Below are 41,826 nucleotides of genomic sequence, written 5' to 3' on the forward strand. Positions count from 1 at the left end.
CGTGCAACCGGACGCGCCAGCAAGAGCGTATGCATGCTTGTGCGCAAATCGGCCAGGGCCAGAAAGGGCGTAAAGAAAAGGGCAAGCAAGAAGACCCAGGAAGTGAGCGAAAAAAAAGAAATGGTAACCAGAAGATTCTTCACGGTTGCCGCAACGGCATCGTCGGAAGGACTGCGGCTATCCATTTCCGCCAACATCGCGGCGCGTTGCTCGGCCGGTATTCCCGCTTGCATCAGGCTCTGCTCGTACTCAACCCGCTGCTGCTTGCGTCCAGAATCGGTAACGGCCCGGCAAGTGGCCCCGCAGCCGAAACCCAGACCCATAAAAAGAAAGCATCCGGCCAGCAATATGACCAGAAGTCGCCGCCGTACTGCTTCCCGGTAAGTCAGGCCAGCAATGACGCCAATGCGCTGCAAACTCAGTTCCAATCTCTGCATCATATGCTTCATCCTCTCCGGAAGCAATCTTGAGCTAGGCCCCGGCGCCCTTCACCAATCGATAGAATACTTCTTCCAGACTCTCGCGACTTTGCGAGTAGTTCAAGATCCGTCCGCCTGCTTCGACGATAGATGCAGGAAATTTGCGCTCTCTTTCTTCATCCGTGATCTGCAAAGTCGCGGTACAGCCTTCGACTGAGGCAGCTGCGTCGGCGGCAAGAATGGCGCCGCGAATCGCGTCGGTCATCGCATCGACCGTAAGCGAAAGTCCCCTTCGCGCTGCGATTTCGTCGCGACTGCCCTGCGCTACCACAAGGCCACGATTCAAGATTGCAACGCGATCGCAGGTCTTCTCTACTTCCAGCAACTGATGGGAATTTACAAGCACCGTCGCGCCGCGCTCACGCTCCTGAAGAATGATCTCGCGCATCTGTTGAATGCCAATGGGATCCAACCCTGAGATTGGCTCATCCAGGAGCAAGATCTCAGGGTCGCCAAGCAAGGCCTGGGCGATGCCGATCCGTTGCGTCATACCCTTGGAGTAGGTTCCCACGCGCCGATCGGCATCCATGCTCATGTGCACGCGCTCGAGCACTCGCGCCACGCGACTGGCCCGTTCGGAGCGTGGAATTGCCAGCAGTCTGGCATGGTAGTGGAGAAACTCGCGTCCGCTCAAGAATGGATGAATAGCAATACGTTCCGGCAGGTAGCCAATTCGGCGGCGGTCCAGATCGGCCGGAGCGCTCCCCAGGATCTGCACTTCGCCTGCCGTGATTCGAATGAAGTCGAGCAAGATCTTGATAAAGGTAGTTTTGCCTGCGCCATTGGGGCCCAGGAAGCCAAAAATCTCGCCGCGTCCAACGCGTAGATCCAGGCTACGCAAGGCGGGCGCCGCGCCATAGTTCTTGGTCAGAGAGTGAGCTTCGATGACGGCTGCATTGGCCATGGGGCCGCTGTCGCTGCCGGCGACCCGGCAGTCCATCAATTCACGTATTTCGACTTGGCCTGTCACCGCCGCGTCCCTGCTCTGGACCCGTGAAGCTAGTTCTGATGCGACACGCCGAGGCTGCCCCCGGCGACGATGATGATTCGCGAGCGCTGACCGCCCAGGGCAGGTCCGATGCCAGTCGCATGGCTCGCTTGCTCAGCGGCTGCCACTGGGGGATGCTTCATATTCGCCACAGTCCGCTGCTCCGGGCCACACAGACCGCGGAAATAGTCGCACAAACCCTGAGCAAGCTCAATGGCAAGGCCCCGCAACCGGAAACGGATTCACGGTTGAAGCCCGGCGCCGACATCGAAGATTACGAAACTATCTTCTATGAGGACCGCGCCGGCGGCTGCAACCTGTGGGTCTTTCATTCTCCGGAAGTGATGCAAGTCGCGGCCTGGCTCACTGGCCTGCGCGATTCCGGCTTCTACTTCACGCCTGGTTCGATGCTGGCTTTGAATGTACCACAACCCAATCCCGCAGGTCGCGCCATGGTGGTGTGGCAGGCCCAGCCGGAATATCTGCGCGACGTCGTCAGCCCTTAAGCGGCCGCGTCCACTGACGTACGCTCCCCACTAACAGGTCAGCCGCACGTTGATCGTCAAATTGATCAGCAACATACTTTCGCCCGCGCGCGCCAAGCTGATTGCACCAGTCCGGCGCCGCCAGCAAGCGATGAACCGCGTCGCCAAGTTCGGACCAGTCATCCAGAAGCAATCCGCCGCCGCTGCGCTCGACGTGTTCACGCAGCACAGCGCTTGCCCGCAGGGCTATGAGCGGAGTTCCCTGGGCCATTGCTTCGAGGCTGGCAATGCTAAAACTTTCCATGACGCTGGGCATAATAAAGGCAAGCGCTTGGGCCATCAATTGCCGCCGCAGTTCATCGCTGACGAAGCCACAGTTCCTTAGCCAGTCAGCTGCCTGAATGTGCATTGGTCCTTCTCCGGTCAGTACAAGTTGCACTGTACCCTTGAGCGGATTGCAGGCATCAATCAACCCGGGAAGTCCCTTGCCAGCATCCAGGCGACCGCTGTAGAGCAGATAAGGGGCGCGAATGCCTGATGGCAGCGGTCCAGAGAGCGCCGGCGTTTGATCAATGCCCACCGGCAGCGTCAGATGGTCGCAAGCCCCCCACAAGCGTTGCGCCAGCGCGCCTTCCGCATCGCTGTGGAAAATCAGGGCGCGCGCGCGACGGACCATAGCGCCAAAAATCGGCAAATAAGCGACGGGTTCATTGTGCAGGGTCGGCGCCAGCAGGTTGCGAGACGGCGGCGTCGTCTCCATACCAAAATATGTGGGAGCATAAAGATAAGTCACATATATGAATGCCCGATACTCATTTCGGTTACGATAGAGAAAGTCCGCAAGTTCCGGCGAGTACGGACCCTGGGCGCGCAGCCATTCCAGTTGCGCAGCAACGCTCCATTCGCTGTAAATGGCGGCAGCCGCGTCGGCCAACGAGTCTCCCGCTTCGAACTCTCGGAATGCGCCGGTCATTTGCGCGTGCAACTTTCGCCAGTAGCTTCCGCGCTCGCCAATCACCGGAAATCGACGAACCAGCATTCCCTCGTAGATTTCCACGCCAGATGGCAGCTCATTGCGCCAGCTTTCGGCGTCGCTTGCCGTTGTTGTCAGCAATTCGCATTTGAAAGCGGGCTCAAGGTAGCGAGCAATTCGCATTGCATTGCGTTCCGAACCGCCAACAACTTCGGGCGTCCAGCGTTGCACAATGACGGCGATGCGTTCTTTCAATTGCGAAGCTCCCGGACAGTGGGTTGCGCTCGCTCCGCATCCACTGCGGCCAGAAAGAGTTCTTCAATCCGTTGCGGATGAAAGCATTCGAGATAACGGGCGCGCCCGCGCTGCGCCATCGCCAGACAGAGTTCGGTATCTTGGGCCGTTTCCCAGAGCAAGGCGGCAATTTCCAGTGGTTCCGAACGTGTCACTGCGAGCCCGGCATCGCCAAGGGTCTCGGCCATGGCCCCGGCAGCTGCCGCGATGACCGGCGTGCCCAGAGCCATTGCTTCCACCAGAGGAACGCAAAACCCTTCGTGTTCGCTCAAACTTACGAAGGCCGTTGCCGCCAGATAGGCGGCCTTTAGAGCGGCGCTATTCAGTCGACCGGCCCAGCACACGTTTTCGGAAATTCCAAGTTTCGCGATTAGCAAATCGAGCTGCTGATTAAAGTCAGGGATCTGTGCCGAACGCCGACCCGGCAAGATCAGCTGCGCAGCTCTGCCCGTTTGGGCAATCAACTCGGCAAAGGATTGGAGCAGCCTGACGTATCCTTTATTTGGCGCGATGCGGCCCACCATTACAAATCGCGGTTGTTCAACGCTGCTGGCGCGCCAGGCCGCAAAACGGCGCAGGTCCGTCGGTTCGGCCAGCATCTGCTCAATGCGGTGAAAGGGCGGCACGATCGCCGCTCGCCCGGCCTCCAGGCCATGGGCCGCCAGCTCGGCGGCGTTGTAAGCTGAATCGGCCAGCCAGCGCACGCCGTCAAGTTGCGCAAACTCCGCAAGCATAGCAACGCCCTGCTCACAGATTGCTGCGATGGCAGGATTGTATGGTTCATAGAATTGCGGCGGCGTAATGCTGTGGTACTTGATGACGACCTGCGCTGGCGTATCACGAAGACGCTGCAGCGCCTCTGGCCAGCCGATGCAGTAGTGATAGATCAATAGATCACGGCGGTTGCGCAGAAATCCTGGCAGGCGACGCGGATGTCGAAACGTAAGGCCGCGCTCGCCATTGGGTGCAAAGACGCAGGTTTCCCAACCCTGTCGTCGAAGTGCATCCGCCATCCCCTGAACGTCATTGCCCACCGCATCATCACGTTCCCATGCCGGCGCGAGAATGGCTGCGCGGCGCGTTTCATTTGTTGCCGTCAAGTTTCAGCCTTTGGCGGCAAAGCCCAATCAGCGCTGCCGGCAATAGAATAAGCAATGGCTGCAGCGGGCTCCCTTGCAATCGCCCTTCGTAGCGCAATCGTAAATCCCACAGCACCGCCGCCTTGCTGCGCGTTTCCGCCAGCCTGTTGCGCAGGTGACGCAGCTGCTTTGGTCCGGGTTTTCGTCCCCAGATGAGTCGCGTTGCTTGAACTAGAAACTCATCGCCATTATGGGCAATGAGTTCAGCCGGCGACGGCGCCAGTGGCGCAGGAGCGACAGCTGGACCCGGCGCCCGTTGCTGTCGCCAGGCCGCGACCTGCAATTCTGCATTTTGATACACGCTGCCTGGGAAATCCATCATCCATTCCCGAGATTCGAGGACAGGTCCAGTATTCGTCGTACTCTTGCCGGCAACTGAAGAGTCAAAACATAACTGCCATCAGGGCAACTGCGATCCGCCTCCAGAAGGTTCATCCGCGACTCGAAAATACACCGATAGTTGCCCTGGCGGTAGACCACCCGTACGGATTTGGGACCCAGCATCTCACGCAACTGGTCGAGCGCGCCGACGGATGGCGCCTCTTGCGCCATCTCTGAGGCGGCGACGCGAAAGGCCAATTCACGCGAATTTTCATAAAGCAAGTCGGCCTTTACTTCGCGCCGCTGAATTCGCAACTCCGCCGGCTGGTGATTCAGAAAGATAGGCACGATTCGAGGCAAGTCTTAGGTCAGGGCCCCGTCAATGACACTTTTGGGACCGGCAATTCATTCTGATTTACAGACTGAGCCGCTGCCGCCACGCGACCGCATGGCCAGAATCTATTCCAAATTGCCGCCCGCTGGCGCGCGGATCGGCATCGCTTTTTCCGGGGGGCTGGATACCAGAACCGCCGTCGCCTGGATGAAAGAGCAAGGTCTCCTGGTCCACGCTTACACCGCAGATCTAGCGCAGCCCGATGAGGAGAACGTCGGCAGTATTCCTGGCATTGCTACTCATTACGGGGCCGACGGCGCTCGAATCATCGACTGTCGCGAATCGCTGGCGCGCGAAGGACTTCGGGCAATTCAGTGCGGCGCCTTCCACATTACTACGGGCGGAAAACGATACTTTAATACGACGCCGTTGGGGCGCGCAGTTACCTCCACGGCAATCATCCGCGCCATGCAGGAAGACAATGTTCATATTTTCAGCGATGGCAGCACCCACAAGGGCAACGATATTCAGCGATTCTATCGCTATGGCCTGCTGGTAAATCCGGAACTGATGATTTACAAGCCGTGGCTGGATGAAGCCTTTGTGGAGCGCTTTGGCGGGCGGCGCGAGATGTCCGAATACCTTGTCCAAATAGGGAAGCCTTACCGGACATCCGTGGAAAAGGCCTACAGCACCGATTCCAATATGCTTGGAGCGACGCATGAAGCAAAGGATCTCGAACATCTCGATCGTAGCATGCACATTGTTGAACCGATCATGGGCGTCGCCTTCTGGAGAGACGAAGTTCACATAGATCGCGAGCGTGTTGCCATCGATTTTAAAGCAGGAAGGCCGGTGGGCATCAATGGTCGCGCCTTCTCTTCATTGGCTGAGTTGTTCCTGGAAGCAAATGCCATTGGCGGGCGGCATGGCCTGGGAATGAGCGACCAGATCGAAAACCGCGTAATCGAAGCGAAGAGCCGGGGAATTTACGAGGCGCCAGGAATGGCGCTATTGAGTCTTTGCTATGAGCGGCTGCTGAGCGCCATTCACAATGAAAATACGCTCGATACCTATGCTCAACTGGGCCGCAGACTGGCGCGCTGGCTCTACGAAGGTCGTTGGTATGACCCGGAGGCGATGGCGCTCAAGGAAGCCTTGATCCGCTGGGTAGCCGGCGCAGTCGACGGCCGCGTTACCGTGGAGTTGCGGCGAGGCGACGACTATACGCTGGTCTCAACTGAAGCGCCCGGCGCCGCATACAATCCTGAAAAGCTCAGTATGGAAAAGACCGATTCGGCTTTTTCGCCGCGCGATCGAATTGGAGCGCTCGAACTCCAGAATATCAGCGTTGCCGACAATCGCGCGCGATTACTCCACCACATGGGATTGCAGCAAATTCCAGGCGACAACCTGCTACGATTGCTGGAAGATTGATGGCATAGGCGTCGGCGCTTGCGTGCTTGCGCCTGGGAGTAGATAATGACCACTGCGGCGCAGCGTTTCTTTGGCAGTTTCCGCGCCGTATTTGGCGCGCCTGCTTACCTCACGCGGCACGGGCTGTGGAGCTATGCATTTACTCCGCTGGCGCTGAGCTTCGTAGTAGCGGCCGGGCTGGTAGCTGCGATTTACTATTTTGTATCCCACGCCCTTGGATTGGGCGCCGGGATGGCGACAGCCGAAATTCTGCAATACCTTGGCCGGACAGCGGAAAATACGCCCGCGTGGCTATCCGCGGTGGTGAGTGTAGTTTCACTGATTGCAGCACTGGTGCTAGCTTTCGTCTCCTATCGCGCCCTGATCAGCATTTTGGTTGCGCCCTTTCTTGGACCGCTGGTGGAAGCCATAGAACGAATCGAGCGCGGAGAATCGCGCCGGACGCGGATACGCGAGGACGCCTGGAATGTTGCGCTGGGCGCCTGGCTAGGCGCCAAATTGGCTATTGGCGGATTGATTGCTTTGTTGGTAAGCCTCCCGACTGGCCCCTTCCAACCTGCGATCAATATCATTGCCCAGAGCTACGTGAACGGTCGCAGCAATTTTGATTTGCCTTTTGAGCGAGAAGCGCCGCGCGCGCGGCAGCGCCGCGAGCTGGCTCGCAATAACTATCCGGAAATGTTTGGCAATGGATTGGCAGCTTTGCTGCTATTGCTGGTGCCCGCCATCGGCGCCCTGGTCTCGCCCTGCTTTGGCGCTACTGGCGCCGCGATCGTATTTTTTCGCAAGCCGTCGGCAAAATCCGCAGTTTAACACGCCGCGACTGCATTTTTCCTTTCTCTCACTCAGAAACTCTTGACCACTCACACTTTGCTAACCCGGCTGTAATGGCAACGCTCCTGGCGATTGCGCCGGGTTGGCGCCTCCGGTTCCACCTGGAACCAGGCTCTCGACATTACCTGGCAAACTTTGGAGGACACGATGAAGTCAAAACTGATGGGGGCTGCGCTTCTGGCGGCAATCTCGCTATTTGCGCTGGCTGGCTGCAAGACCGGGCATCTTTCAAGCTCAAACAGCTACGGTGGAATGGTTTCCGCGCCGTACGTAAGCTACGTTCAATATCTGGGATATATCAAACCCGGAACGCGCCCGGATGGTCAATACAATGGCAAAAACGCCTACTACCTGTATTTCTGGGTTCCGGCGGCAATTGATGAGGTCGGCATCAGCATGTACTCGCCGTCTGACGCAACGAACGCGGACTTTGTCAGCCAGTCTTTCAAAGACAACTTTGCGGGCGATCCGCAGTCCTTCTTCGACACTTATCTCGTGCTGGAGCGCATGGACATCATCGATCCTGCAAGGATTCGCAATGGCGGACGCGCTCTGCAAACGTTGGCAACCAATGATGACAGTAGCGAAGTTCCGGCAAATCCCAGCGGCTCGGCCTACAATTCGCTGCTCCGTGCGCAGACCGACTTGAATGATCCGCTGAAGGCTCTGGTTCGCGGAGTTTACCGCATCACCCTGACTTCATTCAGAGGCGATGTAAAGGGCTCCTTCGTCGCCACCATTGGAACGAATATCCCAGGCGTCAAAGTCGCAGCATCGCTTGAAGAGCTTCATAAGCTGGTCAACGAAGCTCAATAATTACTGACAGAGTTGTCACTTGTTCGGGCCGGCGCCTCGAGGGGGGCCGGCTTTTCTATTTCCGATGCCCGCGTCGCAATTGCAGCAGCGGAGACTCCAGAACGATAAACGATACCAGGCCGGCCAAAATCGCCATCCCAACAAATACAAAAAAGCCGACAACCAGCTGCCATTGAGTAATTGTTGCTCCCTTTGAATTTAGCCAGGCGCTTGCGCCATAACCGCCGGCAAGCATATGCCATAGATAGGCGCCGTAACTTACTCTGGCAATCGGCAACCAGACGCGTGCGCTGAGCAGAAAACGTAAGGCGCCCGGGGCCAGCGCTAGCCAGAGCAGCGTTGCAAATGCAACATGCTGCAGGCTGTACCGCCACGCTGAGTAGCCGCCAACCGTTTCCGGGCAAAGTAAGCAAAACGCCAGAGCCAGGGCCGCCAGCAAAGCGCCTAAGCTTCGCAGTGACGATAGCAATTGTGATTCTACGGGCGAGGGCAGGAAGGCGACAAGGGATCCCGCAGCAAGCGAATCCATTCGCAGGTGGGTAAATTGATAAGCGGCGCCCTGCACCCCGTAAGCCAGCCGTAATGCGAAAGGCGTAATCAATGCCAGCGCCAAGAACAGTGGCCATGCCCACTTAACTTTTCGAAGCGCCCAAAAAATCCACGGCGCAACCAGGTAGAACTGCACCTCGACTCCCAGCGACCAGAGGTGGATCGCGGTGCTATGGCCGGCGTAATTGTTCAGATAGAGCAGATCATAGCACAACCCGACGATCAGTTCGCGGCGAATCGCATTCCCTTGCGTCCCGGCCAGAGATGCGAAATACAGGACAACCAGGGCGTTGCAGGCCACGAAGATCAGAAACGCCGGCGCGATACGTATCAAGCGGTTCCAGTAGAACTGGCCCGCCGCCAAGGTCGGAGAATCTTTGAGCATTCGTGCAATAAGGAACCCGCTCAACACGAAAAATAGATCCATTCCGCAATCGAGTCGATTCAATGAACGTTCTGCAAGCAGCGATGGCTCTGGCGCTATGCCCAGTTGGCCCAGCGCCAACCAGTAGTGCAGACCAAGAATCATCAGCAGAGATAGCGCCCGTAGTCCATGCAGCGGGGGATCCTCCGACGGACGGCTGGTCCACAATGAGCGGATTGCGCTGGAAAGCATGGAAAAGGCGCCAAGCGCTTGACCCGAGGCCAGCGTTCGGTTGCTTGAGGCCAGGGCAGGTACAATGGGACTCAAGCTGGCTCGCGTTCGCACTGGCAAGCAAATCGGATGGGCTTTCGTCGATGGACGTCGGCTGCTGCGACTTTCGAATCGGCCGCTCAGTACGGCGGAGGCCCTTGAAGCCGCTGCGCCCTACGCGCAGGGAAAGAACGTCGCCCGCCTCCCGGGGAGTCCAATTGAGAAATCCGAATTGCTCAGTCCGATTACTCAGCCCTGCCGCATCATCTGCCAGGGAAAAAACTATCTCGAGCACATCCGGGAGACTGGCTTTCGACCACAAGACAAGACCTTTAACCTGCTATTCCAGAAAGCGGATTCCTCGCTCAACGGACCGCGCAGCGCCGTTGTCCGCCCCCATGGCGTGCGGCTGCTGGATTACGAAATTGAACTCGGTCTGGTGATTGGTACGCCGCTGAACAGACCGCGTAGCATCAGCGCGGATGATTTGTTTGACTACGTTGCCGGCATGATCATTGCCAACGACCTGAGTGCGCGCGATGTTCAAGTACCTCAGGGCCAATGGTTCAAGGGCAAGAGCTATCGTGGCTTCTGTCCAACCGGCCCCTGGATATTCCTGCCGACACGAAGGGAACGAAGCCGCTGGAGCGAACTGGAGCTTAAGCTCAGGGTCAATGGCGAGCTCCGTCAATCTTCACTTGCCGCCAATATGATCTATCCGCCGCATGAGACGCTCAGCGAGCTCAGTCGAATCGTTGATCTCGCTCCGGGCGACCTTGTCCTGACGGGGACGCCCTCCGGCGTGGCAATGCAGGTTGGCAAGGCCTGGCAGCGACGCATTTTGGGACTCTTCTATTCCGAGGCGCAGCTGATGCGACTTTTCGTCCGCAAACAAGCAGAAAGTCCCCGCTATTTGAAGGATGGCGATGTAATCCACGCCTCCATCGCCAGTAGCGACGGCGCTCTGGATCTCGGCATGCAGGAGACTACGATTGTTTCTGAACTTCGTTGAGCCAGAGCAGCAGTTCGCCAGGTTCCTCGCTTAAGAGTACATCATCGTAGGGCGCACAGAGCGATCGAAACTCGGCCTGTTCTACGCTGTTTTTGGACCACAGCGCTGCCACAAAGGAACAGCCCGCGTAACGCGCCGCATGTAGATCCACACTGGAATCGCCTACATAGCAGCAATCATTCGGCGACAAACCTAAAGCGTTGCAGGCGCGAAGAATCCCCTCAGGATCAGGCTTGGGACGATTCACATCCTCGTCAAAAACTGCGACATCAAAGTCTGCTTCCGCGAAACGGTTTTCGGTAACGACGAAACTGGGTCGGCTCTTGCCGCTGATTAAGCCGATTCGCAATTGCCGGCTTCTAAGTCCAAGCAACAGTTCTCTTACCCCGGGATAGAAACCGTCAAAGAATTCATCATGCGCTTTCTCGTAGTAGCTAAGAAACCTGGCATACAGTTGGTCAAAATTGTCCCGATAGAGCGGATCGAGAAAGAACCGGATTTCCGCCTTTGGCCGCATGGCGATGATCTCCTCCGAATTCAGCGGCTCTCCTCGAAACCATTCCAGTGTGCGGCGATAAGCCTCGATGTACAGACGCCATGTATCTGCAAGTGTTCCGTCGAAATCGAAAAGGACCGCCTGCATTGCGCCCGAAATGGACCCTACCACGGAATTTCCTGCCGGTCTCGGAGGAACTTTCCACCGGGCGCCCGTGCACCCTGCTGCAATAACCAAACAATTGTATCAGCGCCTTGCTCAACGCTTCGCGGGGCGCTCGCGCCGCCCATATCCGTGCGTACCCAACCCGGACAAACGCTGTTTACCTTGATCCCTCGGGCGCCGTATTCTTCAGCAAGAATTTTAGTGATAGCATTCAGGGCGGTCTTGGAAACGCGATAGGCGCTATAGCCGCTGTTCATATCGGCGAGTTGGCCCATGCCGCTGGAAACATTGACCACGCAGCCGCCGGCGCTCATCATCGGCGCCAACAGACGCGTCAGCCGCAGCGCGCCAAATGTGTTTGTCTCCAACGCCTCGCGCATCGCCTCAATTTCGTCCTCGACGCCTTGTCCCGGCGACTGCTCCGGCAATATGCCGGCGTTGTTGACAAGCCCCAGTAGCTTAGTGTTTCGATGCTGCAAAATACTGGCGAAGCGGCGAGCAGAATCGCCGTCGGAGACGTCAAGAGGCAGGTACTCAATACGTTCTGAAAATTCGTCAAGATCGGCAGCAGCTGCTGCTGCCGGATCGCGGACGCCGCCAAATACCCGTGCGCCGCTGCGCGTCAGCTGCCGAACAATTTCTCGGCCAATTCCGCGGCTGGCGCCGCTCACAACATAGCCGCCCTCAGAGTTCATTGCCGGTCTCCTTTTGCCGCCCGATTAAACACTTTATCCGGATTCAATATACCGCCCGGATCAAGATCCCGCTTCCATGCTGCCAGAAGCGCCGCGGCATGTTTTCCATACGTACGCGAATACCAGGCACGATGATCGGCGCCCACGCCGTGATGATGGGATAGCGAACCGCCGGCGGCAATGATCGATTCTGTTGTAGCGCGTTTCAGGCGTCGCCATTGGTCAACAGGGTTGCGCTCATCGATGTCGAACATCGTTGTAAAATACAGGCAAGCGCCGTCGGCATAGCTGTGGCTGACATGCGCCATGGATACGTTGTGCCGGGTTGCAGCAGAAAGCGTTTGCAGAACACTTTGGTGCAGCTGCGACAACTTCGAGTACTGCACGGATGTTTCCATTGTATCGACGCCGATGCCCTGGTCCATCAGATGGTTTCGCAGAAAGGGCATATTGAACCGGCCGCGCAGCCAGCTTCGACCCGGTCCGTACCCAACAAAAAAACCGCCATGGCGGCGAAGCGCCTTTCTCGCCCGCGCCTCCAAAGCATCGCATTCTGTCCGTTCGCCTTCTACGCCAATGACTGCGAGGGATCGCTGGCTGTGCATGCCAATCAATCGCAGGAAACGGTCCTGTAATGACTGTTTAACCCGGGCTAGCATGCCCGACCTCCCGCCGGCATAGGCTAACTGCTCCAGCATCCGCGTCTCGGCGGCATCCGACAGCCGCGCCATTGCCAGACCTAGCCCGGACGCTTCGCGCACAAAAGCAAGGCCGTGCGAAAAATCTGGAAAGTAAGCGGCAAAATAGGAACGCCTTTCGGGCAAGGGGCGGATATGCACAGTTACCTGACTGATCACCCCGAAGATTCCCTCGCTTCCAACCAGGGCATTCTTCAAATCAGGCCCGGCAGCCTGCGCCGGCGCTCGAAGTGTTTCAATCACCCCCTGGGGAGTCACAATGCGTAAGGCAACAATCAAGTCCTCGATTTTTCCATAGCGCATCGATTGCTGGCCGGCGCTGCGTGCAGCGGCCCATCCGCCAATCGTTGAATATTCAAATGATTGCGGGAAATGGCCCAGGGTATATCCTCGCTGATTCAGCGCCGCCTCTACCAGCGGACCGTAGGCGCCAGCTCCGAATGTGGCAATCCGCGATTCTTCATCAAAGGACAGCAGACCGCGGAATTCCTGAAGGTTGAGAGCCAGAACACTGCGGCATTTGCCCGGCAGGGCCTCTATACCGCCGACCACGCTTGAAGCTCCGCCAACCGGCACGAGGGCGCAGCGGTTGCTTTCCGCCCAGCGAAACAATTTAAGTAAAGTCGCTTCATTTCGCGGAAAGGCGACGCCGTCCACCCAGTGGCCAAGAAGACCATTTCGAATTCGTATGAGATCGTAGTAACTTTGACCTCGGGAATGCAATATCCGATCGAGTCGGCTGGTTGAGAGTTGGCCGCGGCCAAGTATTCTCTCCAGCGCCGCCAGCTGGCTGCGTTTTAGACGGCAGGAAGGCATCCGCAACCGTTCCTGAGCGATGGATGGCGTACTGCGTGAATCCACGATTCCAATCGCTGCATGCAGCCGCTTCAGAATTGCCGGCATTTGCTTTTCGAGCAAGAAGGGATGATCGTAGGCGCCCCATCCATTCCAGCGAAGATTTTCGCGGGCATAGTTTATATCGTATTTGATTTCAGGGTAAAAGCTCATTCTGGGACCGGTGAATTGTAGTTGTCATTGCCTTGAGGCGCATTCCCGTACGACCGGCATGTTCCAGCGCAAGTACCACTTCGTGATCAACCCCCGTTCTTCTGGCGGCGCCACAGGCAAAGCATGGCAGGAACTGGAATCTATGATTCGGACGCGTCTGGGCGAATTTACGTACGATTTTACGGACGCACCAGGCGCGGCAACCCGGATCACCGCCCAGGCCCTGCGCAATAAGCCCGACTGCATCGTTGTCGTTGGCGGCGATGGCACAATATCCGAGGTCGTGAATGGCTACTTTGCGCCCGGCGTTCCGGCCCGCAAGCCTCCGTTGGCAGTGGTGAATCGCGGGACCGGAGGCGACTTCTGCCGTTCACTGGGCGTACCCGCTGATCTCAACCTGGCCCTGGAGGCAGTGAAGAACGGTCGTGAGACGCCCGTAGACGTAGGTCGCCTCACATTCCGCGGAAAAGACGGCAAGGAGGCCCAACGCTTTTTCATCAATGTCGCCGGCTGCGGAATGGCTGGCGAAGTTGTTTCGGCAGTCAATCAATCCTCCAAGCGTTTTGGCGGCTTATCCTATTTTCTCTCTTCAGCCGGCGGCCTTCTTACCTATCGCAAGAAGGGCGTTGTCGTCGAGTGGCCCGACGGTCGCAGCAGCGAACACCGCATAGTTACTCTGGCTATTTGCAACGGTCAGTTCTTTGGCGGCGGTATGCAGATCAGCCCGGAGTCCAGAATTGGAGACGGCTGGTTTGACATCGTCTTCATCGAGGATTGGAACATGCTGCAATCGCTCTGGTACAGCAAGAATCTCTACAACGGGACAATTCAATCCTGCCCGGGGGTTAACGTACGCCGTGCGCAAGGTCTGCGTATCAAGCCAGCCGCAGGCGAAGCGGCGGCCTTGATCGATTGCGACGGCGAGGACGTAGGTAGCGTACCGCTGAACGCCGAAATTCTTCCTGCTGCGCTTCGTTTCCGAGTCTAGGCCGACGCCCTGGCAATAGAAGGAATTGATGCGCCCGTCCGGGAATTGCGTCTCGGGCTGCGGTCGCTGGCAATTCGATCGGGGAATAGCCAACCATCGCGAGCAATGCCGCTGAAATAGGCCAGTTCTCCGTTGCGTAGCGGTAGAGTGTCGGCGGCTCTGTAAATGACATAGGCGCCTGTTTCCGCCTTGGAGATTATGTAGGCGCGGCCGCGCGTATTTCTACGATAGACGCCGTGCAGTGTGATTCGATTCATTTCCCAAACTCCTGCCGGCATACGTCCAATCTACGCCCGATGTTCCGCATTTTTCTCATCGTAAGCCTTCTCTTTTTTTCGGCGGCGTCCTTGCCGGCCGAATCACCGTCCATGATTCTCTGCGGTCTGGAGTGGCAAGCGCCGTCCGGCGCCCGAATCATCGCCGACGAGCAAAACCTGAGCTCATTTGAGAAAGATTACCGCCAGGGCGGAACGATTCATCGCTTTCATTGTGCTGTGGCCTGCCAGGACAATCTGCTCCGTACTTCGGGCATCGAATTGGAACTGAAGAACAGCGCTGACTCAAGGGTTCAGCGGACCGAGCGATTAACCATGGATAGCGGGATTGACGGCATCGTTTACTCGCGTATTCGCATCATCGACGGGCGACGCCAGAAGCGGATTCAGGCCTACGCGGCGACCAGGGATTTCGAATATCGTGTCGCCTGTCAGGCAGCGGAACCCGCGGCAGACTTTGACTACCAGCCACTGGCCCTGGATATCATCGACATGATGCAACGAGCTCGCTTCCGTACCCCCGTCCAATCCACAATCACAGAAGCTCGCTTTCGATCAAGGCTCAGGACGGCTATCATCCTCGGCGCTTCAGGCCTCGTAGCGCTGGCTACACTTGGACTGCTGGCGCTCCGGCACAAGCGCCGCGGTCGAGTTGCTGCCGCTTCGAAGGCGCCGGCCGCGGATAATTAGCGAGCAGCCTCAAGGGCCATGGCCACTGTGTCAAAGCAGCGAAGGTATTGATTGGAGCGTGTGAGCCGCAGCAAGTTATTTACCTTCGGCGTAAGACCAGCGACCATGAACACTCCGGTGTACGATTTCACTTCTTGATGAATTCGAATCAGTCCGCCCATTCCGGACGAATCAATGAATTGTGTCTGATTCATGTCTAGAATGATAAAGGGCGGCTTCTTATTGAAGACCGGCTGAAAGGCCTCCAGCAATTCTGTAACATTGAACATATCAATGTGCGGAAGCTGTAAGTGAACAAGCGCGACCCGTCCCTGATCTTCTACTTCAATCACGCTATCCATGGAGACCCGTAGAATAGGCAGCCGCGAATTTTCAGCAAGGTATTTTCATCATTCAGCGTTGTGTCCGAACGACATCGGGACGCCGCCCGCGGGCGCATCACGCCGAACAAGGCCGAAATGGAAGTCTTCCAGGCCGCCGACCCCGCATATTTCCATAGCTTTACGCAGCTCGTCTGCGTAGCTACGGAACAGGTATTTCACTGCGGCGACATCGCCGCCCACTGCAGCAATAGCCGCCGGTCTCCCAACCAGGGCCCCTGCGGCTCCTAACGCCAGCAGCTTGAAAGCGTCGCGGCCCGACCGAACGCCCCCATCAGCAAGTACCGCTATCCTTCCGGCCACGGCCCGAACAATACCGGGCAATACCCTCGCCACGCCTGGCAAATCATCAAGCACGCGGCCGCCGTGATTGCTGACCACAATGGCATCAACCCCTACGTCGACTGCGGCCTCCGCATCTTCCACGCTCATGATCCCCTTCAGGACGAAGGGCAGGCGGGTGCTGTCGCGCAAGGCGCGCAGAGCGTCGATGCCACGGGCGGCGCCTCTCTGCCGTTGCAATTCAAGAGTTCGGAGCGAAATTGCATCAATGTCCATCCCGACAGCGACCAGACCTGCGTCTTCGGCAGCGCGCAGCCGAAGCAACAGAGCTTCCGCCTCAACCCGCGGTTTGAAAATTGCCACGCCGTGTCCGTCGACTGCGCGCAAGGCCTCGAGCACGGTCAGATACTTGTTAGGCGAAGCGCCGTCGCCAACCCAGGCAATTCCACCAAGTTCACGAAGCGATTGCAGCAATATCCTCGCAAAGCTGAACTCGTCTACAGCCCCCTGCAGATTGGTAATAGCCCCGGTCATCGGCGCAGCCATGATCGGAAATTCGAATCGCCGCCCAAACATTTCGAGGCTCGTGTCCGGCGCGACCGCATCACGGATGTATCGCGGTACAATTGAATATTCCGCCAGCGCTGTGCTGTTATCCTGAAACGTTCGCATGCGGCCAACGCCGCCCATACCAGGCACGCCGCTGGCGCAGTTCGCGCCATCGCACTGCTTGCATACCCAGCATACCTGTTCGCCGAAGCGGACTCGCGCCAGCTCTTCGACGCGCTTCCAGTCAACGCTGAAAGTTTCATCTATTAGCAACTCCAGCGATTGCATAGCGACAGCGACGGCGCCTTCCGCTTCGGTCAATGTGTTCCCGACAGCAACAATGTGACCGACCTTGTCGATGTTACTGGTAGCTTCCTGCAACAGATCTCCCGCCTTCTTCGAAAAATGAACAAGTTCAATGCCTGGAACGCTCATCATACGCTCGCGCCCTTCGAGGCGAAGGATTTTTCCTGCCGGCGCCACAATGCTTCGTTCAATGGCAATGCGTTGTCTGCGCGCGAGGAGGGCATCGGGCTCTTCGCCCAGCGCAATCTGAATAGCCGCCCGCAACAAGTCGACGCCGCTGTGCAGCGGATACGTGTGCGAAGACATCAAGCCTCCCGAGAGTCGCGCCGCGATCTCGCCAACTTTCACGCCATCGGGCGTTACTTTGAGGTCGCCCTTGCCCGCTCCGGTGTGAATACCTAGAGCAACCATAGCGGACTTCATGACCTGCTCGGCTTCTTCCAGTACCCGGGCGGACAATGCGCTGGGCATGTTGTGTCCCAACTCAACGAAGTAGGGTTCCCGCTCAATGATGCGGTCAGCGATTCCCGTCATTTGAATACGACCCTGCCACGCGAGCGCGTCCACGGATAGCTCAGGACCGGGCATAAACTCTTCAAGAATCATCTCGCCAGTGGGACTGTGGCGTTTGGCATGCCGAAATGCGGCATAGATTTCATCACGATTGCGCACCTTGATTACGCCCCGAGCGCCCATGTTGTCAGCAGGCTTCAATACCAGCGGAAAGCTCAGTTCGTCCATAGCCTCGCGCGCTTCCTTCAGCGACCAGACCGAGGCGAAATTTGGCTGGGGCACGCCCGCAGCGCGAAGCCGCTTACGCATCAGGGCTTTGTTACTGGCCGCCTCGGCGTCCGCATAGCGAATACCGGGCAACTCCAGCGCGCCGGCAATTGCAGCGACGGCACGACTGGCATCGGTTCCAGCCGTCACTACACCGTGCAGAGGCATCAAGTTACGCAGTCGTCTCGCTTCGCGGACGCAACCGTCAATATCGCGCGTACTCATCTGGACACAATGTTCTGCCAGGCGCATACCCGGCGCATCGCTGGCCATATCGAACACGACGGCCGACAGGCCCATAGCCCGTGCTGTTTCAATGAGCGGAAGCTGCAAGAAGCCGCCGCCGATTATGATCAAATTTCGCTGCATGAGCCCGCCCTGCGCCGCATAGCGCCCCTTCTATTTTCGGACATAAATGCCAGAGCTAAATCACGTCTGGCCGGATCGAGGCCGTCGTTGACGTTGGCTCAACCCCCTGCCAGAGCGTTCCTGTACACCAATGGCAATCGATCGACTCAGAGCTTCCGAGCCTCCCTCAAGCTACGACGTTATCGTCGTAGGAGGCGGCCATGCTGGCGCGGAGGCGGCCCACATTTGCGCCCGTGGGGGCCTGCGCACCTTATTGCTAACCATGAATCTCGATACAATTGGCCAGATGTCCTGCAATCCGGCAATCGGCGGAATTGCCAAGGGACATATGGTCCGCGAAATCGATGCACTGGGCGGACTGATGGCCCGGGTCATTGACCGCACCGGAATCCACTTCAAGATGCTCAATCGATCGCGCGGTCCGGCGGTCTGGGCGCCGCGAGCCCAGGCCGAAAAGCGCGCCTACCAGAATACGGTCAAATGGACTCTGGAGGCGGCCAGCGGCCTATCCTTCTACCAGGATAGTTGTGAGTCCTTAGTGATCGAGAATGACGCTGTACGCGGCGTGACCACCGGCCGCGGGCGATCCTTCCAGGCTGACTCTGTCATTGTGACAACGGGAACCTTTCTCGGCGGATTGATTCACATCGGCGAATTTCAGCAGCGTAGCGGACGCATTGCGGAGGCCGCCTCCTTGAGCCTGTCTGAATGCTTGCGACATTATGGTTTCGCGATGGGCCGCCTGAAGACAGGGACGCCGCCCAGGGTGCTCAAACGAAGCATTGATTTTGCCGGGCTTGAGGAGCAGCTACCCGACGATCCTCCGCAGCCATTTTCTTTTTCCAGCAGGCAAATCGGGCAAGCGCAGATCAGTTGTTGGATTACCTATACCAACCAAGCGGCCCATCAATTGATCCGCGCCAACCTGGACCGTTCGCCCATGTATTCGGGTCAAATTCAGGGCGTCGGTCCCCGCTACTGTCCAAGCATCGAAGACAAGGTGGTTCGTTTTGCCCAACGCGATCGTCATCACATCTTCATTGAGCCGGAAGGCGTTGAAACCGGCGAGGTATACTTGAACGGCGTTTCGACCAGCCTTCCAGAAGAAGTCCAGTGGCAGTTGCTGCGAAGTTGCGCCGGCCTGCAAGATGTGGAAATCATTCGACCAGGATACGCCGTCGAGTACGACTACGTCGATCCGCGCGAACTTGGGGCCGACCTTCAAACGAAGCGAATTCGCGGCCTGTATTTTGCCGGCCAAATCAACGGCACCACCGGTTACGAGGAGGCCGCTGCGCAGGGATTGATAGCAGGCTATAACGTCTTGCGAAAATCGCGCGCAATGGGGCCGTTTGTTTTATCCCGTGGCGAAGCCTATATCGGCGTGCTGATTGACGATCTGGTACACAAGGGAGTCGAGGACCCGTATCGCATGTTCACCAGCCGCGCCGAGCACCGTTTGCTGCTGCGTCAGGATAATGCCGATCAGCGGCTGATGCGGCATGCGGCGGAAATGGATTTAATTGAAAGCGATGACTACGCAGCAATGCAGGAGCGTTACGGGCGTATCGAACTTGTAAAGAAGCGTTTTTTTTCTACCGGACTGAAGGCAACAGATAGCTACTATGCAGCTTTGAGACGGCGAGGCGCACCCATCCCCAAATCGCTGCCTGGCAAAGACGTCGCCTCTTTCCTTCGTCGCCCAGAAATCAAAATAGAAGATTGCGTCGGCATGGTGGAAGGCCTGGAGCAGCTCCAGCAAGCTGAAGCAGCCGCGTTGGAAATTGAAATCAAATACGAAGGCTATGTTCGCCGGGAGCAAGAGAACATTCATCGTCGGGCAAGTCTTGCTGCCATGGTCATTCCAGACGGCTTCGACTACGCCGCTGTCACCGGATTGAAGAAGGAGGCCCGTGAAAAACTGATGCGTGTACGGCCGGCGAATATTGCCGCTGCCGCCGGAATATCGGGCGTCGATCCAAGCGATATTGATCTGATCTATCTTTATCTGCGCTGAGCGATTGAGCGAGCCGCGAAGCAATTGACGTCCGGCCACGCCGGCGCGAATACACGACCGTGCAGCGCATCAATCATTTTGCTGTCTTCCTGCTGACGCTCTTTGCGCAGGCATTCCATTTGGCCTGGTATGCGCTCTGGCGAAGCGCCTGGGGTTCTGGTTTGCTGTGTTCGCAACAAGAAGTTGGCGCACCTGGCCCGGCGCCCTTCGTGTCAGGGATACTGGCATCCCTATCTATTTCGTATTTCCTGGCGTGGCTGAATCTACGCCTCGAAATCCGGACCTATTCTGCCGGCGCCCGGCTTGGGGCCTTCCTCTGGCTGGGTCTGGCGGCGCCAATTCTGGCGGCGCATTATGCCCACATGCAGATTGGCTGGTGGACATTGATCGTCGATCTTGGCCGCGACATGCTTCTATTGCCATTTTCCGCGGCAATTCTGGCAGGTTGGAACGCAGGATCGACCCGGAAATAGTCTTAAACGCCGCCGCAGGGTACAGCGTTGTCATTGCCTTGCAATCGAACTGTAACAGAATCGACGCCAGACTTCCTCTTATCCTGGTAGGTATTGGATTCAATGAGAATTTGGAAATCATTTCTGATCGCATTGGCTGTCCTGGGCGCAGGCGCCTGTGGCCGGTCCAGCAACAACACACTCAATGGCGCCGGCGCCACATTTCCCTTTCCGCTCTACGGCGCATGGGCGCACCGCTACAATGCGGAAAAGGGCATCCAGCTCAATTATCAATCCATTGGTTCCGGCGGCGGCGTGAAGCAGATCACGGGCGGCACGGTTGACTTTGGCGCCTCTGACGATGCACTTCCGGCGGCGGAAATCGAAGCGCAGGGATTGTTGCAATGGCCTCAGGTCATTGGCGGCATCGTCGTTGTTTACAACGTTAGCGGCGTTTCCGGCCAGTTGACGCTTGATGGCGCATCTGCCTGCGGTATATTTCTGGGCGAGATCAAGAATTTTGACGATGCGGCAATTCGCGTGCTCAACCCCGGCCTGAGCCTGCCGTCTGCACCGATCACCGTAGTACATCGCTCTGACGGATCCGGCACCACCGCTGTATTTACGCATTACCTTGCTGACGTGTGCCCGCGCTGGCAGAATCAGGTCGGCCAGGGTAAGGCGGTCAATTGGCCAACAGGTATCGGCGCAAAGGGCAATGAGGGCGTCATGAACTACGTCCGTCAGCAGGCGAATTCCGTTGGTTATGTAGAGTTCGCGTACGCCAAACAAAACAGTGCCAGTTATGCAAATATGCGCAACCGCGCGGGAAAAGTGGTAAGTCCGTCTTTGGAGTCCTTTTCTGCGGCTGCGGCAGCCGGGTCCTACGATCCCGCGGCACATTTCTATACATGGATTACGAATACAGGCGGCGCACAGGCATGGCCGATTACGGCAGCCACGAACATCCTCGTTCGACGCGACAAGCTGGAAGCCAGCAAGCGCGTTGTTGCGTTCTTTGATTGGGCCTTCACCGCCGAAGGCGACGCACAAGCTCGTGAACTGGTGTATGCCCCGCTTCCAGATTCTCTGAAAGAACGAGTTCGCGCCTACTGGCGCCAGCACGGTCTGCAGTAGATTTGAATGACGCGCGATATTACGAGTATTCTCGGCCGTGCGCATCAATCGAGGGATTAAGGATCTGGCCTTCGCCGCTCTTACGGCGGCGGGGGCTTTTTCCATCGTTGTCTTTGTAGTTGGGATTGTCGCCGTACTGGTCGGGAATTCCGCAGAAGCCATCCGCACGTTTGGCCCTGGATTTATCGTAAGCGACGTTTGGGACCCAGCGCACCAGAAATTTGGCGCTGCCGCTTCGCTCTACGGCAGCTTTATCACCGCCACGCTTGCCTTGTTGATGGCCGTTCCAGTTTCCCTGGGCATTGCAATTTTCGTCACTGAGATTGCTCCTGGTTTTCTTCGCGGACCTTTTGGCAGCGCGATCGAATTGCTGGCAGCCATACCCAGTATTATCTACGGAATGTGGGGCCTCTTTACGCTTGCGCCGATCATGAGCCAGATCATAGAACCGGCGCTGCAACAAAGCATTGGTTCGTTTCCAATCGTCGGTGCGCTCTTTTCAGGCGCCACGCGCGGCGTTGATCTATTCACAGCCAGTGTAATTTTGAGCATCATGATTACACCCTTCGTTGCCAGCATAGCGCGCGACGCTTTCCTTTTGACTCCTCCTGAAGTGAAGGAGTCGGCATACGCCGTAGGAGCAACGCAATGGGAAGTCGTACGCGATGTTGTAGTACCCTATAGCAAATTTGGCGTCTTCGGCGGAGTCGTAATCGCCCTGGGCAGAGCTCTAGGTGAAACCATGGCCGTTGCTTTCGTGCTCGGCAACAAACACTGGATTACGCTTTCTTTGTTCGAAGCAGCCTCGACCATTACAGTCACACTGGCCAATGAATTTAACGAGGCAGACTCCGATCTTTACCTTTCTTCGCTCTTTTTTCTGGCACTGCTGCTCTTTGCCTTTAGTTTTTTGACGCTAGCGGCGGCGCGGTTGCTTATTTCTCGGAGCCGCCAACGTCGCGGGGAAAAGTAGCCAATGGTTGGACTTCGTAAGCGCAAGGTAGTAAACGTAGCAGCTTTGACATTGAGTTCACTCGCAGCCCTCCTTGGCGTTTTCTGGCTGATCTTTATTCTGGCTGATGTCCTGCGGCATGGCGTCGCCGCCATTCATTGGGATCTCTTTGCAAATGATCCCGCGCCGGCTGGCATTACGGGCGGAGGTCTGCGCAATGCTTTTGTAGGTCAGCTGTTGATTACGCTGGCCGCAACTGTTATCGGTGTTCCGCTGGGAGTGCTGGGCGGGACCTTTCTGGCAGAATATGGCCGAGGTACACGATTTGCCCGAGCAGTATCCGTGCTCAGTGATCTGATGATTGGCGTACCCTCGATCGTGATAGGCGCTGTTGTCTATGCGGTGCTGGTAAAGCCTCTCGGTCACTTCAGCGGATGGGCCGGGGCCGTAGCGCTGGCAGTCATCATGATCCCGGTCATCCTTCGAACCACGGAAAATATGCTGGCGCTTGTTCCCTGGACTTTGCGCGAAGCGGCCTTTGCCCTGGGTGCGCCATACTATCGTGTGATTGTTCAAGTCGTTTACCGCGGCGCTGCTACCGGAATCTTGACAGGCATTCTTTTGAGTATCTCCCGCGTTGCCGGCGAAACCGCTCCGCTTCTATTCACGTCATTCAACAATAACTTCTACTCTACCGATATGAGCGCGCCGATGGCGTCCTTGACGGTATCGATTTTCCAATATGCGACCGGCCCCTACGAGGACTGGCACCAGCAGGCCTGGGCGGCGTCGCTAATCATTTCGCTGGTCATTCTTCTGATCACGGTGGTCGGAAGATTGTACATCAAGATGCGAGGTCAGAAATGAGTAATCCTGTGTTTTCCGTACGGGACCTTCGCTTTCACTACAGCAGCGGCGGCGAGGCGTTGAAGGGCATCAACCTTCAGGTGGAGCGAAATACAATTACGGCGTTGATGGGGCCTTCAGGATGCGGCAAGACGACATTCCTGCGCTGTTTCAATCGGATGCATGATCTTTATCCCGGCAATCGATACAGCGGCGAGATTCTTTTCCACGGCGAGAATATCCTGGAGAAGACAATTGATCCCATCGGTTTGCGCAGCCGCATCGGCATGGTCTTTCAAAAGCCGACGCCATTTCCGATGAGCATTTTCGACAATATCTCTTATGGACTCCGTTTGCAACATATTCGCAAGCGCGCCGAAGTCGAAGAGCGCGTGGAGACAGCCCTTCGTCATGCGGCACTCTGGGAAGAGGTGAAGGACAAGCTACACGACAGCGCCTATTCGCTCTCCGGGGGACAACAACAACGATTGGTCATAGCCCGGGCCCTGGCGGTAAAGCCAGAGGTGCTGTTGATGGATGAGCCCACTTCGGCTCTGGACCCGATCTCCACCGCCAAAATTGAGGAATTGGCCCTTGAACTCAAGAAGGAGGTCACTATCGTAATCGTAACTCATAACCTGCATCAGGCGGCGCGCGTATCCGATTCTACCGCTTTTTTTGTACTGGGAGAGCTGATCGAATTCGATAAGACTGTTAAGATCTTCACGGCGCCTTCGCAGAAGCTAACCGAAGACTATGTGACCGGCCGCTTCGGTTGAGGACTTGACTTTTCCTGATTTCTGCCTTAGCGAAAGCTATGTCCCTGCAACCACAACTTGACCGATTGAAGACTGAGGTCGTGCGGATGGCGCGCAAATGCGAGGCCATCTTCGACGCCTCCATCGAGTGCCTGCAAACCCGCGACGAGGCGAAGATCGACCAGGTTCGCTCGATGGACCGAGAAATCGATCAAATGGAGCTTGCCGCGGACCGCTTGAGCATGGAAACGCTGGCTTTGCGAGACCCCTACGCTCTGGATTTTCGTTACGTTTTCAGCGTCGTCAAGATCATTCATGAGCTGGAACGTGTGGGCGACCAGGCCAAAACCGTAGCCAAATGGTCGAGACGACTGCCGCAACCGGCTGGCGGGGAGCTGATGTCCCTGGCGGAAAAAACCCGCGAGGCGTTGCGCGAGTCGATCCAGGCCCTGGTCGATCAGGACACGGTCCGCGCCGACCGTGTTATGCAGCTCGAATTCGACATTGATGAATTGGAAGATCGAATCATCGAATCTTCTCCCAGTCTGGCCGAGGCCTTTATTGCTAAAGCAATCGAGCGCATTGGCGACCTGGCCACCAATATTGCTGAAAGCGTCGTCTTTACCGTGAACGCCAGCGATATACGCCACGGACATTTCCAGTCGCGTCCGTAATCAGTCTAATGGCCAACCCGGGCTCGAATCCCGGTCTGGATACGCACCAGCGTGAGGCCTTCGGCGTTCCGCTGACTGGCGCTGGCCAGCAGCCAGCGACCTTGCAACGCGGCGACCTGTTGAATGTGAAGCGCCTTCCCGGCGGGAGCGAGCCGTTGACTCAGGCCATCGGCGTCCAGAACAGCAATCGCATCGCCATCCGCAAAGCGAGTTCGGCCGCTGCGGTCCACGCTGCCAGATGATCCTGATGGCTTTGGGCCAACAAGGCTGATGGCTTCTACAAGTTCCTCCCGTTCGAGACCAGGGCAAAGCGCCCCAAGCCGCAGGGAATACCAACTGCGACCGCAGCGAGCCCCGTAGTAAACGTACTCCTCCTCATCATCCATACCTACGCTGGCGACGCCGCAGCCAGCTTCAACAGACTCCCCTTCATCTGCCTCAGCTTCCAGGCTGTCATGCTGATCAAATCTCCGCCAGCTCTGCCGTCCAGGATCATAGGCAACGATAGCGGAAGAGCCGCGACGCCTGCCGCTATCAGCCACAATCAGACAATCGCTGGAGACGGCCACGTCCGCCGGAATTGCCTCCGGGGAAAGTATCGTTGGCGGAATATCAATCTTGAACTCTTCCATTCCATCGTCGCTGTCGACGGCGCGTAAACGCCAGCCGCTCCTGTCCTCCGTACGTTGCAGAAGCCACAACCGCTGATCTTCGGCGCCCCGCAGTGTCGCCGCCCTTGTTTCCGATCCGGGCCAATTGTTCCAGCGCTCGCCATCCCATCGCATCAGGAGGCTGTCGACGTTTTCGCCCACGAGGGCAAAAATGCGGTCGTCATCGTCGGCAGTGAATTGTCGCATTCCTGCAGGCGCCGGCGCAACCTGCTCAACGACGCCCGGCTTTGTGCAGGCCGCAGCGGTCGATAGCAGAAGCAGCGAAGCCAAAAGGCGCCGGGTCGTAGATATTTTCATGTATATCTCCAGACGAACAGCAAAGCAAACGCGCCGCATGGTTGTCTTTGACCTCGATGGCGCTCTGGTGGATTCGTTGAAAGACCTTTGCTCTTCTGTCAATCGTGCATTGAATGAATTTCAGCGGTCGCCGCTGTCGCCGATCCAGATTCAAGGATACCTTGGCGGCGGTGGCCGGCAGTTGATCGCGGCGGCAGCAACGCATAGCGAACCCGCTGCGGCGGATTTGATTGAGCAAATCTATCGGGTCTACCTGCGTGTTTATCGGCAGCAACTAGCGGTGCATACTCGCGCCTATGCCGGATTGGGATACTGGCTGCATCAGAGGCCCTGCTCGTTGGCAGTTGGCGTCTTGACGAATAAGGCTGGTGAGGCAGCGCGACTGCTCCTGGCTCGCATCCATTTGCTTCGCACTCTTGATTTCGTAATTGGCGCGGGCGACGGCTTTGCTCTAAAGCCGTCGTCACAGGCTCTCGAACACCTGCTCCGCAGGTATCAGCTCAGCCGCGATTGCTGTATGGTAGTCGGCGATCACCATACCGACTTGCGCAGCGCAGCGGCGGTGGGTTGCCGACGGGTTTTCTGCGAGTACGGTTACGGCCAGTCTGATCGAATCGCCGCCCAGGCCAGCGTAGGCACGCCTCAGGAATTGGTCGCGATTCTGCACCGCTTCGGCGCGCCTTGATTTCACCTATCGCGCCTTTTTCTTGTCGATCGTCGCAGATTGCGAAACTTGGAAAAAAGGAGGAGCTGTCCATGGACTTTGCTCGCCCTGCAGCCCGCCGGATTGATCCGGCCCAGGCCGCCCTGCCGCCGCTCGACCTTCCGAAAAAGCCAACCTATTTGCGCCTCGCAGAAAGTGCGGACTTCTATGGCCTCTTTCTCACCATCGAACGCCGTAATGATTGCTGCTTTCTTCTGGAGAGCGCCGGCGAAAATGGCGGGGATGCCCGCTATTCGGTGATGGGCTTTGACCCGCTCTATCACTTTGAAGCCAGGACTGGCGAACTACGCTGGCGGCGCCGCGATGGAGTCGCCGGCCATACGAGAACAGAAAATCCATACCGTACACTCGCTTCGTGGACTCCGCAAAACATTATCGCGCGACTCTATGCCGGCGGGTTGGTCGGATACCTGGGCTATGAAGCCTCAATGTTCTTCGAACCAGCGTTGAAGCTTCAGGAGCATCCCGATTTTCCCCCGCTGGAATTCGGACTCTATCTCGATGGATTGATCCTGGATAAGATGACAGGCGAGCTCTACTATTTTCATTTCGGCGAGGATCGCTCCGGGCAGGTGCGCGAGTGGCTGCGTTGCCAGAACACGGGCCCCGAGAAGCTCAATGCTCGCCGCATTGGCTTTAGCCGCAGTCCTGAACAGCACGCTGCCATGGTCAAAGGCGCCAGGCAGGAGATCATTGCCGGCAATACCTTCCAGTGCCAGATCGGATTTCAAGAGGACTACGAAATCGAAGGAGATGTCATCGCCTTTTACGACGCACTACGCCAGGTCAGCCCGTCGCCTTATCTCTTCTATATGAAATTCGGCGGACGTCGTTTGATCGGCGCCAGTCCGGAGCTGGTTTTCCAATTGAGACAGGGCGAGATGGAGACCTATCCGCTTGCCGGAACAACGCGGCGCGGCGTAACCACTGACGAAGATTTACGCCTCGCCCGCGCCTTGCTCAATGATCCCAAAGAAATCGCCGAACACAACATGCTGGTAGATTTGCACCGCAACGACCTGGGCCGGGTCGCTCGTTTTGGAACGGTTAAGGTACGCCGACTGATGGATGCGCGCAAATTCAGCCACGTACAGCACATCTCCAGCGAGGTCGTGGGCATTATTCGCAAGGATATCGATATGTTCGACGGACTTGCCTCGGTTTTTCCGGCCGGGACGCTGTCCGGAGCGCCTAAGATTGAATCGATGCGGATCATTGATCGCCTGGAGCAATCCCCGCGCGGACCCTACGGCGGGGCGGTGGGCCACTTCGGCTTGAATGGCGACTGCATCTTCGCCATTCCCATTCGAACGCTTTTTGTCTCCGACAACCGCGCCTTTGCGCGAGCCTCTGGCGGGATCGTTTATGATTCCCAGATCGATGCCGAATATCAGGAACTGATGAACAAACTAGCCGCTGTTCGCAAAACTATGCAGCGATTTACCGCGGAGCCGATGTCATGAAAGTCCTGATCATTGATAACTATGATTCGTTCACTTACAATCTCTACCAGTATGCCGGCGAGTTGCTGGAAGATCGACTGCAGACCCGTTTCCAGCTGGATGTCTTCCGAAATGATGCCATTAGCCTGCAGCAAATTGAAGCAGCTGGCTACAATCGGTTGATTCTCTCTCCGGGACCTGGCGAGCCCTCAGATCCCGCTTACTTTGGCATTTGCGCCGACATCCTTCGAGGTCCGGCGCAACAGATTCCACTTTTGGGCGTCTGTTTGGGCATGCAGGGCATGGCCTTTGCCTATGGCGGTCGCGTAGTCCGTGCGCATGTTCCCATGCATGGAAAGACCTCAGCGATCCGGCATGATGGACGGGGAGTCTTTGAAGGCCTCCCGACTCCGTTAACCGTGATGCGCTACCACAGCTTGATTGTTGAACAAGCTACCCTGCCGGAGTGCTTCGAAGTGAGCGCCACGGCGGAGAGCGAAGGAGGCCCCGCTGAACTGATGGGTATTCGCCATCGAAGTTTTCCCATTGAGGGTATTCAGTTTCATCCGGAGTCATTTGCTACCGAAGCCGGCATGCAGATGGTGGCCAATTTCCTGTTTCAAGCTGCGCCAGTTCAATCGCCTCATTCGGCGTAGCTGTATTCCAGTCGGCGTTCCAGACGCCACTCGTCGCCCGTCCGTTTGAAGTAGGCTAAGCTGAGCAAGCGACCGCGCGGATCGTAACTATGATCGCAGCGGCCTGCGCCTGCGGCGCTTTTGCGGAGGCGCCTGCTGATGCGACCGGCGCTATCATACAGCAACTCCAGTTCATAAATCATCTCGCCATCGGCGGTACTTGATCGTATGGAACGCAGACGACCGTTCTCATATTCAAATGAAAATTCGTCGTGCTCTCTCCCCACCCACTCGGCGCCGCCCGTCAGTAGATTATCGCGGTAACGGTATTCAATGCGCGCCTGCAATCGGCCGCTTCCGTCTCTGCGCAGGACTCCGATCAATTTACCGTTGCGGTAGGAGTACTCATTCTGCGCTGCCGTCTGCCCATGTGCGTCGCGGAGCGTTTCCAGCTTCAGCTGTCCCTGTTCGTAGCGGAACTCGGTGTGGCCGCGGAGGGAGCCATCCGGCCCTTCGTATCGTTCACTTTGCAGCTGGCCGCTGGCGTCATAGTTCAGGACCGCAACGCTCTCCCGATTTCCGGCGGCGTCCACGGCTGTAATCCGCACGGCTCCGCGCGCTGCATCGCGAAGCAGCAGTCGATCCAGCGGTTGCCAGCCCGCTTCCTGGGCCGCGACGGCAGGAACATGGATCGTCAGAAGCGCCAGGAACGAGAGGGTGAGTCTGGAGCAGCGCAATACGCGGCGACCGAAACATCGGGAATGAAGGTGCATGCTAGTCCTATTGTCGGAGTTTATTGGAAGAAGTAAATGCCAGAGAGCGCCCCAGGAAAAAAACAGCGGGATGGATTTGATAGGAATGCTTGAGCAACGGGGCCTTGAAGTTTCGTCAGCACTGTCGACCGCACTGGACTGGAAGGCGCTGGCTCTTTACTATCAGTTCCTTGAAGAGAACAACGAACGCGGCGGGTTTTTCTCCCGCAACGATTCTACCCGGATACTTGATCGCCACCTGTTCGAATGCGCCGTCTCGGCATTCCATGCCCTGGACCGCTGCCCGCAATACGGGATAGTTGTTTCACGTGAAACCAGGGTTCTCGATGCCGGGGCCGGCCCTGGGCTGCCGGGTATGGCCTTCGCGGCGCACCGACTGAGGCCTGCTGTCACCCTGGTCGATTCTTCGCGGCGGCGCCTTTCGCTGCTTGAAGACTGGCTGCAGACCACGGACACGTTTTCCAACGTGCGGACCTGCTACGCGCGCGTGGAAGAGCTGAAGGGGACTTTTGACCTGGCGCTGGTAAGAGCCCTTCTCCCCTTTCCCGCTTCGCTGGAATTGCTCTGCCGTGTCGTCCGAATTGGCGGCGCAGCCATCGTGTTTCATGGTCTTGCACCAACGGATCCCCGGCGCCACGCCTACTTGAAAAAGCTGGGTTTTGTTTCCTGTGAAACAATCGTTCTTCCCGAACTGCAATCACTTGGACAGCGAAACCTGGGAATCTACTTGAAGGAAGCCCCCGCAAGCCGAGGCTATCCACGAACCTGGCGGCAAATCAAGGACTCAGTTCGCAAATGGTAAAAGTAATCGCACTGGCCAACCAAAAGGGCGGCGTCGGCAAGACCACCACAGCGGTGAATCTGGCCGCTTATCTGGCGCGGATGGGGAAAACTATCCTGCTCGTTGACGTCGACCCGCAGGGAAATGCCAGTTCCGGATTGGGGCTGGACATTCATGCGCTGCAGCATACCACCTATGAAGTGCTGGTCGGTGAGATTTCCGCTGCCGAGGCCGTCACCGCCAGCGCGATCCCGGGTCTTTCCATTCTTCCGGCCAACGTCAATCTCTCCGGCGTGGAAGTGGACATGCTGGAAATGACTGAGCGCGAATATGTACTCAAGAAGGCGCTCCAGCAAGTTGCGCCGCGCTACGACGCGGTCTTGATCGACTGTCCGCCCAATCTCGGCATCCTCACGCTCAATGCACTCTGCGCGGCCAGTCATGTGATGATCACCCTGCAAACTGAATACTACGCGCTGGAAGGTCTAACCCAATTGATGAAGGTCATCGGACTGGTGCAGAAATCGCTGAATCCGGAATTGCAACTGGACGGAGTCGTACTTACAATGTTCGATCAGCGCACCAGCCTGGCCAATCAGGTTGTCGACGACGTCCGCAACCACTTTGGCGATCGAGTTTATCAGAGTATCATTCCGCGTAACGTTAAGCTCAGCGAAGCCCCCTCCTTTGGGAAATTTATCGGAGAATACGCACCCGAATCAGCGGGCGCCCGCGCCTACGAAGCGCTGGCTCAGGAGGTAGCGTCCCGTGGCTAAGAAGACGCTCGGCAGAGGCCTTTCCAATTTGATTCCCGGCATGGAACAGGCCGGCCAGGCCGTGGTCCGCGACAATGCGAACTACATTGAGTTGCCGCTGGACGAGATCTCGGCAAATCCCAACCAACCGCGAAAGCGCTTCAATGACGAGGATCTCCGCGAGCTGGCGCGCACGCTGCATTCCGTAGGACTGATCGAGCCGGTGGTTGTCCGAAAAATCGGCGACCGATTTCAACTGATCTCTGGCGAGCGTCGCTGGCGCGCTGCCCGATTGGCCGGCTTCAAAAAGATTCCGGCTGTGATCAAACAAGTCAACGATCTCCAGGCGCTGGAGATGGGCATCATTGAAAATATCCAGCGCGAGGAGCTCAATGCCGTGGAAGAAGCGCGAGCCTACGACTTCTGGATGACCCACACCGGACGCAAAGCCAGCGACCTCGCCGAGCTGGTCGGCAAGGACCGGACGACGATTACCAATCTAGTGCGCTTGCTCAAATTGCCCGAAGAGATTCTCGCCCTGCTCGAAACCGGCGCGATCCTTCCAGGTCAAGCGCGTCCATTGCTTGCGATCGGCGATCGCAAGACTCTACTGGGACTTGCTGCCAGAATCTCGCGCGAAGCCTGGACCGCGAGAAAAGTCGAGGAATCAGTAGCACGATTGACGGAAAGCACAGCGCCAGCTGGACGAAAAAACTCAAGCCGCAAGGATGCCAATGTCCGCCAGCTGGAAGACAAACTGCGAGCCCGATTGGGCGCCCGAGTTCGAGTAGCTCACAAGAAGGGCGGGGCCGGCGCCATTACCATCCAATACCAGAATCTTGAAGATCTCGATCGCCTGCTGGAACTACTCCGCGTCCGTTGAGAAATGACCGTCCGTCGCGCGAATATGCAAATGTTCCTTCAGGTGCCGGCTACAGTACTCGTGATCGTCGCAATCCACACAATAGCGAAAGTCCATGCTCGGATCGCTGAGCTCGGTTACGCCGCATACGGTGCAACGATGCACAGCAACACGACCGCGACCTTCCATCGCTCGTCCGTCTTGAAACCTGGCTGACCGACTGCCGCCTCGCCCCTCGTGCCAGAGTCGCGGTCTGCGCCAGACAATCAGCGCCGCCGAAAAAACAAACACTGGCTTCAGCAATGCGAACACGCTTCCCGTTGCAACAGCTTCCAGAGCTGCCAGCGCCACTGTCACCGCCACAATTGTGACGGCAATCCAGCGCAGCCGTACCGGGATTACAAACCAGATCAAGATTTGCGCCTCCGGTTGCCGTAATCCGAAAGCAACAATCAATGTTGCGGCGAAATAGGTAGCGCTCAATGAACCTGGCGTCAGCAATAGCGCTCCCACCAGCAACGAGGCCATCGCGCTAAGAACAAAGGCGGTAAAGCGGGCGCTGCCGAGTTCCAGCTCCAATCCGCTGCCAAAACTCCACAACATCCAGCAGTAGAGCAGGACCATCATCACGTCTCGCAGGTCAAAGCCGCCAGCAGAACTGTCCGCCGCGCCAACCTGGAAAGGGAAGAGCGCCAATCGCCAGTATTCGCCTGCTTCGAACACGCGCTGAAAGCTAATAACGCCCGGATGCCACGGACTGAGCAACAGCCCTCCGGAAACCAGTAGAGTGCCAATCAGCAGGTACATGTTCAGATTATCGATGCTCAGTTTCTGGCCCAGTCGTCTTCCCGGCATTGCCTGCTCCATTGTCCTGAAACCCCATCCTATGGCTTCGGCTCTCTGTGTAGAGCAAAATGCGGTAGCGCCCAAAGGGTCCAGAAACGAAATTCCCTTATGACTCGTGTGCTGATTATCGGCGGCGGTTACGCCGGACTGGCAGCTGCAGCGCGATTGGCGCGCAATTCCAGTGTTGAAGTCCTGCTGGTGGATCGCGAAGAAAGCTTCTGCCACCTGATTCAGCTGCAACGTAGCGTGTATGGACCAGTTTCGCGGCTGCGAGCGCCTTATGCGGAATTGGCCGCCCGTCTTGGCTTTCGCTTCCTGCAGGCCGCAGTACAGGTGGACCGTAGCGAATTGCCCGCGCTGGAAAGCGCCGGCACTCTGCTGATCAATGGACAAACGGAGTCCTTTGACGCCTTGCTACTGTGCACTGGCGCACGACCCACGCCAATGCGCGGAATTGGCATTGATCCCGCCGCAGCAGTCTTTGATCTGAATGATATCCGCCGGCACGGATTGAACGAACACCTGGAATTGCTCCTGCAGCAGACAAAGGCTGCCGACAGACACATCCACATTGTTGGCGGCGGGCCTACCGGAGTTCAGTTTTTGTTCGAACTCAAGGACTGGCTTACGGGTCGTGGCGAAGAAGCTCGCCTTCACCTCAGCTACCAGGAAGATTTGCCGTTAAAATCCTATCCGGCCGGATTTGGCGACTATGTGGTTCATGCCGCCAGCAAGGCAGGCATCGACTTGCATAACAAGACTCGAGTGACCGCCATAGGTCCGCGCGCTATTGAACTCCAGCAAGACGACGCCAGCGTAAAGCTTCCCGCGACTATGACACTTTTGTTCCCCGGCGTAAGCGCCCAGCCATTTCCGTGGCGCACCAATCCTGCCGGTCAGATCATCGCGCCAGGCGGCGATGCTTGCAAACGAATCTATTCTGCCGGCGACGCCTCGCATTATGAAGGACAGGGCGCCAACGCGCTAACGGCTCAGATTGCAGTTCGCAAAGGCCTCCACTGTGCGGACTCCATCCTGCGCGACGCACATGGCAAGCAGCCGCGACCGTTTGGCTTTCAGGAACTTGGTTACTTCGTCAGTCTGGGAATATTCGACGGAATTGGCTGGATCCTCTGGCCGCATCGGCCAATCACCGGACTTGCTGCCTTTGCCATCAAAGAAGTAATCGAATCGCAATTCAGTTTCTTTCTGCGAGGCATTGATCTGTACATCATCTAGTCGCATCTTCGCTGCGCTGCATCCATTGCAGAATTCCGCCTCGGAGACTTCGGACATTGCGGAATCCTGCCTGCTGCAAAATCTTTTGCGCGTCCTTGCTCCTTTGTCCGGATCGACAGAAGACGACGATCGACCTGTCATCGTCCTCCGCTTGCAGGGCGGCCGGCAGAGAATCGAGGCTCGCCCATCGAGCGCCGTTCAAAGTTTCCGAATCAAATTCATGCTTCGAGCGTACATCGACCAATAAGGGCGGCATCTTGCTCCGCAATGACTGCTCCAATTCTACCGTAGAAATTTCATTCAGCAACTTTTCCGAATCCTGCTCAGCGCCATCGTGGCCGCAGAAAGCTGCATAGTCGATCAGCTGAATCTCAGCCGACGAAATATTGCAAACCGGACAGCTCTCGCTCCGCTTTACCGAAATCTCTCGGAAACTCAGCCCCAGTGCATCAAACAACAGCAGTCTGCCTTGCATCGATTGGCCGATTCCGCAGAGATACTTGATCGCCTCCGTCGCTTGCAGCACGCCCATTACACCGGGCAGCACTCCAAGCACGCCAGCTTCAGCACAAGAGAGCGTTAGATCTGGCGGCGGCGGTTCCGCAAACAGACAGCGGTAGCAAGGACCCGGCGCCCCAAAGAAGCTCAACTGACCATGGAAACCCAGGATTGCAGCGTATACATCGGGGACTCCTGCCTTTCGCGCCGCATCGTTGACCAGATAGCGCGTCGGAAAATTATCCGATCCATCGAGTACAATGTCATATCCCGAGATAATCTCGAGAGCGTTCGATGACTGCAGACGTTCAGCGTGAATCCGCACATCGATATGGCTATTGAGCGATTGCAGGTGGTCGCGGGCGGCCAGAGCCTTCGGTTGACCAACCCTCGCTTCCGTATACAGAATCTGGCGATGCAGATTGTGCCACTCGACGGTATCATCTTCAACTATTCCCAGCCGCCCAATGCCGGCAGCCGCCAGATAGATTGCCGCGGGCGAGCCGAGACCTCCGGCGCCCACTACCAGCGCTGAACTGCGTTGCAAACGCCGCTGGGCATCCACGCCCATCTCCGGCAAAATGATCTGGCGATCATAGCGCCAAAGAGACCCTGCGCTAGAATCTGTGGACATTGTGTTCTGCTGCCAGCGATCCCTGCCATCAATACAGGGATCCGGGCCATTCTCATTGAGTCGGCATCAAGCCGAGGAGCACTCGGCTGAATCAGTTAGCTGTTTGATTTGATTTCGGCGACCAATTTTGCCACGGCATCCTTGGCATCTCCAAGATACATGAGGCAGTTGGGATAGCCATAGAGCTCGTTGTCGATTCCCGCATAACCGGGCTTCAATGAACGCTTCACTACGACAACCGTTCGCGCCTTATCGGTGTTGAGGATTGGCATGCCGTAAATCGGACTGGAAGGCACATGCCGCGCGGAAGGATTGGTAACGTCATTTGCGCCAATCACCAGGGCGACGTCGGTATTGGCAAATTCCTCATTGATTGCGTCCATCTCGTAGAGCTTTTCATAGGGAACATTTGCCTCGGCTAATAGCACATTCATATGACCAGGCATCCGTCCTGCGACCGGATGAATTGCAAACTTCACTACACAACCGCGCTTTTCCAGAAGTTCGGAAAGCTCACGCACAACGTGTTGCGCTTGCGCGACGGCCATTCCGTAGCCAGGCACAATGATACAGGATTGCGCGGAGTCAAAGACCATTGCACATTCTTCGACGCCGATTTCCTTGACGACGATATCGGCGCCGCTGACGCCTGCCGGCCCGCTGGCCACGGGTGCATTGCCAAAGCCGCCCATGATTACGTTGAGCAGCGAGCGGTTCATGCTCTTACACATGATCTGCGTCAGGATAATGCCTGAAGCGCCCACCAACGCTCCGGTTACAATCAATACCATATTGCTGAGCACAAAACCGGTCAGTGCAGCGGCAATACCCGAATAGGAATTGAGCAGCGAAATCACTACTGGCATGTCCGCGCCGCCAATCGGAATAACAACCAGCACGCCCAGCAGCAGCGAAAGGGATGCCAGAACAATCAGCAGAGTGATCTTGGGAGGCCCGACGATTCCAATTGAATCATATATGGAACGCAGTGAAAAATCGTCAACGAGCAGCACGCCTCCAAGAGCAAGACCGAGAACCAGAAGCGTCAGATTGATGATATGCTGCCCGCGAAAGTTGACGGCCTTTTCTGTAACCAGTCCTTGCAATTTGCCGAATGCAATTACCGAACCCGTAAAGGTGACTCCGCCGACGATCACCGACAACGCCGTCGTCGACAGCGTAAAGGCGGGCATCTCCGGTTTCGCGACATACTCGGCGCTGGCCACCAGCAACGAAGCCAGGCCGCCGAAGCCATTCAACAGGGCGACCATCTGTGGCATGCCCGTCATTGGCGTCTTGACTGCCAGAAGTGCGCCAGCCAGCCCGCCGACAACAAAGCCAGCCACAATCAGTTCATAGGACTGCACATGCGGTTCAAAAATGGTCACGCCCATGGCAATCGCCATGCCAATCATTGACAGCAGGTTGCCTTGCCGCGCAGTTCGCACTGCGCTCAGGCGCTTGATGCCCAACACAAAAAGGACAGCTGAAATTAAGTACAGCAGATTAACGATGTCTTCCCGGTATTCGCCCATGAATTTGCTCGCCGACGGCGCTCCTATTTCCGCTTGAACATGCGCAGCATGCGCTCCGTCACCCAGTAGCCGCCGATCACATTGATCGTTGCGAATACCATGGCCAGGAAGCCGAGAATTGTATTCCAATCGTAGCCAAGCAAAACCTCAGCGCCGCCAGAACGGCTGCCAGCGCTCAAGATCGCTCCGACCACCGTGATGCCAGAAATTGCGTTGGATCCCGACATCAACGGGGTGTGCAAGGTCGGCGGAACTTTTGAGATCAGTTCAACGCCGAGGAAGATCGAGATCACGAAGATCGCGATCGCCATAATCACAGTCATTTCCATTGTAACCTACCCTGGTCGGTGCGCATCAGCCTAGCAGCTGTCTGGTTGCTTCGTGGATCACCTGGCCGTTGTGAGTGATCAACGCTCCCTTTACAATTTCATCTTCCTGGTTCAAAACCAGCGAACCCTCTTTGGTGAGGTATTCAAGAAGACTGAGCACGTTTCGGGAGTACAGCAGACTGGAATGAAAGGGAACGCTGGCCGGTAGATTGACCACCCCAACGATCTGCACGCCGTTGTGCTCAACAACCTCGCCGGCCTTTGTCAATTCGCAGTTTCCGCCGCTTTCTGCGGCCATATCAACCACAACGGCGCCCGGCTTCATGCGTTCTAGCACAGCGCGAGTCACCAATACCGGCGCCTTCTTGCCCGGCACCTGAGCGGTGGTAATCACTGCGTCGGCTTCTGAAATGTGCTTCGCCAGAATCTCCTGCTGTTTTGCAAGATACTCTTTGCTGGCCTCTTTGGCGTAGCCGCCCTGTCCAACCAGCGATTCGTCTTGCGGCGGTTCGATAAAGCGACCGCCAAGACTTTCCACCTGTTCTTTCGTTTCCGGTCGCACATCGGACACTTCGACTATGGCGCCCAATCGTTTGGCCGTGGCAATCGCCTGCAAGCCCGCGACGCCTGCGCCCAGAATGACCACGCGCGCCGGCGTAATAGTGCCCGCTGCCGTCATCAGCATCGGGAAGATTTTTTGCAAATGATAGGCGGCGATAATCACCGCCTTGTAGCCCGCCAAATTGGTTTGAGAACTCAGCACATCCATGCGCTGAGCGCGAGTGATTCGGGGAATTGCATCCATACCAAGGACGCTGATGCCAAGCTCCGCCGCCTTGCGAGCTTCTTGAGGATTGCTGAGCGAGTAGAAGAAGCTGACCAGAATGCCGCCCTTCTTCATCATTTCCAGCTCATGCTTGCCGCCCGAAAGCTGTTCCGGGCGCTGAACCTTCAATACAATGTCCGATTGGCTGAAGACGCTTGCAGCGTCGGAAACGATTTCGGCGCCTTCTTTCTGGTAGTCAGCGTCGCTGATGCCTGAACTGAGTCCGGCGCCGGCCTGGACCTTGACGGTGTAGCCAAGCTTCTTCACTAAACGGTGAACTGACTCTGGAACAAGCGCGACACGCGTTTCGCCCGATGCAGTTTCCCTGGGAACGCCAATAACCAAGGTGTATACCCTCGCAAGGATGGATCGTCAGGCTCCGAAGCACATGTAGCGCGGTCAAGTCTGTACAGAGAGCGGAGCAGTCGCCGAAAGCAAGACCAAACTACCACAGGACATAAGCCTTCTCAGCGAGCCGACTGAACCAATCGTAACTTATTTCGGCGCGACCGTCTCTACCCCATTGCACGCCCTGGGAGTTTTGTATCAAGTAGACCCTGCGCGCCTGCTCAAATCCAATGACGGCTACCGCTTGCTCCGCCCAATGATTGCCCACCGGACCATCCCAGGATGGCTCTTTCAATTTAAAGAAGTTCTCTGTAACGCGCAGCAGCGCCATGACCAATCGTCCCTGGAGCAAATGACCGCGCACCTGTTCAGGGTCGCCAATTTCGATCCGCGCAAAACCGCGAATCCTGCGGCGCAAGCCATCCTCAAGCGCAGCCAGGCCTGGCTGTGTCAAGATATCGTCGTTACGGTAGGCCATGAAGCGCATATCAGAACAACCGGCCAGCTTCAAATAGTTCAATGTATCGAGTAAGGCGATCCCCTGATTTCGTCCGCCATTCAGTCGATTGTAAATGAACGCCGGCGAACAAAGATAACCATCGTCAAAACTTCGCGCTCGGAAGGCCACGGACGCAGCAGCATAGCCCGCGGCCCAGGCAACGCCGCTGGCCTGCGAACCCTGCTCGCCCGCCTCCGGCGCAAGCGGCGAGATGTAAGCCGGGGGAGAATCGCGATCGATGCTGGCTAACATGATCGGCACTGCTAACTCTTCACTCTGCCAGGCTACGCGAGGCTGAATATCGTCAACGAGCCATCTACGCGGCTCAGGCCCGGTCAGGTTCTGGGTATCCTCGTTTGCTGCGCTCCCGCTTTCTGACCCCAGCAGGCAAGCCCCGCTGGTCAGGATGCACAGCAGGGGCAAACGCCAGCGGTTGGATCGAATCAGAATCGCATTCATCATACTTTCGCCTACAGTACTTTCGGAATATCCGCAGTGCCCGTTGAAGGCTTTCCACTTCCGGACTTGCTTTACCGAAACGGTCGATTTTTGTTTGCCTCCCATGCGTATAGTGTTCGACTGGACCATGGAACGCTGGCGAGGCCGGGCGGCAGGAAGAAACCCAACCGGTCGCTTTGAAAGTATTGATCGGACGCCGGAGGAAAGTGCGGCCACAGGAGAGCGTGCGCCAACCGAATACCGGGCGGATCAAGCCCGATCCATACTCGTCCTCAATCAGTCGCCAGATATTCCCTTTGAGGTCTCGCTCAATCCTTATCGCGGCTGCGAACATGGTTGCGTCTATTGCTATGCCAGACCGTACCACGCCTATCTGGGACTTTCCTCCGGTCTCGATTTTGAGACGCGAATCTTCTACAAAGAGGATGCAGCAGCGCTGCTGGGCAAAGAGTTTTCGAGAAAGGGCTATCAACCGCGGCCCATAGCCATTGCCGGCGTCACTGATCCGTATCAACCGGCCGAAAGGAACCTGCGAATCACTCGCTCCATACTGGCTCTCTGCCTGGAATTCCGGCACCCGGTGACGCTGATCACAAAAAGCGCCCTGATACTCCGCGACCTGGACATACTTTCAAAGTTGGGACATATGGGCCTTGTTCATTGCTACGTTTCTTTGACCAGCCTCGACGCCGACCTGGTTCGCAGCATGGAGCCGCGCGCCAGTTCGCCGGCCCGTCGGCTACAAAGCATTGCTGCCCTGGCTGCTGCGGCTGTTCCCGTCGGAGTCATGGTTGCTCCGGTCATTCCCGGATTGAACGACGAGGAACTGGAGAGAATCCTGGACGCTGCACGGAGGGCTGGCGCCAGGAGCGCTGGAACGATACTACTGCGACTGCCGCACGAGCTTCGCGAGATTTTCGATGAATGGTTGGTTCGGAATTATCCGGAGCGCCGCGATCGGGTCTGGCGGCTGATTGAAAGCGCTCGCGATGGAAATCGAACCGATTCCAGATGGGGACTTCGCATGACCGGGACAGGTCATTTTGCCAGGCTGCTAAACGGGCGCTTCATGCATTGCGTCCGCCGTTTGCAGTTTGTGCCAGCTCTGCCGCCCTTGCGTGAAGACTTGTTTCGAAAACCAGGCGGCGATCAACCTGATCTATTTCAAGCAACGGGCGAAGAGCGCTTTGCAGTCCAGGATTAACAGCAGGTCGCCAGCGCGAACCATTTTGCATGTCGATATGGACGCCTTTTATGCTTCCATTGAGGAGCTCGACCAGCCATCTCTTCGCGGAAAGCCCGTCGTTGTCGGCGCCGATCCAAGAGGAGGGCGCGGGCGCGGCGTCGTCTCTACCGCGAACTACGAAGCTCGCCGCTATGGAATTCATTCAGCAATGCCTATCTCACGCGCTTATTTGCTCTGCCCGCAGGCAGAATTCTTGCCCCCCCGTTTTGATCGCTATGTCGCTCTATCAACACAAATCATGCAGATCCTGCAACGCTTCTCGCCAGAACTCGAACCCTTGAGTATCGACGAAGCCTTCCTGGATTGCACCGCCAGCGTTGTCGCATTGGGACCGGGACTCGCTATTGCCCGCGCTATCAAGCAAGCCGTCCATTCTGAAACTGGCCTCACCGCCAGCGTCGGCGTAGCGGCCAACAAGTTTGTCGCAAAGGTCGCCTCTGACCTCGAGAAACCGGACGGCCTTGTGCTATGCGCGGCCGGAGAAGAGGCGGCCTTTCTAGCGGCCCTGCCCATTCGAAAGCTGTGGGGAGTTGGACCGCGTACAGCGGAACGGTTGCAGGCGGCCGGAATCCACACGATTGGCGCACTGGCCTCCGCAAATCCTGAAGCGCTGCGCTGCGCCCTGAAGAATCAAGCGCCACGATTGCAAGCCCTGGCCAGGGGCGAGGACAGTCGCGCCGTCGACAGTTCCAGAGTTCGCAAGTCCATAAGCGAAGAGACTACATTTGTAACAGATCAACTTGATCCAGCAACTGTCGTGCAGGCGCTGCGCTTCACCGCTGATCAGGCTACCCGCCGTCTCCGAAAGGAAGGATTGCAAGCGCGTACCATTCATCTCAAGCTGCGCTACAGCAATTTCGAGACGCTACTTCGCAGCCACACCTTCGATGAGCCCATCGATACCTTTGAAACCGTATTCTCCTGCGCGCTACAGCTCTTGCGGCGTTGCGCCGACGATCAACGAGCGAAAAGATTGGTTGGCGTCGGTCTGAGTTCGCTTACGCCCCGAGGACAGGAAAAAGACGGCCAGCTGCTACTGCCGACGCAAGAGGAAAAAGGGAACGAGGTGCGCCGCGATGAGCTCTTCGACTGGATGATTGCCCGCTTTGGCAAGCACGTCAGCAGGGCTTCGCTAATTCCACCGAGAAAAGATGATTGATTCCCTGCTTCCGCATTGCCTATTCCACTGGCCGCGCCTCTAAAACCAATATGGACAGCAAGCTGGAGATTCACCGCGCTCGCTCCAGAGGGAGTTTCGATTTTGGCTGGCTGCGCACTGCACACAGCTTTTCCTTTGGCGAGTACCGCAATCCGGCTCGAGTACAATTTGGTCAATTACGCGTCCTGAATGATGATTCCTTGATTGGCGGGGCCGGGTTTGACACGCATCCACATAGGAATATGGAAATCATTAGCATTCCGCTGCGCGGCGCCCTCGAACATCACGATAGCGGCGGAAACCATGGGGTCCTTCGCTCTGGCAACATTCAAATCATGTCCGCTGGCGCCGGCATTCTTCACTCTGAATTCAATCATTCTGCAACGGAAGATCTCAACTTCTTGCAGATCTGGATTCTGCCCCGAATTCGCGACATCGATCCGCGCTACCAACAGC

45 protein-coding genes (1 of these 45 cut by a window edge) are annotated in these 41,826 nt (G+C 57.0%); 24 read left to right on the forward strand and 21 right to left on the reverse strand.

The annotated features are described in order from the left end of the window. On the reverse strand, window positions 1-440 hold the 5' end (the start) of the coding sequence (locus K1X75_13995; GenBank protein ID MBX7059173.1) for a hypothetical protein. Its footprint begins 538 nt before the window's first position; the window shows 440 of its 978 coding nt (coding positions 1-440); its start codon is at window positions 438-440; the stop codon falls past the left edge of the window. A gap of 31 nt (window positions 441-471) precedes the next feature. Beyond that, window positions 472-1,383 (reverse strand): ABC transporter ATP-binding protein, encoded by a 912-nt coding sequence (locus K1X75_14000; GenBank protein MBX7059174.1) that lies wholly within the window; start codon window positions 1,381-1,383, stop codon window positions 472-474. Between the two features lie 89 nt (window positions 1,384-1,472). On the opposite strand from K1X75_14000, the gene K1X75_14005 reads away from it, so the two are divergent. Continuing rightward, entirely contained in the window at window positions 1,473-1,973 is a 501-nt protein-coding gene (locus K1X75_14005) for a histidine phosphatase family protein (protein ID MBX7059175.1), read from the forward strand. On the opposite strand, the gene K1X75_14010 is transcribed toward K1X75_14005, so the two are convergent. From K1X75_14010 to K1X75_14025, 4 genes are read right to left on the reverse strand one after another with little or no spacing between them, the layout of a single operon-like run. After that, a complete protein-coding gene (locus K1X75_14010) occupies window positions 1,963-3,180 on the reverse strand; it encodes a glycosyltransferase family 4 protein (protein MBX7059176.1) in 1,218 nt (405 codons plus the stop codon). The two genes, K1X75_14005 and K1X75_14010, sit on opposite strands and share 11 nt — an antisense overlap. Further along, entirely contained in the window at window positions 3,177-4,319 is a 1,143-nt protein-coding gene (locus K1X75_14015) for a glycosyltransferase (GenBank protein MBX7059177.1), read from the reverse strand. Before K1X75_14015 ends, K1X75_14010 begins: the two co-directional genes overlap by 4 nt. Further along, window positions 4,303-4,680, reverse strand: coding sequence for a hypothetical protein (locus K1X75_14020; protein MBX7059178.1), 378 nt, complete (start codon window positions 4,678-4,680; stop codon window positions 4,303-4,305). The genes K1X75_14015 and K1X75_14020 overlap by 17 nt, the downstream gene beginning before the upstream one ends. Further along, complete coding sequence (locus K1X75_14025) at window positions 4,677-5,027, reverse strand: hypothetical protein (protein ID MBX7059179.1); 351 nt, start codon at window positions 5,025-5,027, stop codon at window positions 4,677-4,679. Before K1X75_14025 ends, K1X75_14020 begins: the two co-directional genes overlap by 4 nt. A 100-nt stretch (window positions 5,028-5,127) precedes the next feature. Here K1X75_14025 and argG point away from each other — a divergent pair, with 100 nt between their 5' ends. From argG to K1X75_14040, 3 genes are all read left to right on the forward strand, one after another. Beyond that, a complete protein-coding gene (gene argG / locus K1X75_14030; protein ID MBX7059180.1) occupies window positions 5,128-6,450 on the forward strand; it encodes an argininosuccinate synthase in 1,323 nt (440 codons plus the stop codon). A gap of 45 nt (window positions 6,451-6,495) precedes the next feature. Further along, window positions 6,496-7,263 (forward strand): EI24 domain-containing protein, encoded by a 768-nt coding sequence (locus tag K1X75_14035; GenBank protein ID MBX7059181.1) that lies wholly within the window; start codon window positions 6,496-6,498, stop codon window positions 7,261-7,263. Window positions 7,264-7,431: 168 nt separating this feature from the next. After that, on the forward strand, window positions 7,432-8,100 hold the full coding sequence (locus tag K1X75_14040) for a Lipl32 family lipoprotein (GenBank protein ID MBX7059182.1): 669 nt from the start codon (window positions 7,432-7,434) through the stop codon (window positions 8,098-8,100). Window positions 8,101-8,155: 55 nt separating this feature from the next. Here the strand turns inward: K1X75_14040 and K1X75_14045 are convergent, their stop codons facing one another. Continuing rightward, complete coding sequence (locus tag K1X75_14045; GenBank protein ID MBX7059183.1) at window positions 8,156-9,340, reverse strand: acyltransferase; 1,185 nt, start codon at window positions 9,338-9,340, stop codon at window positions 8,156-8,158. Here K1X75_14045 and K1X75_14050 point away from each other — a divergent pair. After that, entirely contained in the window at window positions 9,330-10,295 is a 966-nt protein-coding gene (locus tag K1X75_14050) for a fumarylacetoacetate hydrolase family protein (protein ID MBX7059184.1), read from the forward strand. The two genes, K1X75_14045 and K1X75_14050, sit on opposite strands and share 11 nt — an antisense overlap. Here the strand turns inward: K1X75_14050 and K1X75_14055 are convergent. Genes K1X75_14055 through K1X75_14065 form a run of 3 tightly spaced genes read right to left on the reverse strand, consistent with a single transcriptional unit; the run spans window position 10,270 to window position 13,357 of the window. After that, on the reverse strand, window positions 10,270-10,938 hold the full coding sequence (locus tag K1X75_14055) for an HAD family hydrolase (GenBank protein MBX7059185.1): 669 nt from the start codon (window positions 10,936-10,938) through the stop codon (window positions 10,270-10,272). The two genes, K1X75_14050 and K1X75_14055, sit on opposite strands and share 26 nt — an antisense overlap. Before the next feature lie 17 nt (window positions 10,939-10,955). Next, window positions 10,956-11,651: an SDR family oxidoreductase gene (locus K1X75_14060; protein ID MBX7059186.1), complete on the reverse strand. Its 696-nt coding sequence runs from the start codon at window positions 11,649-11,651 to the stop codon at window positions 10,956-10,958. Next, a complete protein-coding gene (locus K1X75_14065; GenBank protein ID MBX7059187.1) occupies window positions 11,648-13,357 on the reverse strand; it encodes an FAD-binding oxidoreductase in 1,710 nt (569 codons plus the stop codon). The genes K1X75_14060 and K1X75_14065 overlap by 4 nt, the downstream gene beginning before the upstream one ends. 58 nt (window positions 13,358-13,415) lie before the next feature. On the opposite strand from K1X75_14065, the gene K1X75_14070 reads away from it, so the two are divergent. Further along, window positions 13,416-14,345, forward strand: a complete 930-nt coding sequence (locus K1X75_14070) for a diacylglycerol kinase family lipid kinase (protein MBX7059188.1) — start codon at window positions 13,416-13,418, stop codon at window positions 14,343-14,345. Here the strand turns inward: K1X75_14070 and K1X75_14075 are convergent. After that, on the reverse strand, window positions 14,342-14,602 hold the full coding sequence (locus tag K1X75_14075) for a hypothetical protein (GenBank protein MBX7059189.1): 261 nt from the start codon (window positions 14,600-14,602) through the stop codon (window positions 14,342-14,344). The two genes, K1X75_14070 and K1X75_14075, sit on opposite strands and share 4 nt — an antisense overlap. 111 nt (window positions 14,603-14,713) lie before the next feature. Between K1X75_14075 and K1X75_14080 the strand changes: the two genes are divergently transcribed. Continuing rightward, on the forward strand, window positions 14,714-15,310 hold the full coding sequence (locus K1X75_14080) for a hypothetical protein (GenBank protein ID MBX7059190.1): 597 nt from the start codon (window positions 14,714-14,716) through the stop codon (window positions 15,308-15,310). On the opposite strand, the gene K1X75_14085 is transcribed toward K1X75_14080, so the two are convergent. Both K1X75_14085 and K1X75_14090 read right to left on the reverse strand, forming a co-directional pair. Next, window positions 15,307-15,651, reverse strand: coding sequence for an STAS domain-containing protein (locus tag K1X75_14085; GenBank protein MBX7059191.1), 345 nt, complete (start codon window positions 15,649-15,651; stop codon window positions 15,307-15,309). The two genes, K1X75_14080 and K1X75_14085, sit on opposite strands and share 4 nt — an antisense overlap. A 48-nt stretch (window positions 15,652-15,699) precedes the next feature. Beyond that, window positions 15,700-17,976: an alpha-hydroxy-acid oxidizing protein gene (locus tag K1X75_14090; GenBank protein MBX7059192.1), complete on the reverse strand. Its 2,277-nt coding sequence runs from the start codon at window positions 17,974-17,976 to the stop codon at window positions 15,700-15,702. Between the two features lie 130 nt (window positions 17,977-18,106). Here K1X75_14090 and mnmG point away from each other — a divergent pair, with 130 nt between their 5' ends. The 7 genes from mnmG (at window position 18,107) to K1X75_14125 (ending at window position 24,812) form a co-directional block, all read left to right on the forward strand. Next, window positions 18,107-19,993: a tRNA uridine-5-carboxymethylaminomethyl(34) synthesis enzyme MnmG gene (mnmG, locus tag K1X75_14095; GenBank protein ID MBX7059193.1), complete on the forward strand. Its 1,887-nt coding sequence runs from the start codon at window positions 18,107-18,109 to the stop codon at window positions 19,991-19,993. Between the two features lie 59 nt (window positions 19,994-20,052). Next, a complete protein-coding gene (locus K1X75_14100; GenBank protein MBX7059194.1) occupies window positions 20,053-20,466 on the forward strand; it encodes a DUF1761 domain-containing protein in 414 nt (137 codons plus the stop codon). A gap of 102 nt (window positions 20,467-20,568) precedes the next feature. After that, a complete protein-coding gene (gene pstS, locus K1X75_14105) occupies window positions 20,569-21,582 on the forward strand; it encodes a phosphate ABC transporter substrate-binding protein PstS (GenBank protein MBX7059195.1) in 1,014 nt (337 codons plus the stop codon). A gap of 37 nt (window positions 21,583-21,619) precedes the next feature. Next, the gene (pstC, locus tag K1X75_14110; protein MBX7059196.1) at window positions 21,620-22,555 is read left to right on the forward strand and encodes a phosphate ABC transporter permease subunit PstC; all 936 of its coding nucleotides are present in this window, start codon (window positions 21,620-21,622) and stop codon (window positions 22,553-22,555) included. A gap of 3 nt (window positions 22,556-22,558) precedes the next feature. Next, on the forward strand, window positions 22,559-23,401 hold the full coding sequence (pstA, locus tag K1X75_14115) for a phosphate ABC transporter permease PstA (protein MBX7059197.1): 843 nt from the start codon (window positions 22,559-22,561) through the stop codon (window positions 23,399-23,401). After that, a complete protein-coding gene (gene pstB / locus K1X75_14120) occupies window positions 23,398-24,159 on the forward strand; it encodes a phosphate ABC transporter ATP-binding protein PstB (protein MBX7059198.1) in 762 nt (253 codons plus the stop codon). The genes pstA and pstB overlap by 4 nt, the downstream gene beginning before the upstream one ends. An 86-nt stretch (window positions 24,160-24,245) precedes the next feature. After that, window positions 24,246-24,812 carry a hypothetical protein gene (locus K1X75_14125; protein MBX7059199.1) on the forward strand — a complete coding sequence of 189 codons (567 nt, stop codon included), beginning with the start codon at window positions 24,246-24,248 and terminating at the stop codon, window positions 24,810-24,812. A gap of 5 nt (window positions 24,813-24,817) precedes the next feature. Here the strand turns inward: K1X75_14125 and K1X75_14130 are convergent, their stop codons facing one another. Continuing rightward, window positions 24,818-25,780, reverse strand: a complete 963-nt coding sequence (locus tag K1X75_14130) for a hypothetical protein (protein ID MBX7059200.1) — start codon at window positions 25,778-25,780, stop codon at window positions 24,818-24,820. Between K1X75_14130 and K1X75_14135 the strand changes: the two genes are divergently transcribed. From K1X75_14135 to K1X75_14145, 3 genes are all read left to right on the forward strand, one after another. Further along, the gene (locus tag K1X75_14135) at window positions 25,779-26,465 is read left to right on the forward strand and encodes an HAD family hydrolase (GenBank protein MBX7059201.1); all 687 of its coding nucleotides are present in this window, start codon (window positions 25,779-25,781) and stop codon (window positions 26,463-26,465) included. The genes K1X75_14130 and K1X75_14135 overlap by 2 nt on opposite strands. A gap of 71 nt (window positions 26,466-26,536) precedes the next feature. After that, window positions 26,537-27,967: an anthranilate synthase component I family protein gene (locus K1X75_14140; protein MBX7059202.1), complete on the forward strand. Its 1,431-nt coding sequence runs from the start codon at window positions 26,537-26,539 to the stop codon at window positions 27,965-27,967. Further along, window positions 27,964-28,602, forward strand: coding sequence for an aminodeoxychorismate/anthranilate synthase component II (locus K1X75_14145; protein MBX7059203.1), 639 nt, complete (start codon window positions 27,964-27,966; stop codon window positions 28,600-28,602). The genes K1X75_14140 and K1X75_14145 overlap by 4 nt, the downstream gene beginning before the upstream one ends. Here K1X75_14145 and K1X75_14150 read toward each other — a convergent pair. Beyond that, complete coding sequence (locus K1X75_14150) at window positions 28,590-29,354, reverse strand: hypothetical protein (protein MBX7059204.1); 765 nt, start codon at window positions 29,352-29,354, stop codon at window positions 28,590-28,592. The genes K1X75_14145 and K1X75_14150 overlap by 13 nt on opposite strands. Window positions 29,355-29,424: 70 nt before the next feature. On the opposite strand from K1X75_14150, the gene K1X75_14155 reads away from it, so the two are divergent. Genes K1X75_14155 through K1X75_14165 form a run of 3 tightly spaced genes read left to right on the forward strand, consistent with a single transcriptional unit; the run spans window position 29,425 to window position 31,773 of the window. Next, a complete protein-coding gene (locus K1X75_14155; GenBank protein ID MBX7059205.1) occupies window positions 29,425-30,156 on the forward strand; it encodes a class I SAM-dependent methyltransferase in 732 nt (243 codons plus the stop codon). Next, entirely contained in the window at window positions 30,150-30,911 is a 762-nt protein-coding gene (locus tag K1X75_14160) for a ParA family protein (GenBank protein MBX7059206.1), read from the forward strand. The genes K1X75_14155 and K1X75_14160 overlap by 7 nt, the downstream gene beginning before the upstream one ends. Further along, window positions 30,904-31,773 carry a ParB/RepB/Spo0J family partition protein gene (locus K1X75_14165; protein MBX7059207.1) on the forward strand — a complete coding sequence of 290 codons (870 nt, stop codon included), beginning with the start codon at window positions 30,904-30,906 and terminating at the stop codon, window positions 31,771-31,773. The genes K1X75_14160 and K1X75_14165 overlap by 8 nt, the downstream gene beginning before the upstream one ends. Here K1X75_14165 and K1X75_14170 read toward each other — a convergent pair. Continuing rightward, on the reverse strand, window positions 31,756-32,607 hold the full coding sequence (locus K1X75_14170; GenBank protein ID MBX7059208.1) for a hypothetical protein: 852 nt from the start codon (window positions 32,605-32,607) through the stop codon (window positions 31,756-31,758). The genes K1X75_14165 and K1X75_14170 overlap by 18 nt on opposite strands. Before the next feature lie 99 nt (window positions 32,608-32,706). Here K1X75_14170 and K1X75_14175 point away from each other — a divergent pair, with 99 nt between their 5' ends. After that, window positions 32,707-33,837 carry an FAD-dependent oxidoreductase gene (locus K1X75_14175; GenBank protein ID MBX7059209.1) on the forward strand — a complete coding sequence of 377 codons (1,131 nt, stop codon included), beginning with the start codon at window positions 32,707-32,709 and terminating at the stop codon, window positions 33,835-33,837. On the opposite strand, the gene moeB is transcribed toward K1X75_14175, so the two are convergent. The 5 genes from moeB to K1X75_14200 form a co-directional block, all read right to left on the reverse strand. After that, window positions 33,830-34,969, reverse strand: coding sequence for a molybdopterin-synthase adenylyltransferase MoeB (moeB, locus tag K1X75_14180; GenBank protein MBX7059210.1), 1,140 nt, complete (start codon window positions 34,967-34,969; stop codon window positions 33,830-33,832). The two genes, K1X75_14175 and moeB, sit on opposite strands and share 8 nt — an antisense overlap. Window positions 34,970-35,064: 95 nt before the next feature. Continuing rightward, on the reverse strand, window positions 35,065-36,504 hold the full coding sequence (locus K1X75_14185) for an NAD(P)(+) transhydrogenase (Re/Si-specific) subunit beta (protein ID MBX7059211.1): 1,440 nt from the start codon (window positions 36,502-36,504) through the stop codon (window positions 35,065-35,067). A gap of 23 nt (window positions 36,505-36,527) precedes the next feature. After that, window positions 36,528-36,833: an NAD(P) transhydrogenase subunit alpha gene (locus K1X75_14190; GenBank protein MBX7059212.1), complete on the reverse strand. Its 306-nt coding sequence runs from the start codon at window positions 36,831-36,833 to the stop codon at window positions 36,528-36,530. A gap of 25 nt (window positions 36,834-36,858) precedes the next feature. Then, window positions 36,859-38,004: a Re/Si-specific NAD(P)(+) transhydrogenase subunit alpha gene (locus K1X75_14195; GenBank protein MBX7059213.1), complete on the reverse strand. Its 1,146-nt coding sequence runs from the start codon at window positions 38,002-38,004 to the stop codon at window positions 36,859-36,861. Between the two features lie 100 nt (window positions 38,005-38,104). After that, window positions 38,105-38,968, reverse strand: a complete 864-nt coding sequence (locus tag K1X75_14200; protein MBX7059214.1) for a hypothetical protein — start codon at window positions 38,966-38,968, stop codon at window positions 38,105-38,107. Window positions 38,969-39,092: 124 nt separating this feature from the next. On the opposite strand from K1X75_14200, the gene K1X75_14205 reads away from it, so the two are divergent. The 3 genes from K1X75_14205 to K1X75_14215 all read left to right on the forward strand — a co-directional run. Further along, complete coding sequence (locus K1X75_14205) at window positions 39,093-40,169, forward strand: PA0069 family radical SAM protein (protein ID MBX7059215.1); 1,077 nt, start codon at window positions 39,093-39,095, stop codon at window positions 40,167-40,169. Continuing rightward, entirely contained in the window at window positions 40,084-41,370 is a 1,287-nt protein-coding gene (dinB, locus tag K1X75_14210; protein MBX7059216.1) for a DNA polymerase IV, read from the forward strand. Before K1X75_14205 ends, dinB begins: the two co-directional genes overlap by 86 nt. Before the next feature lie 50 nt (window positions 41,371-41,420). Continuing rightward, a partial coding sequence (locus tag K1X75_14215) for a pirin family protein (protein MBX7059217.1) occupies window positions 41,421-41,826 on the forward strand: 406 nt, incomplete at its 3' end.

Source organism: Leptospirales bacterium, assembly GCA_019694655.1.
Classification (GTDB): domain Bacteria; phylum Spirochaetota; class Leptospiria; order Leptospirales; family Leptonemataceae; genus SSF53.

What these genes read in the sequence shown, in the direction of transcription:
- K1X75_14000 (MBX7059174.1), bottom strand. Translation starts at nt 1,383, where the DNA reads ATGGCCAATGCAGCCGTCATCGAAGCTCACTCTCTGACCAAGAACTAT.
- K1X75_14020 (MBX7059178.1), bottom strand. Translation starts at nt 4,680, where the DNA reads ATGATGGATTTCCCAGGCAGCGTGTATCAAAATGCAGAATTGCAGGTC.
- argG (MBX7059180.1), top strand. Translation starts at nt 5,128, where the DNA reads ATGGCCAGAATCTATTCCAAATTGCCGCCCGCTGGCGCGCGGATCGGC.
- K1X75_14035 (MBX7059181.1), top strand. Translation starts at nt 6,496, where the DNA reads ATGACCACTGCGGCGCAGCGTTTCTTTGGCAGTTTCCGCGCCGTATTT.
- K1X75_14040 (MBX7059182.1), top strand. Translation starts at nt 7,432, where the DNA reads ATGAAGTCAAAACTGATGGGGGCTGCGCTTCTGGCGGCAATCTCGCTA.
- K1X75_14050 (MBX7059184.1), top strand. Translation starts at nt 9,330, where the DNA reads ATGGGACTCAAGCTGGCTCGCGTTCGCACTGGCAAGCAAATCGGATGG.
- K1X75_14055 (MBX7059185.1), bottom strand. Translation starts at nt 10,938, where the DNA reads ATGCAGGCGGTCCTTTTCGATTTCGACGGAACACTTGCAGATACATGG.
- K1X75_14060 (MBX7059186.1), bottom strand. Translation starts at nt 11,651, where the DNA reads ATGAACTCTGAGGGCGGCTATGTTGTGAGCGGCGCCAGCCGCGGAATT.
- K1X75_14065 (MBX7059187.1), bottom strand. Translation starts at nt 13,357, where the DNA reads ATGAGCTTTTACCCTGAAATCAAATACGATATAAACTATGCCCGCGAA.
- K1X75_14070 (MBX7059188.1), top strand. Translation starts at nt 13,416, where the DNA reads ATGTTCCAGCGCAAGTACCACTTCGTGATCAACCCCCGTTCTTCTGGC.
- K1X75_14075 (MBX7059189.1), bottom strand. Translation starts at nt 14,602, where the DNA reads ATGAATCGAATCACACTGCACGGCGTCTATCGTAGAAATACGCGCGGC.
- K1X75_14080 (MBX7059190.1), top strand. Translation starts at nt 14,714, where the DNA reads ATGATTCTCTGCGGTCTGGAGTGGCAAGCGCCGTCCGGCGCCCGAATC.
- K1X75_14085 (MBX7059191.1), bottom strand. Translation starts at nt 15,651, where the DNA reads ATGGATAGCGTGATTGAAGTAGAAGATCAGGGACGGGTCGCGCTTGTT.
- K1X75_14090 (MBX7059192.1), bottom strand. Translation starts at nt 17,976, where the DNA reads ATGCAGCGAAATTTGATCATAATCGGCGGCGGCTTCTTGCAGCTTCCG.
- mnmG (MBX7059193.1), top strand. Translation starts at nt 18,107, where the DNA reads ATGGCAATCGATCGACTCAGAGCTTCCGAGCCTCCCTCAAGCTACGAC.
- pstS (MBX7059195.1), top strand. Translation starts at nt 20,569, where the DNA reads ATGAGAATTTGGAAATCATTTCTGATCGCATTGGCTGTCCTGGGCGCA.
- pstA (MBX7059197.1), top strand. Translation starts at nt 22,559, where the DNA reads ATGGTTGGACTTCGTAAGCGCAAGGTAGTAAACGTAGCAGCTTTGACA.
- pstB (MBX7059198.1), top strand. Translation starts at nt 23,398, where the DNA reads ATGAGTAATCCTGTGTTTTCCGTACGGGACCTTCGCTTTCACTACAGC.
- K1X75_14125 (MBX7059199.1), top strand. Translation starts at nt 24,246, where the DNA reads ATGGCGCGCAAATGCGAGGCCATCTTCGACGCCTCCATCGAGTGCCTG.
- K1X75_14135 (MBX7059201.1), top strand. Translation starts at nt 25,779, where the DNA reads ATGTATATCTCCAGACGAACAGCAAAGCAAACGCGCCGCATGGTTGTC.
- K1X75_14130 (MBX7059200.1), bottom strand. Translation starts at nt 25,780, where the DNA reads ATGAAAATATCTACGACCCGGCGCCTTTTGGCTTCGCTGCTTCTGCTA.
- K1X75_14140 (MBX7059202.1), top strand. Translation starts at nt 26,537, where the DNA reads ATGGACTTTGCTCGCCCTGCAGCCCGCCGGATTGATCCGGCCCAGGCC.
- K1X75_14145 (MBX7059203.1), top strand. Translation starts at nt 27,964, where the DNA reads ATGAAAGTCCTGATCATTGATAACTATGATTCGTTCACTTACAATCTC.
- K1X75_14150 (MBX7059204.1), bottom strand. Translation starts at nt 29,354, where the DNA reads ATGCACCTTCATTCCCGATGTTTCGGTCGCCGCGTATTGCGCTGCTCC.
- K1X75_14155 (MBX7059205.1), top strand. Translation starts at nt 29,425, where the DNA reads ATGGATTTGATAGGAATGCTTGAGCAACGGGGCCTTGAAGTTTCGTCA.
- K1X75_14160 (MBX7059206.1), top strand. Translation starts at nt 30,150, where the DNA reads ATGGTAAAAGTAATCGCACTGGCCAACCAAAAGGGCGGCGTCGGCAAG.
- K1X75_14170 (MBX7059208.1), bottom strand. Translation starts at nt 32,607, where the DNA reads ATGCCGGGAAGACGACTGGGCCAGAAACTGAGCATCGATAATCTGAAC.
- K1X75_14175 (MBX7059209.1), top strand. Translation starts at nt 32,707, where the DNA reads ATGACTCGTGTGCTGATTATCGGCGGCGGTTACGCCGGACTGGCAGCT.
- moeB (MBX7059210.1), bottom strand. Translation starts at nt 34,969, where the DNA reads ATGTCCACAGATTCTAGCGCAGGGTCTCTTTGGCGCTATGATCGCCAG.
- K1X75_14185 (MBX7059211.1), bottom strand. Translation starts at nt 36,504, where the DNA reads ATGGGCGAATACCGGGAAGACATCGTTAATCTGCTGTACTTAATTTCA.
- K1X75_14190 (MBX7059212.1), bottom strand. Translation starts at nt 36,833, where the DNA reads ATGGAAATGACTGTGATTATGGCGATCGCGATCTTCGTGATCTCGATC.
- K1X75_14200 (MBX7059214.1), bottom strand. Translation starts at nt 38,968, where the DNA reads ATGATGAATGCGATTCTGATTCGATCCAACCGCTGGCGTTTGCCCCTG.
- K1X75_14205 (MBX7059215.1), top strand. Translation starts at nt 39,093, where the DNA reads ATGGAACGCTGGCGAGGCCGGGCGGCAGGAAGAAACCCAACCGGTCGC.